Origin of the sequence: Streptomyces sp. NPDC047081 (genome assembly GCF_040643775.1) — a bacterium.
In the GTDB taxonomy this organism is placed as follows: domain Bacteria; phylum Actinomycetota; class Actinomycetes; order Streptomycetales; family Streptomycetaceae; genus Streptomyces.
This window is the reverse complement of the sequence record NZ_JBEYUY010000032.1, coordinates 56823-111083: the sequence shown is the minus strand read 5'-3', so window position 1 is coordinate 111083 and position 54261 is coordinate 56823. Positions and strand designations below refer to the sequence as shown.

50 protein-coding genes, 1 pseudogene and 1 riboswitch (1 of these 52 cut by a window edge) are annotated in these 54261 nt (G+C 70.7%); of the genes and pseudogenes, 30 read left to right on the top strand and 21 right to left on the bottom strand.

All coding sequences use genetic code 11. From position 1 onward, the window contains the following. The 3 genes from ABZ848_RS41115 to ABZ848_RS41105 form a co-directional block, all read right to left on the bottom strand. Positions 1-379: biotin/lipoyl-containing protein (locus tag ABZ848_RS41115; protein WP_360840353.1), on the bottom strand; the 379-nt coding region annotated here is incomplete at its 3' end. Positions 380-454: 75 nt separating this feature from the next. Continuing rightward, positions 455-1843, bottom strand: a complete 1389-nt coding sequence (gene lpdA / locus ABZ848_RS41110; protein WP_360840351.1) for a dihydrolipoyl dehydrogenase — start codon at positions 1841-1843, stop codon at positions 455-457. Positions 1844-2088: 245 nt separating this feature from the next. Further along, complete coding sequence (locus ABZ848_RS41105) at positions 2089-3624, bottom strand: leucyl aminopeptidase (RefSeq protein WP_360840349.1); 1536 nt, start codon at positions 3622-3624, stop codon at positions 2089-2091. Between the two features lie 255 nt (positions 3625-3879). On the opposite strand from ABZ848_RS41105, the gene ABZ848_RS41100 reads away from it, so the two are divergent. Next, positions 3880-4659: an endo alpha-1,4 polygalactosaminidase gene (locus tag ABZ848_RS41100; RefSeq protein WP_360840348.1), complete on the top strand. Its 780-nt coding sequence runs from the start codon at positions 3880-3882 to the stop codon at positions 4657-4659. On the opposite strand, the gene ABZ848_RS41095 is transcribed toward ABZ848_RS41100, so the two are convergent. Both ABZ848_RS41095 and cobS read right to left on the bottom strand, forming a co-directional pair. After that, positions 4619-5230, bottom strand: coding sequence for an RDD family protein (locus ABZ848_RS41095; RefSeq protein ID WP_360840346.1), 612 nt, complete (start codon positions 5228-5230; stop codon positions 4619-4621). The two genes, ABZ848_RS41100 and ABZ848_RS41095, sit on opposite strands and share 41 nt — an antisense overlap. Positions 5231-5271: 41 nt before the next feature. Further along, the gene (gene cobS, locus ABZ848_RS41090) at positions 5272-6066 is read right to left on the bottom strand and encodes an adenosylcobinamide-GDP ribazoletransferase (RefSeq protein WP_360840345.1); all 795 of its coding nucleotides are present in this window, start codon (positions 6064-6066) and stop codon (positions 5272-5274) included. A gap of 60 nt (positions 6067-6126) precedes the next feature. Here cobS and ABZ848_RS41085 point away from each other — a divergent pair, with 60 nt between their 5' ends. Further along, the gene (locus tag ABZ848_RS41085) at positions 6127-6885 is read left to right on the top strand and encodes a hypothetical protein (RefSeq protein ID WP_360840343.1); all 759 of its coding nucleotides are present in this window, start codon (positions 6127-6129) and stop codon (positions 6883-6885) included. Here the strand turns inward: ABZ848_RS41085 and ABZ848_RS41080 are convergent. From ABZ848_RS41080 to cobT, 3 genes are all read right to left on the bottom strand, one after another. Next, positions 6831-7529, bottom strand: a complete 699-nt coding sequence (locus tag ABZ848_RS41080; RefSeq protein ID WP_360840341.1) for a hypothetical protein — start codon at positions 7527-7529, stop codon at positions 6831-6833. The genes ABZ848_RS41085 and ABZ848_RS41080 overlap by 55 nt on opposite strands. A gap of 10 nt (positions 7530-7539) precedes the next feature. Beyond that, a complete protein-coding gene (locus ABZ848_RS41075; protein WP_360840340.1) occupies positions 7540-9276 on the bottom strand; it encodes a phosphatidylglycerol lysyltransferase domain-containing protein in 1737 nt (578 codons plus the stop codon). Between the two features lie 98 nt (positions 9277-9374). Next, positions 9375-10451 carry a nicotinate-nucleotide--dimethylbenzimidazole phosphoribosyltransferase gene (gene cobT, locus ABZ848_RS41070; RefSeq protein ID WP_360840338.1) on the bottom strand — a complete coding sequence of 359 codons (1077 nt, stop codon included), beginning with the start codon at positions 10449-10451 and terminating at the stop codon, positions 9375-9377. 138 nt (positions 10452-10589) lie between these two features. Between cobT and ABZ848_RS41065 the strand changes: the two genes are divergently transcribed. Beyond that, a complete protein-coding gene (locus ABZ848_RS41065; RefSeq protein ID WP_360840337.1) occupies positions 10590-11132 on the top strand; it encodes a methyltransferase domain-containing protein in 543 nt (180 codons plus the stop codon). Here the strand turns inward: ABZ848_RS41065 and ABZ848_RS41060 are convergent. Beyond that, positions 11121-12329, bottom strand: coding sequence for a bifunctional adenosylcobinamide kinase/adenosylcobinamide-phosphate guanylyltransferase (locus ABZ848_RS41060; protein WP_360840335.1), 1209 nt, complete (start codon positions 12327-12329; stop codon positions 11121-11123). The two genes, ABZ848_RS41065 and ABZ848_RS41060, sit on opposite strands and share 12 nt — an antisense overlap. A 174-nt stretch (positions 12330-12503) precedes the next feature. Between ABZ848_RS41060 and ABZ848_RS41055 the strand changes: the two genes are divergently transcribed. Further along, positions 12504-12716 carry a hypothetical protein gene (locus ABZ848_RS41055; RefSeq protein WP_242760844.1) on the top strand — a complete coding sequence of 71 codons (213 nt, stop codon included), beginning with the start codon at positions 12504-12506 and terminating at the stop codon, positions 12714-12716. 57 nt (positions 12717-12773) lie between these two features. Here ABZ848_RS41055 and ABZ848_RS41050 read toward each other — a convergent pair whose 3' ends face one another. The 3 genes and pseudogenes from ABZ848_RS41050 to ABZ848_RS41040 form a co-directional block, all read right to left on the bottom strand. Continuing rightward, positions 12774-13838 (bottom strand): trypsin-like peptidase domain-containing protein, encoded by a 1065-nt coding sequence (locus ABZ848_RS41050; protein ID WP_360840333.1) that lies wholly within the window; start codon positions 13836-13838, stop codon positions 12774-12776. A gap of 255 nt (positions 13839-14093) precedes the next feature. Next, entirely contained in the window at positions 14094-14795 is a 702-nt protein-coding gene (locus ABZ848_RS41045; RefSeq protein ID WP_360840331.1) for a methyltransferase domain-containing protein, read from the bottom strand. Positions 14796-14878: 83 nt separating this feature from the next. Continuing rightward, a pseudogene (locus tag ABZ848_RS41040) lies at positions 14879-15549 on the bottom strand (DUF3043 domain-containing protein). A gap of 217 nt (positions 15550-15766) precedes the next feature. On the opposite strand from ABZ848_RS41040, the gene ABZ848_RS41035 reads away from it, so the two are divergent. From ABZ848_RS41035 to ABZ848_RS41015, 5 genes are all read left to right on the top strand, one after another. Continuing rightward, the gene (locus ABZ848_RS41035; RefSeq protein WP_360840329.1) at positions 15767-16546 is read left to right on the top strand and encodes a PspA/IM30 family protein; all 780 of its coding nucleotides are present in this window, start codon (positions 15767-15769) and stop codon (positions 16544-16546) included. A gap of 31 nt (positions 16547-16577) precedes the next feature. After that, on the top strand, positions 16578-16856 hold the full coding sequence (locus ABZ848_RS41030) for a hypothetical protein (protein WP_360840364.1): 279 nt from the start codon (positions 16578-16580) through the stop codon (positions 16854-16856). Between the two features lie 337 nt (positions 16857-17193). Then, complete coding sequence (locus ABZ848_RS41025; RefSeq protein WP_360840327.1) at positions 17194-18417, top strand: sensor histidine kinase; 1224 nt, start codon at positions 17194-17196, stop codon at positions 18415-18417. After that, a complete protein-coding gene (locus ABZ848_RS41020; RefSeq protein WP_360840326.1) occupies positions 18414-19094 on the top strand; it encodes a response regulator transcription factor in 681 nt (226 codons plus the stop codon). Before ABZ848_RS41025 ends, ABZ848_RS41020 begins: the two co-directional genes overlap by 4 nt. A gap of 196 nt (positions 19095-19290) precedes the next feature. After that, positions 19291-21534 (top strand): serine/threonine-protein kinase, encoded by a 2244-nt coding sequence (locus ABZ848_RS41015; protein WP_360840324.1) that lies wholly within the window; start codon positions 19291-19293, stop codon positions 21532-21534. A gap of 21 nt (positions 21535-21555) precedes the next feature. On the opposite strand, the gene nadA is transcribed toward ABZ848_RS41015, so the two are convergent. After that, a complete protein-coding gene (gene nadA / locus ABZ848_RS41010; protein WP_360840322.1) occupies positions 21556-22740 on the bottom strand; it encodes a quinolinate synthase NadA in 1185 nt (394 codons plus the stop codon). A gap of 239 nt (positions 22741-22979) precedes the next feature. On the opposite strand from nadA, the gene ABZ848_RS41005 reads away from it, so the two are divergent. Beyond that, on the top strand, positions 22980-23336 hold the full coding sequence (locus ABZ848_RS41005; protein WP_030582488.1) for an iron-sulfur cluster assembly accessory protein: 357 nt from the start codon (positions 22980-22982) through the stop codon (positions 23334-23336). A 92-nt stretch (positions 23337-23428) separates the two neighbouring features. Here ABZ848_RS41005 and ABZ848_RS41000 read toward each other — a convergent pair whose 3' ends face one another. Together ABZ848_RS41000 and ABZ848_RS40995 are read right to left on the bottom strand one after the other, a co-directional pair. After that, positions 23429-25294, bottom strand: a complete 1866-nt coding sequence (locus ABZ848_RS41000; RefSeq protein ID WP_360840321.1) for a hypothetical protein — start codon at positions 25292-25294, stop codon at positions 23429-23431. 209 nt (positions 25295-25503) lie between these two features. Then, positions 25504-25713, bottom strand: a complete 210-nt coding sequence (locus ABZ848_RS40995; RefSeq protein WP_360840320.1) for a hypothetical protein — start codon at positions 25711-25713, stop codon at positions 25504-25506. A gap of 216 nt (positions 25714-25929) precedes the next feature. Here ABZ848_RS40995 and ABZ848_RS40990 point away from each other — a divergent pair, with 216 nt between their 5' ends. Further along, complete coding sequence (locus ABZ848_RS40990; protein WP_360840319.1) at positions 25930-26904, top strand: carbohydrate kinase family protein; 975 nt, start codon at positions 25930-25932, stop codon at positions 26902-26904. Between the two features lie 12 nt (positions 26905-26916). On the opposite strand, the gene ABZ848_RS40985 is transcribed toward ABZ848_RS40990, so the two are convergent. Further along, complete coding sequence (locus tag ABZ848_RS40985; protein WP_360840317.1) at positions 26917-28293, bottom strand: aminotransferase class V-fold PLP-dependent enzyme; 1377 nt, start codon at positions 28291-28293, stop codon at positions 26917-26919. 244 nt (positions 28294-28537) lie between these two features. Between ABZ848_RS40985 and coxB the strand changes: the two genes are divergently transcribed. The 4 genes from coxB (at position 28538) to ABZ848_RS40965 (ending at position 33022) form a co-directional block, all read left to right on the top strand. Continuing rightward, positions 28538-29500, top strand: coding sequence for a cytochrome c oxidase subunit II (gene coxB / locus ABZ848_RS40980; RefSeq protein ID WP_360840316.1), 963 nt, complete (start codon positions 28538-28540; stop codon positions 29498-29500). Beyond that, a complete protein-coding gene (gene ctaD, locus ABZ848_RS40975; RefSeq protein ID WP_242760868.1) occupies positions 29497-31233 on the top strand; it encodes a cytochrome c oxidase subunit I in 1737 nt (578 codons plus the stop codon). The genes coxB and ctaD overlap by 4 nt, the downstream gene beginning before the upstream one ends. Continuing rightward, complete coding sequence (locus tag ABZ848_RS40970) at positions 31230-31628, top strand: cytochrome c oxidase subunit 4 (RefSeq protein ID WP_360840314.1); 399 nt, start codon at positions 31230-31232, stop codon at positions 31626-31628. Before ctaD ends, ABZ848_RS40970 begins: the two co-directional genes overlap by 4 nt. 131 nt (positions 31629-31759) lie before the next feature. Then, on the top strand, positions 31760-33022 hold the full coding sequence (locus ABZ848_RS40965) for an Ig-like domain-containing protein (RefSeq protein ID WP_360840313.1): 1263 nt from the start codon (positions 31760-31762) through the stop codon (positions 33020-33022). On the opposite strand, the gene ABZ848_RS40960 is transcribed toward ABZ848_RS40965, so the two are convergent. Continuing rightward, a complete protein-coding gene (locus ABZ848_RS40960) occupies positions 33019-33423 on the bottom strand; it encodes a hypothetical protein (protein WP_360840311.1) in 405 nt (134 codons plus the stop codon). The two genes, ABZ848_RS40965 and ABZ848_RS40960, sit on opposite strands and share 4 nt — an antisense overlap. Before the next feature lie 145 nt (positions 33424-33568). On the opposite strand from ABZ848_RS40960, the gene ABZ848_RS40955 reads away from it, so the two are divergent. The 7 genes from ABZ848_RS40955 to ABZ848_RS40925 all read left to right on the top strand — a co-directional run bounded on the left by ABZ848_RS40955 (position 33569) and on the right by ABZ848_RS40925 (position 42909). After that, positions 33569-34189: a heme-copper oxidase subunit III gene (locus ABZ848_RS40955; protein WP_360840310.1), complete on the top strand. Its 621-nt coding sequence runs from the start codon at positions 33569-33571 to the stop codon at positions 34187-34189. A gap of 81 nt (positions 34190-34270) precedes the next feature. Beyond that, on the top strand, positions 34271-35080 hold the full coding sequence (locus tag ABZ848_RS40950) for a c-type cytochrome (RefSeq protein WP_360840308.1): 810 nt from the start codon (positions 34271-34273) through the stop codon (positions 35078-35080). Next, positions 35077-36132, top strand: coding sequence for a Rieske 2Fe-2S domain-containing protein (locus ABZ848_RS40945; protein ID WP_360840306.1), 1056 nt, complete (start codon positions 35077-35079; stop codon positions 36130-36132). Before ABZ848_RS40950 ends, ABZ848_RS40945 begins: the two co-directional genes overlap by 4 nt. Then, complete coding sequence (locus ABZ848_RS40940) at positions 36129-37763, top strand: cytochrome bc complex cytochrome b subunit (protein WP_360840305.1); 1635 nt, start codon at positions 36129-36131, stop codon at positions 37761-37763. The genes ABZ848_RS40945 and ABZ848_RS40940 overlap by 4 nt, the downstream gene beginning before the upstream one ends. Before the next feature lie 141 nt (positions 37764-37904). Then, positions 37905-38969 carry an anthranilate phosphoribosyltransferase gene (gene trpD / locus ABZ848_RS40935; RefSeq protein ID WP_360840303.1) on the top strand — a complete coding sequence of 355 codons (1065 nt, stop codon included), beginning with the start codon at positions 37905-37907 and terminating at the stop codon, positions 38967-38969. 75 nt (positions 38970-39044) lie between these two features. Then, positions 39045-39161: riboswitch (SAM riboswitch) on the top strand. A 124-nt stretch (positions 39162-39285) separates the two neighbouring features. Continuing rightward, complete coding sequence (locus ABZ848_RS40930; protein ID WP_360840302.1) at positions 39286-40647, top strand: aminotransferase class V-fold PLP-dependent enzyme; 1362 nt, start codon at positions 39286-39288, stop codon at positions 40645-40647. A 69-nt stretch (positions 40648-40716) separates the two neighbouring features. Then, positions 40717-42909 (top strand): serine/threonine-protein kinase, encoded by a 2193-nt coding sequence (locus ABZ848_RS40925; RefSeq protein ID WP_360840300.1) that lies wholly within the window; start codon positions 40717-40719, stop codon positions 42907-42909. Here ABZ848_RS40925 and ABZ848_RS40920 read toward each other — a convergent pair. Both ABZ848_RS40920 and ABZ848_RS40915 read right to left on the bottom strand, forming a co-directional pair. Then, positions 42906-43187, bottom strand: coding sequence for an Lrp/AsnC ligand binding domain-containing protein (locus ABZ848_RS40920; protein ID WP_089101146.1), 282 nt, complete (start codon positions 43185-43187; stop codon positions 42906-42908). The two genes, ABZ848_RS40925 and ABZ848_RS40920, sit on opposite strands and share 4 nt — an antisense overlap. Then, the gene (locus ABZ848_RS40915) at positions 43184-43918 is read right to left on the bottom strand and encodes a rhomboid family intramembrane serine protease (RefSeq protein WP_360840298.1); all 735 of its coding nucleotides are present in this window, start codon (positions 43916-43918) and stop codon (positions 43184-43186) included. Before ABZ848_RS40915 ends, ABZ848_RS40920 begins: the two co-directional genes overlap by 4 nt. Positions 43919-44261: 343 nt before the next feature. On the opposite strand from ABZ848_RS40915, the gene ABZ848_RS40910 reads away from it, so the two are divergent. From ABZ848_RS40910 to ABZ848_RS40890, 5 genes are all read left to right on the top strand, one after another. Beyond that, positions 44262-44501: a hypothetical protein gene (locus ABZ848_RS40910; RefSeq protein WP_037719539.1), complete on the top strand. Its 240-nt coding sequence runs from the start codon at positions 44262-44264 to the stop codon at positions 44499-44501. A 37-nt stretch (positions 44502-44538) separates the two neighbouring features. Beyond that, positions 44539-45882 (top strand): NYN domain-containing protein, encoded by a 1344-nt coding sequence (locus ABZ848_RS40905; protein WP_360840296.1) that lies wholly within the window; start codon positions 44539-44541, stop codon positions 45880-45882. Positions 45883-46212: 330 nt separating this feature from the next. Further along, entirely contained in the window at positions 46213-47247 is a 1035-nt protein-coding gene (locus ABZ848_RS40900; RefSeq protein WP_360840295.1) for an NlpC/P60 family protein, read from the top strand. 227 nt (positions 47248-47474) lie between these two features. Continuing rightward, complete coding sequence (locus tag ABZ848_RS40895; protein ID WP_360840294.1) at positions 47475-48485, top strand: NlpC/P60 family protein; 1011 nt, start codon at positions 47475-47477, stop codon at positions 48483-48485. A gap of 31 nt (positions 48486-48516) precedes the next feature. Then, positions 48517-49707 carry a hypothetical protein gene (locus tag ABZ848_RS40890; RefSeq protein WP_360840292.1) on the top strand — a complete coding sequence of 397 codons (1191 nt, stop codon included), beginning with the start codon at positions 48517-48519 and terminating at the stop codon, positions 49705-49707. A 13-nt stretch (positions 49708-49720) separates the two neighbouring features. Here the strand turns inward: ABZ848_RS40890 and ABZ848_RS40885 are convergent, their stop codons facing one another. Beyond that, positions 49721-50251 (bottom strand): PadR family transcriptional regulator, encoded by a 531-nt coding sequence (locus ABZ848_RS40885; RefSeq protein WP_360840362.1) that lies wholly within the window; start codon positions 50249-50251, stop codon positions 49721-49723. A 91-nt stretch (positions 50252-50342) separates the two neighbouring features. Here ABZ848_RS40885 and ABZ848_RS40880 point away from each other — a divergent pair, with 91 nt between their 5' ends. After that, a complete protein-coding gene (locus tag ABZ848_RS40880; protein WP_360840290.1) occupies positions 50343-51665 on the top strand; it encodes an MATE family efflux transporter in 1323 nt (440 codons plus the stop codon). On the opposite strand, the gene ABZ848_RS40875 is transcribed toward ABZ848_RS40880, so the two are convergent. Then, positions 51626-52861, bottom strand: coding sequence for a glycosyltransferase family 87 protein (locus tag ABZ848_RS40875; RefSeq protein WP_360840288.1), 1236 nt, complete (start codon positions 52859-52861; stop codon positions 51626-51628). The two genes, ABZ848_RS40880 and ABZ848_RS40875, sit on opposite strands and share 40 nt — an antisense overlap. A gap of 142 nt (positions 52862-53003) precedes the next feature. Here ABZ848_RS40875 and ABZ848_RS40870 point away from each other — a divergent pair, with 142 nt between their 5' ends. Then, positions 53004-54146, top strand: a complete 1143-nt coding sequence (locus ABZ848_RS40870) for a glycosyltransferase family 4 protein (protein ID WP_360840287.1) — start codon at positions 53004-53006, stop codon at positions 54144-54146. A gap of 83 nt (positions 54147-54229) precedes the next feature. Then, positions 54230-54261: the beginning of a GMC oxidoreductase gene (locus ABZ848_RS40865; protein ID WP_360840360.1), read on the top strand. It continues 1552 nt past the right edge of the window; only the first 32 of its 1584 coding nucleotides appear in the window; it begins with the start codon at positions 54230-54232; its stop codon lies beyond the right edge, outside the window.

The following is a 54261-nucleotide window of genomic DNA, read 5'->3' as shown; positions in this document are numbered from 1 at the left end:
GGTGCGGCCGGGGTCGTGCCGTTGGCCGCTCCCTCCGCAGTGGCGGTCGGATCGGTGGGTCCGAGGGCTGCCGTGGGGGTCTCCCAGGTGGCGTGGCCACGGGCTCGGCGGCGGGGGCCGGGGCAGCGGCGGGGGCACCCGTGCCGTCGTCGATCACGGCCAGCTCGGCGCCGACCTCGACGGTCTCGTCCTCGGCGACCTTGATGGAGGCGAGGACACCGGCGGCGGGCGAGGGGATCTCGGTGTCGACCTTGTCGGTCGAGACCTCGAGCAGCGGCTCGTCGGCCTCGACGCGCTCACCCTCGGCCTTCAGCCAGCGGGTGACAGTGCCCTCGGTGACGCTCTCGCCGAGCGCCGGAAGGGTTACGGAAACCGCCATGGTTTCGGTTGCTCCTTACGAATTGCGGAAGTCTGTGTCGTCGCTTAGACGCGGAGTCGCTTTGTCGACCGAGGGTCAGTCGTGCGAGTGCAGCGGCTTGCCGGCCAGGGCCAGGTGGGCCTCGCCGAGCGCCTCGTTCTGCGTCGGGTGGGCGTGGATGAGCTGGGCGACCTCGGCGGGCAGCGCTTCCCAGTTGTAGATCAGCTGGGCCTCGCCGACCTGCTCGCCCATGCGGTCGCCGACCATGTGGACGCCGACCACGGCACCGTCCTTCACCTGGACGAGCTTGATCTCGCCCGCGGTGTTGAGGATCTTGCTCTTGCCGTTGCCCGCGAGGTTGTACTTCAGAGCGACGACCTTGTCCGCACCGTAGATCTCCTTGGCCTTGGCCTCGGTGATGCCGACGGAGGCGACCTCCGGGTGGCAGTAGGTCACGCGGGGGACACCGTCGTAGTCGATCGGGACGGTCTTGAGACCGGCCAGACGCTCCGCCACCAGGATGCCCTCGGCGAAGCCGACGTGCGCGAGCTGGAGCGTCGGGACCAGGTCACCGACGGCGGAGATGGTGGGCACGTTGGTGCGCATGTACTCGTCGACCAGGACGTAGCCGCGGTCCATGGCGACGCCCTGCTCCTCGTAACCGAGACCGGCGGAGACCGGGCCGCGGCCGACCGCGACCAGCAGCACCTCGGCCTCGAACTCCTTGCCGTCGGCGAGAGTGACCTTGACGCCGTCGGCGGTGTACTCGGCCTTCGAGAAGAAGGTGCCCAGGTTGAACTTGATGCCGCGCTTGCGGAAGGCGCGCTCAAGAAGCTTGGAGGAGTTCTCGTCCTCGACCGGGACGAGGTGCTTGAGGCCCTCGATGACGGTCACGTCCGAGCCGAAGGACTTCCACGCCGAGGCGAACTCGACGCCGATGACACCGCCGCCCAGGATGATCGCGGACTTCGGCACGCGGTCCAGGACGAGGGCGTGGTCCGAGGAGATGATGCGGTTGCCGTCGATCTCCAGGCCCGGCAGCGACTTCGGCACGGAGCCGGTCGCGAGGAGCACGTGGCGGCCCTGGACGCGCTGGCCGTTCACGTCGACGGAGGTGGGGGAGGACAGCCGGCCCTCACCCTCGATGTACGTCACCTTGCGCGAGGCGATCAGACCCTGCAGGCCCTTGTACAGACCGGCGATCACGCCGTCCTTGTACTTGTGGACCGCGGGTACGTCGATGCCCTCGAAGGTGGCCTTCACGCCGAACTGCTCGCTCTCGCGGGCCTGGTCGGCGATCTCGCCCGCGTGCAGCAGGGCCTTGGTGGGGATGCATCCCCGGTGCAGGCAGGTACCGCCGACCTTGTCCTTCTCGATCAGGGCGACGTCCAGGCCCAGCTGGGCCCCCCGCAGGGCCGCGGCGTAACCGCCACTACCACCGCCGAGGATCACTAGGTCGAAAACGGTGCTGGCGTCGTTCGCCACGTCACGTCCTCCATGCATGTGCGCCTAAGCCGGTCAGCAGTGACCGGTCGGCGGCTGGTGTCCGGCCGCTCTTTCTTCGGCCCTGTGGTGGGGCCCTGTCCTGCCGAGCCCCATCTTCGCACTTGTCGGAGGTGAACGAGACGCCGGGCCGGTGTGTGAGACGTCCCACGTTCAGTTGTGCGCACATGCGAGAAAGAGGGGGCTCCGCCCTACCCGCGCGCGGAGCCCCCTCACTCAGGACGACGTCAGCCCAGGTCGCCCGCCGCGGTCAGCTCCGCGAGCCGTACCAGCGTGCGCACCGCCGTACCCGTACCGCCCTTGGGGGTGTAACCGAACGGGCCGCCCTCGTTGTACGCCGGGCCCGCGATGTCGAGGTGGGCCCAGGTGATGCCCTCGCCGACGAACTCCTTGAGGAACAGGCCCGCGACCAGGCCGCCGCCCATCCGCTCGCCCATGTTGGCGATGTCGGCGGTGGGGGAGTCCATGCCCTTGCGCAGGTGGTCCGGCAGCGGCATCGGCCAGGCCGGCTCGCCGACCTCCTCGGCGGCCTCGTGCACGGCCGTGCGGAAGGCGTCGTCGTTGGCCATGATCCCGAAGGTGCGGTTGCCCAGCGCCAGCATCATCGCGCCGGTGAGGGTCGCGACGTCGACGATGGCGTCCGGCTTCTCCTCGGAGGCGGCCCACAGGGCGTCGGCCAGCACCAGCCGGCCCTCGGCGTCGGTGTTGAGGACCTCGACCGTCTTGCCGCTGTACATGCGCAGCACGTCACCGGGACGGGTCGCGGAGCCCGACGGCATGTTCTCGGCGAGCGCCAGCCAGCCGGTGACGTTCACCTCCAGACCGAGGCGCGCGGCGGCGACGACGGCCGCGAACACGGCGGCCGCCCCGCTCATGTCGCACTTCATCGTCTCGTTGTGGCCGGCCGGCTTGAGCGAGATGCCGCCCGAGTCGTAGGTGATGCCCTTGCCGACGAGCGCGAGGTGCTTCTTCGCCTTGGCGGAGGTGTACGACAGCTTCACCAGCCGCGGGCCGGACGCGGAGCCCGCGCCGACGCCGAGGATGCCGCCGTAGCCGCCCTTCTCCAGCGCCTTCACGTCGAGCACCTGCACCTTGAGGCCGTGCTCCTTGGCCGCGGTCTGCGCGACCGCCGCGAAGGCCTCGGGGTTGAGGTCGTTCGGCGGCATGTTGATCAGGTCGCGGGCGCGGTTGAGCTCCTCGGCGACCGCGGTGGCGCGCTCGAGCGCCGCCTTGTGCTCCTTGTCGCGGGGCTTGGCGCCGAGCAGCGCGGCCTCGGCGAGCGGCGCCTTGCCGTTCTTGGCCCTGTCGGCGCTCTTCGCGGGCGCGGAGTTCTTGTAGGTGTCGAAGGAGTACGCGCCCAGCAGCACGCCCTCGGCGATCGCGCCGACGTCGGAGGCGTCCACGACCGGCAGGGCGAAGGCGGCCTTCTTGGCGCCGGCGAGGGTGCGGGCCGCGGCGCCGGCGGCCTTGCGGAGGGCCTCCGCGCCGTAGCCGGAGTCCTTCTCGGGCTCGGCGCCCAGGCCGACCGCCACGACGAGGGGAGCCTTGAAGCCGCTCGGGGCCGGCAGCTTCGTCACCTCGCCCTCGGCACCGGCGGCACCGAGGGTTTCCAGGACGCCGGCGAGGCTGCCGCCGTAGGCCTTGTCGACGGCTTCGGCGCCGGGTGCCACGACAGGGCCCTTGGCGCCCTTGGCGACACCGACGACGATCGCGTCGGCCCGCAGGCCGGGCGCCGCGGCGGTGCTGAGAGTGAGAGCAGTCACGGTGGTGAAATCTCGCTTCCGATGTGAAGTTCCAGTGGCCGATCTGAGTGGGTCGACCGGGCCCGACGGCCGACCCTAAGTCGGACCTCTGGCGGCGGTTCCAGCGGGGCCTTCCCCGGTACGGCTGACACTCCGGCTGAGCCTACGCGCGCACGGGCCCCGGCTCATTCCCACCGCCATTCACCTGTGAGTTGCGCCGCGGTCATTTCGGAGACGATCCTTTGCGAACGCTGTCCACACCCTGGAGCCCGCCCCTTGAAACGCCCCGCCCTGCTGCTCGCCCTGGTCCTCCTGTCGGCGGGCTGCGGCAGCCTCTCCGACTCCGGGTCGTCCGGGAAGCACTGGCAGCCGCGCCCCGGCGTGGCCTGGCAGTGGCAGCTCAGCGGCAAGGTCGACACCTCCGTCGACGTGCCGGTCTACGACATCGACGGCTTCGACCAGCCCAAGGCGACGGTCACGACGCTGCACCGCAAGGGCCGCAAGGTCATCTGCTACCTGTCGACCGGCGCCTACGAGGACTGGCGGCCCGACGCGAAGAAGTTCCCCAAGTCGGTGATCGGCAAGGGCAACGGCTGGGAGGGCGAGAGCTGGCTCGACATCCGGAAGACGAAGGTCCTGGAGCCCCTGATGGCGGCCCGCATCGACATGTGCCGCAAGAAGGGCTTCGACGCGGTGGAGCCGGACAACATGGACGGCTACAAGAACAGCACCGGCTTCCCGCTCACCGCCACCGACCAGCTCCGCTACAACCGCCTGATCGCCAAGCTGGCCCACGACCGGGGCATGGCGGTGGGCCTGAAGAACGACCTCGACCAGATCCCGGATCTGGTCGGGGACTTCGACTTCGCGGTCAACGAACAGTGCGCCCAGTACGACGAGTGCTCGGCCATGAAGCCCTTCATCAAGGCCGACAAGGCGGTCTTCCACGTCGAGTACGAGCTGCCGACGAGCCGCTTCTGCCCGGAGGCGCGGCGCCTGAAGTTCAGCTCGATGCTCAAAAAGTACGAACTGGGGGCGTGGCGCCGGGCGTGCTGATCCCGAGCCCGGTGACCGTCGTACCGGCGACCCGGTCGGCGAACGAGCGGCGGGTGGGGGAGAGCACCGGCAGCGCGTTGAACAGGAAGAACAGCACCGCCAGCGCCCACACCATGACCGACAGCACGAATTGACGCTCGATCAGCAGCACACAGGCGACGGCGTACACCGCGATGTCGGCGGCGGTGGTGACCAGCGCCCGCACCGCGGCCCGGCGAGGCGCGCACGGGGTGACCTTGAGCCCGAGCAGCCCCTTGCCGACGGTCCGGCCGGCGAGGACGAGGCAGCCCCACTGGTAGAGGAAGGTCGCCACGACGAGTACGCCGAAGGCCTCCTCGACGTCGAACACCACCTTGTCCCACAGCGAGACGCCGAAGTCCGCCGAGGCGCCGATCACGTCACCGCGCGAGGACAGCAGGTCGAGCCCGCCGCGGGCGGCTAGTTCGGGCACGTCGGTGACCAGCCCAGCGATCCGATGGAAGGTGAGCACGGCCAGCCCGGCGGCCAGCGTCAGCACCAGCGCGAAGTCGATGAACCAGGCCATGGCACGACGCAGCTTCGGCACGAACATCCCCCGATCGCACAACACTTGTCCGTGTACGCCGGAAGAGACTAGTGCCCCAGGGACAACACCAGCAGCGAAACCGTCGCAGCAGTCTCGGCAAGCCCGCCGAACACATCCCCGGTGACCCCGCCGAAACGGCGCGTGCAGTGACGGAGGAGGAGTTCGGCGACCCCGACAGACACGAGGACCGCCATCGCCGTACGGACGATGTCGTACGACGACACGAGCGCCCCCGCGCCCGCGGCGACCGCGGTCACCACCACGGCGGCGGCGACCGCCCCCCGTACCGGAACCACCCCCGCGACGGCCGCCCCCAGCCCCTCCGGGCGCGCGGCCGGCACCCCCGTCCGGGCCGCCAGGGTGAGCGCCAGCCGGGCCGCGGTCGCCGAGACGACGGCGGCCAGGGCGCCCCGGCCCCATGAGCCGCCGTACGCCTGGGCCAGCGCGGCCACCTGGGCGAGCAGCACGAGGACCAGGGTGATGACCCCGAACGGCCCGATGTCCGACTGCTTCATGATCCGCAGCGCTTCCTCGGCGGGCTTCCCGCTGCCGAGCCCGTCCGCGGTGTCCGCGAGCCCGTCCAGGTGCAGTCCCCGGGTGAGCGCGGCGGGCACGGCGACGGAGACGACGGCGGCGAGCAGCGGGCCCGCGCCGAGGGCGAGCAGGAGTGCGCCGACCAGGGCCGCGCAGCCGCCGACGACCAGCCCGGCGAGCGGGGCGCAGAGCATGCCGCCGCGGGCCGCGTCCCGGTCCCAGCGGGTCACCTTCACCGGAAGCACGGTGAGCGTGCCGAAGGCGAAGCGGAGGCCGTCCGGCCAGGGGGTCTTGGAGGGTTCGGGCACCGGCGCAGGTTACCGGGCGTTCGCCGGGGCGGGGAGGCTCCCCCTGGATAAAGTGCGCACATGGGACATTGGCTGCAGCGCAACATCATCGAGCCCGGCAAGCTGCCGCTGCTCCTCGCCCTCACCGCGTTCGTGCTGACGTTCCTGATCACCCGGGTCATCACCCGTCTCATCCGGGCCGGCAAGGGGCCCTTCGGCAACGTCAAGGCGGGCGGGCTGCACATCCACCATGTGGTGCCCGGCGTGATCCTGACCGTCGTCGGCGGCTTCGGGGCGGTGGCCAGCGGCCGGCACGGGTTCGGCGCGGCGGTGTGCGCGGTGCTCTTCGGGATGGGTGCGGGGCTGGTCCTCGACGAGTTCGCGCTGATCCTGCACCTCGACGACGTCTACTGGACCGAGGAGGGCCGCAAGAGCGTCGAGGTCGTGGTGCTGACGGCGGCCCTGGTCGGTCTGATGCTCGCGGGCTTCTCGCCGTTCGGCGTCAACGACATCAGCCAGGAGGAGCTGCAGGACCGCGGCAGCGTCATCTCGACGATCACCATCAACTTCCTCTTCTCCCTCGTCGTGCTGAGCAAGGGCAAGACCCGGATGGCGATCTTCAGCGTGATCGTCCCGCTGGTCGGCCTCATCGGCATGATCCGCCTGGCCCGCCCCGCCTCCCCGTGGGCCCGCCGTTTCTACGGCCGCCGCCCGCGCGCCCGCGCCAAGTCCATCCTGCGCGCGTACCACCACGACCGCCGCTGGGCCGGACCCCGCCGCAGGATTCAGGACTGGATCGGCGGAAAGCCCGACCCGCACCCGCTCCTGGAGCGCCGGTGACGGCGCCGCAGCGCCGACAGCCCGATCAGCCCCACCACCGCCACGATCGCCGCGAGATGCTCCTTGCCGGCGAGGTTCCCCTTCAGCATCACCTCGACCACCATCGCCGCGGCCACCGCGCCCGCCGTGACATGGGCGCCGTACCGCCAGCCGACGAAGACGGCGAGGCCCACCACGGCCGCCGAGGGGCCGGTGTCGACGACCAGGGCGTCCGAGGCGGGCAGGCCGAAGGGGTTGTCGAAGCCGAGCCAGATGCCCACGCGCGCGTACAGCGTCCCGGCGAGGGTGGCGGTGTACGCGATGACGAGGGTGCGCCACTGGCCGAGGCAGATCTCCGCGATGCCGAACACGAACAGGATCTGCGCGAGCGCACCCCATACCGGCAGGTCGAGCGCGGGCACGAAGAGCGACACGGGGGTGCGCAGCAGGGCCAGCCACAGCGGGTCCTCGGCCCGCACCCCGCCCACGTTCTGCACGAACCGGTAGCCCCAGGACTGGTTCTGCACGAGCTGTATGGCCGCCGTCAGGGCCACCGCCGCGAGCGTCATCGGGATCGCCCGCAGGCGCCGCTTGGCCAGCGGCTCGCGCACCGTGACGTACAGGAGCCCCCATTCGGCGCGCGCCCAGCGGGCGAGGGTGTTCATGCGGTGGTCCTCAGCGGTGCGATTCGAGGTGCTTGCGGTGCAGCCACTTGGGCAGCCCCGGCGCCTCCAGGAAGCCCTCCGCGCGCGCGGAGGCGATACCGATGCGGGGCAGGTCCGCGCTCTTCTCGAACAGCAGGAACCGCGGCTCCCAGATGGGCCGGTACTTGGCGTTGGCCCGGTACAGCGACTCGATCTGCCACCAGCGCGAGAAGAAGCTGAGCAGCGAGCGCCACAGCCTCAGCACCGGCCCGGCGCCGAGCCGCGCCCCGCGTTCGAAGACCGAGCGGAACATGGCGAAGTTGAGCGAGACCTGGGTGATCCCGATCTCCCCGGCGCGGCGCAGGAGTTCGAGCACCATGAACTCCATCAGCCCGTTGTCGGAGTCCCGGTCGCGCCGCATCAGGTCGAGGGAGAGCCCGTGCGGCCCCCAGGGCACGAAGGACAGCACCGCCTTCAACTCGCCCTGTCCGTCCGAGCATTCGAGCATCACGCACTGCCCGTCCTCGGGGTCCCCGAGCCGCCCCAGCGCCATGCTGAACCCGCGCTCGGTGGCCCCGTCCCGCCAGTCGTCCGCCCGCTTGAGCAGATACGCCATCTCGTCCGCCGGGATGTCCTCGTGCCGCCGGATCCGCACGGTGTACCCGGCCCGCTTCACCCGGTTGTAGGCCTGCCGCACGGTCCGCATGGCGCGCCCCTCCAGGGTGAACTCGGCGACCTCGACCAGGGCTTCGTCGCCGAGCTCCAGCGCGTCCAGCCCGTGCCGCGCGTACACGGTCCCGGCCTCCTCGCTCGCGCCCATCACCGCCGGGATCCAGCCGTGCGCCCGCGCCTCGGCGAGCCACGGGTCGATGGCACCGGGCCATGCCTCCGGGTCGCCGATGGGGTCACCGGAGGCCAGCGAGACACCGCCCACCACCCGGTAGGCGACGGCCGCCTTCCCGGTCGGCGACCACACGACGCTCTTCTCCCGGCGCAGCGAGAAGTAGCCGAGCGAGTCCCGCTCGCCGTGCTTGTCGAGCAGCACCCGCAGCCGCTTCTCGTCGTCCTCGGTGATCGGGTCGACGGCGCGCCGGGAGCGGAAGGCGGCGTAGAAGACGGCGAGGACCAGCACGGTGCTGAGTGCGTTGATGCCGACGTTGACCCAGTTCGGCACGTCGACGCCGGGGAAGCGGGACTCGTCCACGGCGACCGACACCAGCCGGAAGGCGCCGTAGCGCCAGCGCTCCAGGAACGTCGAACTCGCCGCGTCCGGGGCCTGGTTGGTGACGGTCACCAGGAGGCCGGCCAGCAGGGAGGCGACGAGCGTGCCGCCGACCGCGACGGCGGCGGCGAGCTTCGGGTTGGAGCGGTCGCCCTTGGCGTAGAACTCCTTGCGGCCGACCAGCAGCGCGACCACGAAGGCGGCGGTGAGGGCCAGGGAGATCCAGTTCTGGGCGTACTGGCGGATCTCCGGGAAGCTCAGCGCGAAGCCGAACAGGGCGAGGAAGGGGCCGGCCAGCGCGAGGTTGAGGATCCACGCGGCGCGTTTGCGGCGCCGCATGGTGATGGCGAGGAACGCGGTGAAGACGCCGGAGGCGAAGCCGGCGGTCAGCAGGTACGGCGTGAAGAAGTTCTCCTGGTTGTGCCGTCGCACGTCCTGCCCCAGGGAGACCCACACCGCACTGAGGAAGTTGACGAACGCGACGGCCCGCAGGTACCAGACGGCAAACGCGGCGGCCCGCCGCGAGGCATTTCGGGCATCTCCCATGAGAGAGGATCATATGGGCGACGCCCCGGCGAACCCCACCATCTTTCGTCTCCGGTGCGGCCGACTTTCGGCTGCATCTCGCGGAGGCGCCGAAACCGCTACTCCTCCTTCTCCGGCTCCTCCTCGGCCACCGGCTTCTCGGGCAGCTCCGCCGCCAGTGCCGCCGCGGCCTGCACCAGGGGCAGCGCCAGCAGTGCCCCGGCTCCCTCGCCCACCGTCACCCCGTGCGACAGCAGCGGCTCCAGGGCCATCCGGTCCAGCGCCTTCGCCTGCCCCGGCTCCCCGCTGTCGTGCGCCGCCAGCCACCAGTCCGGCGCCCGGAACGCGATCCGCTGCGCCACCAGCGCACACGCGGCCGCCACGACCCCGTCGAGAATCACCGGCGTCTTCCGCACCGCACTCTGCAGCAGGAACCCCGTCATCGCCGTGAGGTCGGCCCCGCCCACGGTCGCCAGCAGCTGCAACTGGTCCCCGAGCACCGGCCGCGCCCGCCGCAGCGCGTCCCGGATCGCAGCGCACTTCCGCATCCACGCCAGGTCGTCGATCGCGAGCCCGCCCCGCCCGGTCACCACCGACGCGTCGGTCCCGCACAGCGCGGCGACCAGCACCCCGGCCGCCGTCGTCCCGCCCACGCTCACATCGCCGAGCACCACCACATCGGTCCCGGCGTCGGCCTCCTCGTCGGCCACCGCGACCCCGGCCCGGAACGCCGCCTCGGCCTCCTCGGCCGTCAGCGCGTCCTCGACGTCGATACGACCGCTGCCGCGCCGCACCCGGTGCCGTACCACCTCGTCGGGAAGCGAGTCCGGGTCGCAGTCGAGGGCAAGGTCGACGATCCGCACCGGCACGCCGAGCCGGCGGGCCAGCACGGAGACCGGACGGCCGCCCTCCAGGACCTCCCGCACGAGCTCGCCGGCGCTGCCCGCGGGCCGTGCCGAGACGCCCAGTTCGGCGATGCCGTGGTCGCCGGCGAAGAGCACCACCCGGGGCCGTTCGATCGGCCGAACCGGCACCGAGGCCTGTGCCGCGGACAGCCACTCACCCAGGTCGTCGAGGCGGCCCAGCGATCCGGGCGGCACGATCTGACGTTCCCGGCGCGCCTCCGCGTCGCGGCGGACCCCGCCGTCGGGGCGCTCGATCAGATCGGTGAAGTCGTCGAGGTTAAGCGAGCTCATTCGCCGAACAGTACCGGCACCGGTCGAACGCCATCGCGCCACATCGCCACCACGCGCCTCCGACGTCGTTGCCCCCAAGATCAAGATCCCATACTTTCCGTTTTGCAGTGGATTGTCCTACGCCCCCGGGAGCCGTCCATGAACGCCATGAACTCCGTGAACCGTCTGCGCACCCGCGTCCGCGACCTCGACCGGCAACGCCGCCACCGCTCAACGGCCCGCGCCGTCCAGAGAGTTCTCCCCGAGCCGGAGAGCTGGCTGGACGTCGGAACGGGCGACGCGCACTTCCCCGAGACCGCCCGCGAGTTCTTCCCGTACACGTCCTTCGACGGCGTCGACGCCACCACGCGTGTGACCTGGGCCCGCGAGGCCGACCGCATCGAGGAGGCCTACATCGGCACCCTCACCGACCCGCCCCTGGCGGCAGCCCTCCGCGCCCGCTACGACGTCGTAACCCTCCTGCGCCCCCCATCCACCCCCGAGGAACTCCAAGCGGCCGTGGCGGCCCTGCGCCCCTCCGGCGTCCTCGTCCTGGAGTTCCCCCAGTCCCGCGCGGCCGACCTCCGCACCGAACTGGACGCCCACCCCTGCACGGTCCTCACCACGACCCGCCTGGTCCTCGACCGCTTCGCCACGAACACCCACCGCATCGTGGCCCGCCGGGACGACTCACCCTCGTAGCACCAGGGCCTGTCCCGCCACCACGAGCACCACCTGCTCGCACTCGCCCGCGAACGCGGCGTTCAGGCGCCCGAGTTCGTCCCGGTAGCGCCGCCCCGAAGCCGTGGCGGGCACGATCCCCGACCCCACCTCGTTCGATACGGCGACCACGGTCCGCCGGCTCGCGCGCACCGCCTCCGTCAGCTCGCGCACCCGGTCCCGCAGGGCCCGTTCGCCGCCGTCCGCCCACACCGCGTCGTCCCACGCCCCGACGGAGTCCATCGCGTCCGTCAGCCACAGCGAGAGACAGTCGACCAGCAGCGGCGCCCCGTCCTCCGCCAGCAGCGGTACGAGGTCGCAGGTCTCCGTCGTACGCCAGGAACCCGGCCGCCGCTCCCGGTGCGCGGCCACCCGCGCCGCCCACTCGGTGTCGCCGCCGCGCTGCCCGCCGGTCGCCACGTACAGCACCTCAGGGAAGGCCTCCAGGCGCCGCTCGGCCTCCACCGACTTGCCCGAACGCGCCCCGCCCAGCACCAGCGTCCGCCGCGGCACGTCGGGCACGTCCTCGTACACCCCCACGGTCAGCGTCGCCCCGTCCGGCACGGCCCGCGCCCCGGCCGCCGCGAGCCGCCGCCGCAACTCGGCCCCCGGCGGCACGTCATGATCCAGATGTACGGCGACGACATCGGTGGTCGGCCCCAACGCGCCCACCGCCCGCAGCTTCGCCAGCGCGTCCGGCCGCCCCACGACATCGGCGAGCACCATGTCGTACGACTCCACGGCCCCGTTGCCGTTCTCCAGCCCGGCCGGCGCGGCCCCCGGCGGCAGGTACAGCAGCCGCTGCCCGTTCGGCCCGGTCACGGCGTACCCCGTGCCCGGCGCGTCCATCGCCACCGCCCGCACCCGATGACCCGTCAGCAGCGCCAGCTCCCGCCCGTCCGGCACCCGCCCCGGCTGCGGCAGCCCGGCAGGCACCTCCACGGCCGGCCCCTCATGCGGATGCGACAACAGCACCTGCCGCACCCCGCCCAGCGAATGCCCCGCCCGAGCGGCAGCGAAGGCGGCACCCGGCGTCAGATCGAGCAGCAGCGTCCCGTCCACGAGCAGCGCGGTGGCAGCCCGCGAGTCCTGCCCGAGCGCAACGGCGCAAGCAGCGCAGGGACAATCGGGGCGGGGGAGCCCAGCGGGGGCACCGGTACCGAGCAGAGTCACTTCCACAGAAATGATTTTCTCCGCTCACCTCTAGTCTTGCGTCACGGGATACGCCCTAAGGGGCGCGGGGCGGTGCTTATATGCGGCTACCGCCGCGTGGGCGCGACAAGCCCCCACCGGCCAGTAGGCGATCAACTACCGTAGGTTGATCACCAGGTGGCTCAACCCAGCGGAGGCGACATGGCGGCATGGACGTGGCGGTTCGAGAAGGCCGACGGCGGGGAGGTCCAGCCCGCGGTGCAGCCCGAGGAGTTCACCACGCAGGGCGACGCCGAGTCATGGATCGGGGAGCACTGGAAGGCCCTCCTCGAAGGCGGCGCCGAGCAGGTGCGGCTGTTCGAGGACACCGCGGAGATCTACGGGCCGATGAGCCTGCGCTCCGCCGAGGCCTAGTCCGAGGTGTAGTCCGCAGCGGGGGGCGGCCCACCAGTTCGCAGGCCGCCCCTGCTCTCACTGCTCGCCCAGCGTCACGTCGGCCTTCTTCTCGGCGCCGTCGCGCGTGTACGTCACCGATGTCTTGTCGCCGGGCTTGTCCGCCGCCAGCGCCTCGGTCAGGGACGTGATGGTGGTGATGTCCGTGTCACCGAGCCGGGTGATGACGTCCCCGGGCTCGATCCCGGCCTTGTCGGCCGCCCCTCCGCTCTTCACCTCGACCACGGCGACCCCGGCGGGCTGCAGGCTGTCGTCCACGACCGTACGGCCCGTGATGCCGAGCGCGGCCCGGCCCGAGTCGGTCACCTTGCCGTCCTTGATGATCTGGCCGGCGACCGTCTTCACCATCGACGCCGGGATCGCGAACCCGATACCGGGCGCGCTGTTGCCCATGTTGGGATCGATGGCGGCGAGCGTCGGGATGCCGATGACCTGCCCGTCGAGGTTGACCAGGGCGCCGCCGCTGTTGCCGGGGTTGATCGCCGCGGACGTCTGGATCATGTTCGGGATCGTCGCGCCCGTGCCCCCGTCCGAGCCGCCCTCGCTGACGGTCCGGCCGGTCGCCGAGACGATCCCCTGCGTCACGCTGGACGACAGCCCGAGCGGCGAGCCCATCGCCAGCACGATCTGGCCGACCTGGACCTTCGAGGAGTCCGCGAAGGCCGCCGCCTTCAGCCCGTCCGGCACCTTGTCCAGCTTGATGACGGCGAGGTCCTGCTCCGGATACGAGTAGACGAGCTTCGCGGTGAGCGTGTCCTCGCTGCCCGCGGTCGTCACCTTGAACGTCTTCTCGTCCCCGACGACATGCGCGTTGGTGACGATGTGCCCCTTGTCGTCGTACACGACCCCCGACCCGAGATCGCTGCTCGCCTGGATCTGCACGACCGACGGCAGAACGTCCTTGATCACCTTCTGGTAGTCGCTCTGCAGGTCGTTGCTCGACGCGGGTACGGCGGCCTGCGCGGCCTGCTTGGTCGACGAGTCGGCCTTGTCACCGGAACCCGAGCCGGAACAGGCGGTCAGCAGCACGAGCGCGGCGAGGGGAGCGAGCAGACGGAGGGCACGGGTGCGGGAAACGTCCATGCCCCGAGTCTCACTTCGGGGTGATCGCCCGGCTTGTGTTAGTCACCCGAACGAGGGGGATTGGGGGGCTCTAAGCGGTCCTGGGGAAGTCGGCTGCGGTTCGGCAACGCCGCCAGGGGCGCGGGGCTGTGCCAACATGCGGCTCCGCCGCGATGGGGGTCCCTCCCGATCGAGCGAAGCCGCGAGTGTGGGAGCGACCAGCCACGATGGCGCCGCAGTCGACCGACACCCCTCGCCGCTCTTCCAGCGGAGCGCTTAGCCCCGTACACCGCACAGGTGCAGCAGAGCCGCCACCGAGCGGTACGGGTCCGTCCGGCCGGCCCGCTCCTCGACCGCGAGCAGCGTCTCCACGTCGGCCGGCGCCGGGGCGTCGTCCGCCGCCGTGTCCGTGAAGACCCGTACCCCGTACCAGGCGTGCAGCGGCGCGCCGATGCCGGCGAGCGCGCCTGTCAGTGTCTCCAGCCGGTCGGCCCGTACGTCCAGGCCCAGGCGGTTCGTGTAGGACACGGTGTCGAAGGAGGCGAGGGCGCCCGCCCAGTCGCCGTACAGGCCGGGACGCATCGCGAGCGCGTCCGCGTTGCGCACCAGCAGCGACAGCAGGCCGCCCGGTGCGAGCATCCGCGCGAGCCCCGCGAGCAGGGCGTCCGGCTCCTCGACGTACATGAGCACGCCATGGCAGAGGACCACGTCGAAGCTGCCCGGCAGGAAGTGCACCCCGGTGTCCCGGCCGTCGCCCTGGACGATCCGCACCCGCTCCCGGATGCCCTCGGGCTCACCCGCGAGGGCCTCGCGCGCGGCCGCGACCATCGTGGCGTCCTGCTCGACGCCGGTCACCTGATGGCCGGCCCGGGCCAGCCGCAGGGCCTGTGTGCCCTGGCCCATCCCCACGTCGAGCACCCGCAGCCGCTGCCCGACCGGGAACCGCCCTGCTATCTGCTCGTCGAGCTGCCGGGACACCAGCTCCTGCCGTACGGCGTTACGCAGCCCGCCCAGCCCGGCCAGCCAGGATTCCGCCGCGCCCCCGGAGAACGACGTCGTGCTCAGGGCCGCTCTCCGCGCTTGACCTGCGGCTTCGGCAGCCGGAGCCGGCGCATCTGGAGGGAGCGCATCAGGGCGTAGCGCGTGGCGCCCTTGGTGTTCTGGCCGGGGAAGCGCGCGGCGAGCGCCTTGCGCAGGCGGAACGCGCTGACGAACGCGTCCACCACGATCAGCACGATCACGACCAGCCACAGCAGCAGCGCGATGTTCTGCAGCGCCGCCACCCGCACCACGCTCAGCACGAGGATGATCACGGCCATCGGCAGGAAGAACTCCGCCACGTTGAACCGCGAGTCGATCCAGTCGCGGGCGAACTTCCGCACCGGCCCCTTGTCGCGGGCGGGCAGATACCGCTCGTCGCCGCCGGCCAGCGCCTGGCGCTGCCGCTCGAGCGCCGCCCGGCGCTCCTCGCGCTGACGCTTGGCGGCGTCCTTGCGCGTCAGCGACGTGCTGGCGACGCTGCGGCGCTGGGTCTGGGCCTCACTGCGCTTGGGCGTGGGGCGGCCCTTCGGGGCCTGCGGGTCACGGGTCTGCTTGGAGTCGGTCACGCCCGCCTTGTCGGCGGGGGCCTTCTCTTCCTTGGCACGGCTACGGAACACAAAACCCAAGGGTAAGGGGTCCGGGGGTTGGACCCCAGCCCCGTGGGGAACGATCCGGCAACACCAGTCGTCATGTAAGGGACAGAGGGGGCGTTGCGCACGATCCGGCTACGTCGGGGGGACACCTACTCCCTACGCCGGAGCGGGACCGGGTGCAGTCGTCCTTGGGGATGAGCGCATCCGTCCCGGAACAGTGCGTCAATGGATGCAGGGCCCGTACTGTGGGTTCTGTCGCAGAGCTGGAGCTGGAAGTCCGTCAGAAGGGGGCGCGCGAAGCCCATGAGCGGTGTCATGAAGCGTATGGGGATGATCTTCCGCGCGAAGGCGAACAAGGCCCTTGACCGGGCCGAGGACCCGCGCGAGACCCTCGATTACTCGTACCAGAAGCAGCTGGAGCTGCTTCAGAAGGTGCGCCGGGGTGTGGCGGACGTCGCCACGTCCCGCAAGCGCCTGGAGCTCCAGCTCAACCAGCTGCAGCAGCAGTCGGGCAAGCTGGAGGACCAGGGCCGCAAGGCGCTCGCGCTGGGCCGTGAGGACCTGGCCCGCGAGGCGCTCTCCCGGCGCGCGGCGCTCCAGCAGCAGGTGACGGACCTGGAGACCCAGCACGCGACGCTGCAGGGCGAGGAGGAGAAGCTCACCCTCGCGGCCCAGCGGCTCCAGGCAAAGGTCGACGCCTTCCGCACCAAGAAGGAGACCATCAAGGCCACGTACACCGCGGCCCAGGCCCAGACCCGGATCGGCGAGGCCTTCTCCGGCATCTCGGAGGAGATGGGCGACGTGGGCCTGGCGATCCAGCGTGCCGAGGACAAGACCGCCCAGCTCCAGGCCCGTGCCGGCGCCATCGACGAGCTCCTCGCGTCCGGTGCCCTGGACGACCAGTCCGGCATGCACAAGGACGACATCCAGGCCGAGCTGGACCGGCTCTCCGGTGGTACGGATGTAGAGCTGGAACTGCAGCGGATGAAGGCGGAGCTGGCCGGCGGTTCGCCCCAGCAGGCGATCGAGGGCGGCAGCGGCGAGTCCCAGTCCCAGCAGCAGCCGCAGGACACCCCGCGCTTCGACAAGCAGTAGGGGCCCGGACCGGGAGGCCGACATGGGCGACATGGTCGTACGGATCATGGGGGAGGGGCAGGTGAGGCTGGCGGACAGCCACCTCACCGAACTCAACAAGCTGGACGACGAGCTCCTGCGCGAGATGGAGAACGGCGACGGCCCCGGCTTCCGCCGCACCCTGGAAGCCCTCCTGTCCAAGGTCCGCGAACTGGGCACCCCCCTCCCGGACGACTCCCTCCAACCCTCCGACCTGATCCTCCCGTCCCCGGACGCGACCCTCCAGCAGGTCCGCGACCTACTCAGCGACGACGGCTTGATCCCGGGCTGACGGGGCGGTTGGGGTCCGCGGGGAGCTTTTGGAGGCCGCCGGGAGTTTTTGGAGGCCGCCGGGGTGGCATGGGCGCCGGCTTCTCCGAGCACCGAGCCCCACCCATCCGGCGACGGCCTCTTTATCGTGCCGGTCGGTACTTTCAGCGTCGGTCAGGCACATTCAGCCCGTCCGGCGTTTGAGGACGAGGCCCGTTCAGGGCCGATGCGGGGGTCTGGGGGCGGCAGCCCCCAGGGGCGGCGCGGCATGTTACGGCACGGCGCGGTACCGCTCCCGGCACGGCGCGGTACCGCTACCGGCAGTTCCGGCGCACATCACCGCCCCGTACTGTTCAAACGTGAGCGGCACCCTAGAACGCACCAGATGTCGCCTGAAGGCGCACCCCCTCGCCCTGGACGCAACCCTCGCGGCCGGCGTACTCGCCTGCATGGTGGCCGGCTCGTTCGTCGACCCGCACGGCGCGAACGGCGTCACCTGGGGCGTCCGCACCCCCGACCCCCTCGCCCTGGTCCTCATGACCCTCGGCGCCCTCGCCCTGGTCTTCCGCCGCCGCGCCCCCAGAACCGTCCTGGCCCTCACCGGCACCGTCTCCGCCGTCGAGTGCGTCGTAGGCGACCCCCGCGCCCCCGTCGCCATGTCCGCAGTCGTCGCCCTCTTCACCGTCGCCGCCACCACCGACCGCCCCACCACCTGGCGCCTCGGCCTGCTCACGATGACCGTGCTGACCGGCGCCGCGATGCTCGGCGGCCCCCTCCCGTGGTACGCCCAGGAGAACCTCGCGATCTTCGCCTGGACCGGCATCGGCGCCACCGCGGGCGACGCCGTACGCAGCCGTAGAGCCGTCGTACAAGCCATCCGCGAGCGGGCCGAACGAGCCGAGCGCACCCGCGAGGAGGAGGCACGGCGCCGGGTCGCAGAAGAGCGCCTCCGTATCGCTCGCGACCTGCACGACGTCGTGGCCCACCACATCGCGCTCGTGAACGTCCAGGCCGGTGTCGCCGCCCACGTCATGGACAAGCGCCCCGACCAGGCCAAGGAAGCCCTCGCCCACGTCCGCGAGGCCAGCCGCTCCGCGCTCAACGAACTCCGCGCCACCGTCGGCCTGTTGAGACAGTCCGGCGACCCCGAGGCGCCCACCGAACCCGCCCCCGGCCTCAGCCGCCTCGACGAACTCGTCGGCACCTTCCGCAGCGCCGGCCTGCACGTCGAGGTCGCCCGCGCCGACCACGGCACCACCCTCCCCGCCGCCGTCGACCTCGCCGCCTACCGCGTCATCCAGGAAGCCCTCACCAACGTCCAGAAGCACGCCGGCATGGAGGCGAAGGCCGAGGTCAGCGTCGTACGCGTCGGCCCGAACGTCGAGATCACCGTCCTCGACAACGGTTCCGGCGAGGACGACGACCCCGAGAACGGCGGCGGCCACGGCCTGCTCGGCATGCGCGAACGCGTCACCGCCCTGCGCGGCACCCTCACCACCGGCCCCCGCTACGGCGGCGGCTTCCGCGTGCATGCGATCCTGCCGGTCAAGACCCGTACGGCCACCACCGGGGGAAGCGCATGACCATCCGTGTCCTGCTCGCCGACGACCAGGCCCTGCTGCGCAGCGCCTTCCGCGTCCTCGTGGACTCCGAGCCCGACATGGAGGTGGTGGGCGAGGCCTCCGACGGCGCCGAGGCCGTACGCCTCGCCAAGCAGGAGCGGGCCGACGTCGTCCTCATGGACATCCGGATGCCCGGCACCGACGGCCTCGCCGCCACCCGCATGATCAGCACCGACCCCAGCCTCGCCCACGTCCGCATCGTCATCCTCACCACCTTCGAGGTCGACGACTACGTCGTGCAGTCCCTGCGGGCCGGCGCCTCCGGCTTTCTCGGCAAGGGCAGCGAACCCGACGAACTGCTCAACGCCATCCGGGTCGCGGCCGGCGGCGAGGCCCTGCTCTCCCCGACGGCCACCAAGGGCCTGATCGCCCGCTTCCTCGCCCAGGGCGACGCGGACGACGACCGCGATCCCGCCCGCGCCGAACGCCTCGAAGCGCTCACCGTCCGCGAGCGCGAGGTCCTCGTCCAGGTCGCCGGCGGCCACTCCAACGACGAGATCGCCGAGCGCCTGGAGGTCAGCCCGCTGACCGTGAAGACACACGTCAACCGGGCCATGGCCAAGCTGGGCGCACGCGACCGGGCCCAGCTGGTGGTGATCGCGTACGAGTCCGGGCTGGTACGTCCAAGGGTGGAGTGAGCCAGGGGCCGCACCGCTGTCCGGGATCGCGTAGGCGCAGGTCAACCGGGCTGGTTCCAACCCGGCTGGTGAGGGTTCAAAGAATTGACACCTCAGCCGAGAGCCTTGTCCACCACTCGGCACACCCACCACCCCCGTCGCCCCCGTTACATATGCTGACCCCGCGAACAGCCGTGTGCAGAGAGGGGATTCGGGCGTGCCGTTGCACAAGGACGACCCGAAGTCGGTTGGCGGGTACCGGCTGGTCGATCGGCTCGGGGCCGGTGGGATGGGGATCGTGTACCGGGGGCGGGCTCGCTCCGGGCGTGAGGTCGCTGTCAAGGTGGTGCATGCCCAGTACGCCGAGGACCAGGTCTTTCGCGCGCGGTTCCGGCAGGAGATCGATGCCGTCCGTAAGGTGAGCGGTGCCTTTACCGCGCCCGTTCTCGACGCCGATCCCGAGGCCGAACGCCCCTGGATGGCCACCCAGTACGTGCCGGGCCGCTCCCTCGCCGAGCAGATACGCGAGTTCGGCGCTCTGCGGCCCGCCCAACTCCGGCAACTGGCCCTCGGGTTGGTCGAGGCCCTGCGGGACATCCACCGCGCCGGCGTCGTCCACCGCGACCTCAAGCCGGCCAACGTGCTGATGGCCGAGGACGGGCCCCGCGTCATCGACTTCGGCATATCCCGCGCCGCCGAGAGCGGCAACGGCAACACCCTCACCGAGACAGGGCAGTTGATCGGCACCCCGCCCTTCATGTCCCCGGAACAGTTCACCGACGCCCGTACCGTCGGCCCCGCCTCCGACGTCTTCTCGCTCGGCGCGCTGCTCGTCTTCTCGGCCACCGGGCGCGGCCCGTTCGACGCCGACAGCCCCTATATGACCGCTTTCCGGGTCGTGCACGAGTCACCCGTACTGGACGGCGTGGCCCAGCCGCTCCGCGGGATCCTCGAGCGCTGCCTCACCAAGGACGTCGCCGACCGGCCCGGACTCGACGTACTGGCAAAGGAGTTCGCGGACGCCCTGCCCGAGCCGGATCCCGCGGACCCGGTCACCATGACACTCCGCTCGGACCGGCTCATCAGCCCCCGCACGTTCCCCGGCAACGCCACCGACCGCACCTCCCCGACCGGTCCGGGCCGCCGCCGTCGGGTCCGCCCCCTCTGGGCGGTCGTCGGCACGGTCGGGGCCGTGGGGCTCGGGCTGCTGGCCTACATCACCTACGGGCCCGGGTTTCCGGACGGCGACGGCGGCGGGTCGGGCTCCGCGTCCATCTCGCGCTGGGCCGCCCTGCCCAGCGGCTGGAAGACCTGGCAGTCGACGGTGTTCGAAGAGGCGAAGTGGGGTGAGGTGTACGCGCTGGGCGCCGAGAAGGGCGCGGCGCCTACGGGCAGTCAGTCCGAGTGCCTCGGCCAGGGTGACTCCGTCTACTGCGGCGGCGACGGCGTGCTGCCGGTGCGGCTGGACGCGCGGACCGGCAAGACCATCTGGCGCGCGGCCCTCGCCGCGCCCGGCGACGACCCCGCCGGGTACAACTCCTCGGTCCTCGGCGTGTACGACGGTGCCGTCCTCGTCCGGCAGGAGGTCGCCGAGGAGGGCTCCGCGACCAACCCGGCCCACGTCGTCGCCCTCGACGTGGACGACGGCAACCAGCTGTGGACCCGCAAGGTCGACGACGAAAACGTCGCCCTGGTCATGTCCGGCGACGTCGTACTGACCGCCGACAGCGGCGGCCGTACCGTGACGGCCCGCAACCCGCGTACCGGCGCGGCCCGCTGGACCCTGGAACTGCCCGCACGCAACTACTGCACGTTCCTGTCCGCGGGCAGCGGCCTGTACGCCCAGTGCTACCCCGTGCAGGCGAGCGCGAAGAACTCCACGCTCCTGGAGGTGAACCGCGCCGACGGCAAGGTCGCCGCGCGCCAGCAGGTCCCCTTCGAGAGCGGCATGCTCGGCCTCGTGGACGGTCACCCGGCTCTCGTCCTGGCCCAGGACGAGAACAGCTCGGTGTCCCTGGAGGACTCCACCTTCGGCAGGATCCTCGTGACCGACCCGACGACCGGCGGCCAGGTGACGACGAAGCTCGCGAAGACGTACGCCGGCTCGGCGACGCTCGCGGCCGGCACCCTGTGGATCACCGGCTCGAACGGCCTGGTGACGGCGGTGTCCCCGCTGACCGGCAAGGAGCTCTGGCACACCCGCACCAGCGTGGAGAACTCCGGCTCCCCGACGTACGACTCGCGCACCCGCACCCTCTACCTGGCCAGCCCCAGCGGCCGGGTCGCCGCCCTGGACACCCGCGAGGGCACCCTCCTGTGGCAGACGGCCGCCCGGACCGACGCGGGCTCCGCGGACGACGCGGCCAGTCCCAAGGTGCTTCTGTACGGGGGCGCGCTGACCGTGATGACCCCCCACGGCACCCTCTTCAGCCTCGACCCCGCCCACCCGAACCGGACGTGAGCGGGGACGGACGTACGAGGGTTACGGCAGCGCCAGCATCCGCTCCAGCGCCAGCTTCGCGAACGCCTCGGTCTCCTTGTCGACCTCGATCCGGTTGACGAGCTTGCCCTCGGCCAGCGACTCCAGCGCCCAGACCAGGTGCGGGAGGTCGATGCGGTTCATGGTCGAGCAGAAGCAGACCGTCTTGTCCAGGAAGACGATCTCCTTGCCCTCCGGCGCGAAACGGTTGGCGAGCCGTCGTACGAGATTGAGCTCCGTGCCGATGGCCCACTTGGAACCGGCCGGGGCCGCCTCCAGCGCCTTGATGATGTACTCCGTCGAGCCGACGTAGTCCGCCGCGGCCACGACCTCGTGCCGGCACTCGGGGTGGACCAGGACGTTCACCCCGGGGATACGGGCGCGGACGTCCTCGACCGACTCCAGCGAGAAGCGGCCGTGCACCGAGCAGTGGCCGCGCCACAGGATCATCTTCGCGTCCCGCAGCTGCTCGGCGGTCAGACCGCCGTTCGGCTTGTGCGGGTTGTAGAGGACGCAGTCCTCCAGGGACATGCCCATGTCGCGGACCGCGGTGTTGCGGCCGAGGTGCTGGTCGGGCAGGAAGAGGACCTTGTCGCCCTGCTCGAAGGCCCACTCCAGGGCCCGCTGGGCGTTGGACGAGGTGCAGATCGTGCCGCCGTGCTTGCCCGTGAACGCCTTGATGTCCGCGGACGAGTTCATGTACGAGACGGGCACGACCTGCTCGGCTATGCCGGCCTCGGTCAGCACGTCCCAGCACTCGGCGACCTGCTCGGCCGTCGCCATGTCGGCCATCGAGCAGCCGGCGGCGAGGTCGGGCAGGACGACCTTCTGGTCGTCCGAGGTCAGGATGTCGGCGGACTCGGCCATGAAGTGCACACCGCAGAAGACGATGTACTCCGCCTCCGGGCGGGCGGCCGCGTCCCGGGCCAGCTTGAAGGAGTCACCCGTGACGTCCGCGAACTGGATGACCTCGTCGCGCTGGTAGTGGTGGCCGAGCACGAACACCTTGTCGCCGAGCTTCGCCTTGGCGGCGCGGGCACGCTCGACCAGGTCCGGGTCGGAGGGCGAGGGCAGGTCGCCGGGGCACTCGACGCCCCGCTCGCTCTTCGGGTCGGCCTCACGGCCGAGCAGCAGCAGGGCGAGCGGAGACGGCTGTACGTCGAGCTCCGGGGTCTGGGCGGTGGTCACGACACGCACCCTTTCTTTTCGTCGAACTGACGTTATCTATCATAACCCGCTTCGTGTCACTTTGACGATGGTCATTGCGTCGATGTGACGTGAATCCCGAAGCGGCATTTTCCGACGGCGACCGCATGTGCGAGCATGAAGAAGGCGCCGAAAAACAGCGTCCGGCCCGGAATGAATCCGCGGCCTTGCCGGTTGCACCAGTCGGCAAGCAGTCTCCGTACAACCCGGGAGAGATGTAGATGTCCGTATCGGACGAGACCAGCACCGTCACCGACGGCATCATCCTGTCCGACGCCGCCGCGGCGAAGGTCAAGGCCCTGCTCGACCAGGAAGGCCGTGACGACCTGGCCCTGCGTGTCGCCGTACAGCCCGGCGGCTGCTCCGGCCTGCGCTACCAGCTCTTCTTCGACGAGCGTTCCCTCGACGGCGACGTCGTCAAGGACTTCGGCGGCGTCAAGGTCGTCACCGACCGCATGAGCGCCCCGTACCTGGGTGGCGCGTCCATCGACTTCGTGGACACCATCGAGAAGCAGGGCTTCACGATCGACAACCCGAACGCGACGGGCTCCTGCGCCTGCGGCGACAGCTTCAGCTAAGCCCCACACGCGTATACGGCTTCACACTCGTGTACGCCGAAGGCGGCGGCCCCCTCCGACAGGGCCGCCGCCTTCGTGCACGTCCGGGGGTTCTACTGCACCCCGGCCGTCGTCCTCGGCAGCCGCGCACCCGGCTTCACCTGCGGGATCTCCTTGCCGTCCGAGCCGACGACCTTCCGGTCGCCGAGCGGCTCGTCCAGCTGCACGGTCTTCGTCATCTCCTTGGCGATCATGATGCAGACCTTGCCCTGCCAGGGCGTCTCGGTCACCGTCACGGTCACCTCGTCCGAACCCTCGGTCGCCTTCGCGTCGTAGTCGCTGCAGACCCCGCCCGTGAAGGTCACGGTCAGCGCGTTGCCGTCGGCGACGTAGCCGTCCACCTTGATGTCCCGGGTGGCCGGCGCCGACGTGGTGGGCTCACTTGAGGGCGTGTTCGAGGCCAGGTACTTCGGGTCGATCGCGGGATACGTCACCGTGAAGGGGTCCTGCGCGCCCGACGCCCGTACCTCGAAGAGCCAGGACGGCACCAGCGCGGACCGCCCGCCCACGGTGTGCGAGGCCAGCCCGAACACGGCCTTCTCGACGGTGACGGTGTTCTGCGCCGGCGTGGACGACGCCGTCGCGGCCGAGGTCCCCTGACCGCACGGCGCTTCCAGACGGTCCTTCAGCGGTACGGGGGTGGCGCAACCGCCGATGCCCATGCGGTGGTCGACGGTCGGCGCCGAGTTCAACAGCTCCAGTGTCTTCTTCGCGCCCAGCACGGGGTACGTGTCCCCCTTCACCGGCGCCTTCAACTGCCCGCTGCCGCCGACCACTTCGCCCTGCGCACTCACGGTCAGCCCGGTCGTCCAGCCGTACGTGGGCAGCCCGCCCACCACGGGATCGGCGTTGACCGCCCGCTGGGCGCCCATGATCTGGCTCGCGTCGACCTTCGCGTCGTCCTGACCCACCGCCTTCAGGATCGGCGCGGCGGCCTTCTTGGCGGCCTCCTCGCTGACGGTGTCGTTCGCGGGGTTGGCGGGGTCCTTCTGGCAGACGATCGTGCTCTGACAGGCGTCGGTGCCGGCGGCGTACCGGTGGAAGGTCCAGGTCCCGGGCGCCTGCTTGTTCACGACGAGGCTCGGTCCGGACCCGTCCTTGCTCGGCCCCACCTGCCAGGCCTGCCCGCGCGCGACGGGCGTCCCGTCCAGCCCCAGCGCCTTCGCGAGCCGCGCGACCTCGTCCTTGGTGACCTCGCCGGAGGCCTGGTACACGGCCGCGGACCCGGGCCCACCGGGAAGACTGCCGTCGGCCTCGTACGTCACGCCGTACGGATTCGGCTCCCCGGGCGCGATCCCGTTGCCCCCGCTGTACCCGTCGAGCGCGAGCGGCGGCGGAGTCCCGTCATCGCCGGACGCCCCGGAGGCCGTCCCCCCACCGGACCCACCGGAGGCATAGGCAGCGAGATACGCCCCACCGCCACCAACGAGCAGCACGGCAGCGGCAACGGAGGCGACGAGAGCGGGGGAGCGGCGGCGGGGTGGGCGGGGGGTGTCGGAGGGGGTTTCGTGGGGGCCGGGGACTTCGTCCGAGGACGCGGCGTTTTCGGAGGGGGCGGTTGCGGGGGACTCCGCCTTCTCGGGAGCAGCTGCCTCCGGGGAGTGGGCCTCTTCGGCGACGGTCGCTTTCGGGGAGTGGGCTTCTTCGGCGGCTGTCTCCGGGGACTGGGCCTCCGCGCCCCCGGATTCATCCGCCGCCGCAGCCTCGGTCTCGCCGGCGTCCGTCGCCTCCCCGCCGTCACCCTCCGTGCCCGCGGCCCCCGACCCCTCGTCGGCCTCCACGCCCGCGCCCCGCCCCGGAGCGCCCGCGTCGGCCTCCGTACCCCCGGGAGTCCCGGCGGCCATGGCGCGCCGCTCCTCGGCGTCGCCCCGCTCCTCGGCAGAGCCCGCGGCGTCGTTGTCGGGTCGCTCGGTGTTCACCGCATCGCTCCTTCACGTGCACAGCTGTCCATGACCCTGACCCGGCCCTGTCAATAACGGGCGGATAGGGGTCGTATCGCGCATCCCCTTTCCGGGGGACGGCGATGGGACGCACCGGGGGAGCGCACGGTTCCCTCGCACGCGCCGATCCGGGCCACGGACGCCTTTCCGGCCGCCGGGGCCCGGTGTCGCGGGCGGTTACGGCGCCGTCAGTCGCCGTAGTCGGACATCGCGTCCAGCAGCCTCGCCGACCTCGGCGGCACGGTCACGCCGTGGATGAGCGAAGGCGAGACCGGCCGGGCGGTGATCCGGTCCGGCGCGGCCCAGTGGGGGACCATCCGGGCGCAGTCACCACGCAGCGACGCGAGGTCGCCTTCCAGATCGACCGGGGCCGCAGCAGGGACCTTCAGGTTCGTCATAGCGGAACCGTAAGCACGCCGACGCCCGCGAAGAAAGATCTACTATCGGGTAGTTTTGGCCGCTTCCACGCGCCGCGACGGCCGATTCCGCGCCCTGCCCCAACGGCTTCCGTCCCCCGCCCCCACCCCTCCGCACCCGCCCCAACCGCTTCAGCCCCCCGCGACGACCGGGTAGCGTGAACTGTCAATCCGTCTCCCCACAGGAGAGTCCTCGCCGTGCGCATCGCAGTCACCGGCTCCATCGCCACCGACCACCTCATGACGTTCCCCGGCCGCTTCGCCGACCAGCTCGTCGCGGACCAGCTGCACACGGTCTCGCTCTCCTTCCTGGTCGACAACCTCGACGTCCGCCGCGGTGGCGTCGGCGCGAACATCGCCTTCGGCATGGGCCAGCTCGGCACCGAGCCCATCCTGGTCGGCGCCGCCGGCTTCGACTTCGACGAGTACCGCGCCTGGCTGGAGCGGCACGGCGTCGACACCGACTCGGTCCGCATCTCGGAGACCCTGCACACCGCCCGCTTCGTGTGCACCACCGACGCCGACCACAACCAGATCGGCTCCTTCTACACGGGCGCGATGAGCGAGGCCCGCCAGATCGAGCTGAAGACCGTCGCCGACCGCGTCGGCGGCCTCGACCTGGTCCTGATCGGCGCCGACGACCCCGAGGCGATGCTCCGCCACACCGAGGAGTGCCGCTCCCGTTCCATCCCCTTCGCCGCCGACTTCTCCCAGCAGATCGCCCGGATGAACGGCGACGAGATCCGGATACTGCTGGAGGGCGCCACGTACCTCTTCTCGAACGAGTACGAGAAGGGGCTCATCGAGTCCAAGACGGGCTGGAGCGACGCCGAGATCCTCGCGAAGGTCGGCCACCGCGTCACGACGCTCGGCGCGCGCGGCGTTCGTATCGAGCGTGACGGCCAGGACCCGATCGAGGTCGGCTGCCCCGAGGAGGACCGCAAGGCCGACCCCACGGGTGTCGGCGACGCCTTCCGCGCGGGCTTCCTGTCGGGGCTGGCGTGGGGCGTCCCGCTGGAGCGCGCGGCCCAGGTCGGCTGCATGCTCGCGACTCTCGTCATCGAGACGGTCGGCACCCAGGAGTACCAGCTGCGCCGCGCCCACTTCATGGACCGCTTCACCAAGGCGTACGGCGACGAGGCCGCCACCGAGGTCCAGAAGCACCTGGCGTAACGCCCCGGAGGGTCACGACACCCGGCGGACCACATAGGCCGAGCCCCGGTCCGCCGGTTCCTCCCCCACGTACTCCTGCCCCCGCATCTCGCACCACGCCGGAATGTCCAGCCGCGCCGCCTCGTCGTCGGCCAGCACCCGCACCGTCCCGCCCACCGGGACATCCCCGATCACCTTCGCCAGCTCGATGACGGGCAGCGGGCACAGCTTCCCCAGGGCGTCCACGACGAGCGCGTCCTCCTGCCGCACGGTCACGGGAACCGGCGCCCCCAACTTCTCCCGCACCCCCGCCACCGCCCCCGGCAGCACGTCCAGGAACCGCTCGACATCGGCCTCGGCCGTCCCCATCGGCAGCGAAACCCGCACATTCCCCTCACTCAGCACCCCCATCGCCTTGAGCACATGGCTCGGCGTCAGCGTGCTGCTGGTGCAGGACGATCCGGACGAGACCGAGAAACCCTCCCGGTCCAGCTCGTGCAGCAAAGTCTCCCCGTCGACATAGAGACACGAGAAGGTGACGATCCCCGGCAGCCGCCGCTCGCCGTCCCCGACCACCTCCACGTCGGACACCAGCCGCGGCACCCGTACCCGAATCCGCTCCGTCAGCTCCCGCAGCCGTACCGCCTCTTGCTCCGCCTCGGCCCGCACGGCCCGCAGCGAAGCCGCGGCCGCGACGATGGCCGGCAGGTTCTCGAACCCGGCCGCCCGCCCCGACTCCCGCTCATCGGCGGGCCCTTGCGACGCGAACCGCACACCCTTCCGTACGACGAGCAGCCCGACCCCCGCCGGCCCGCCCCACTTGTGCGCACTGGCCGTCAACAACGACCAGTCACCCTCCACCGGCCCCCACCCCAGCGACTGCGCCGCGTCCACCAGCAACGGCACCCCGGCCGCCCGGCACACCTCGCCCACCGCCCCCACCGGCTGCACGGTCCCCACCTCGTGATTGGCGGCCTGGAGGCAGGCGAGAGCGGTGTCCGGCCGGATGGCTCCCGCATAGCCCGCCGCCTCCACCGCGCCCGTTCGGCCCACACCCACCTGGGTGACGGTTCCGCCGGCGGACTCATGCGCATCGGCAGCATGCAGCACCGAGGAATGTTCGACAGCAGACACGATCAGGTGATGCCCGACCCGCCGCCGCCCGGCCAACGCCCCGGAGATGCCGTCGTGCACGGCCCGGGTCCCGGAGGTGGTGAACACCAACTCGTCCGTTCTGCACCCGACAGCCTCGGCAGCAGCCTCCCGAGCAGCGTCGAGGAGCAGCCGGGCCTTGCGGCCTTCACGGTAGAGACGGGACGGATCGGCCCACCCTTCATCCAATGAGGCCAACAGCGCCTGACGAGCCACGGGATGGAGAGGAGCACTGGAAGCAGCGTCGAAATATGACACGCAGCCACGCTAACCCCCTAGGGGCGCGGGGAACTGCGCGACCAGCCACAACGGACCGGCAGCCGCCAATTCAGCGAACCCCCTACCCAGTAGGCACCCCTCCCGCTGAACCCCCGGAGGGCGTCGGCTAGGGTTTGGTCCGCATAAACATCCAAACCCCTGCCCGACGCAGGGCGGCGACCGACCAGATGAGCAGGCAGGCCGCAGCCGAACCGCGCGGGCGAGACTCTCGGGAAGGCGCTACGTGAGTCCCAACGGCTCCGACCGCTCGCCGCGGCGCCCGATGCGGCGGAAGCTGCTGCAGGCAATGACCGCGGGCCTGGTCCTGGCGACCGCCACCGGTTGCACATACAAGGACTTCCCCCGCCTTGGTATGCCCACCCCCACCACCGAAGAGGCTCCGCGGATCCTCTCCCTGTGGCAGGGCTCCTGGGCTGCCGCGCTGGCCACCGGCGTGCTGGTGTGGGGCCTGATCATCTGGAGCACGATCTTCCACCGGCGCAGCCGCACCAAGGTCGAGGTTCCTCCGCAGACGCGGTACAACATGCCGATCGAGGCGCTGTACACGGTCGTTCCGCTCGTCATCGTCTCCGTGCTCTTCTACTTCACGGCCCGCGACGAGTCGAAGCTCCTCAGCCTCACCGACAAGAAGCCCGACGTCACCATCAACGTCGTGGGCTACCAGTGGAGCTGGGGCTTCAACTACATCACGCCCGTCGAGGGCGTGACCGGCGACGCGAAGACCGACAAGAACCTGGCGGCCATTCCGGACCGGTTCAAGAACGCGTTCCCGGCGAACGCCGGCGGTGTCTACGACACCGGCACGCCCGGCACGCGGAACCCGCAGACCGGCAACCCGGGTCCGACCCTGTGGCTGCCCAAGGGCAAGACGGTCCGCTTCGTCCTGACCTCGCGTGACGTCATCCACTCCTTCTGGGTGGTGCCGTTCCTGATGAAGATGGACGTCATCCCGGGCCACACCAACGCCTTCCAGGTGACGCCCAACAAGGAGGGCACCTTCCTTGGCAAGTGCGCCGAGCTGTGCGGCACGGACCACTCCCGGATGCTCTTCAACGTGAAGGTCGTCTCCGAGGACCGCTACGAGAAGCACCTCAAGGACCTCGCCAAGAAGGGGCAGACCGGTTACGTTCCCGCCGGCATCGCGCAGACGAGCCACGAGAAGAACCGGGAGACGAACAACCTGTGAGCATCCTCAACGAACCCCAGGGTGCCGCGGCAGCAGGGTCCCACTACGCGGACGAGCTGCCGGTCAGGCGCAAGCAGCCCGGCAACGTCGTGATCAAGTGGCTCACCACCACCGACCACAAGACGATCGGGACGCTCTACCTCGTCACGTCCTTCGCGTTCTTCCTGATCGGCGGCGTCATGGCGCTGCTGATGCGCGCCGAGCTCGCCCGGCCCGGTCTGCAGATCATGTCGAACGAGCAGTTCAACCAGGCGTTCACGATGCACGGCACGATCATGCTGCTGATGTTCGCGACGCCGCTGTTCGCCGGCTTCACGAACTGGATCATGCCGCTCCAGATCGGCGCCCCCGACGTGGCGTTCCCGCGGCTGAACATGTTCGCCTACTGGCTCTACCTGTTCGGCTCCACCATCGCCGTCGGTGGCTTCCTCACCCCGCAGGGTGCGGCCGACTTCGGCTGGTTCGCCTACTCCCCGCTGTCGGACGCGGTCCGCTCGCCGGGCGTCGGCGCCGACATGTGGATCATGGGTCTGGCCTTCTCCGGCTTCGGCACCATCCTCGGTGCGGTCAACTTCATCACCACGATCATCTGCATGCGCGCGCCGGGCATGACCATGTTCCGCATGCCGATCTTCGTGTGGAACGTGCTGCTGACCGCGGTGCTGGTCCTGCTCGCCTTCCCCGTCCTCGCCGCCGCGCTGTTCGCGCTGGAGGCGGATCGGAAATTCGGGGCACACGTCTTCGACTCGGCCAACGGCGGAGCGTTGCTGTGGCAGCACCTCTTCTGGTTCTTCGGCCATCCAGAGGTGTACATCATCGCGCTGCCGTTCTTCGGCATCATCTCCGAGGTCATCCCGGTCTTCTCCCGTAAGCCGATGTTCGGCTACATGGGCCTGATCGGCGCGACCATCGCGATCGCCGGCCTCTCGGTGACGGTGTGGGCGCACCACATGTACGTCACCGGCGGTGTGCTCCTGCCGTTCTTCTCCTTCATGACGTTCCTCATCGCCGTACCGACCGGCGTGAAGTTCTTCAACTGGATCGGAACGATGTGGAAGGGGTCGTTGTCCTTCGAGACACCGATGCTCTGGGCGACCGGCTTCCTGATCACCTTCACCTTCGGTGGTCTGACCGGCGTCATCCTGGCCTCGCCGCCGCTGGACTTCCACGTCTCCGACTCGTACTTCGTGGTGGCGCACTTCCACTACGTGGTCTTCGGCACCGTGGTGTTCGCGATGTTCTCCGGCTTCCACTTCTGGTGGCCGAAGATGACCGGCAAGATGCTCGACGAGCGGCTGGGCAAGATCACCTTCTGGACGCTGTTCATCGGCTTCCACACCACGTTCCTGGTGCAGCACTGGCTGGGCGCCGAGGGCATGCCGCGTCGTTACGCGGACTACCTCGCGGCCGACGGCTTCACCGCGCTGAACACGGTCTCCACGATCGGTTCCTTCCTGCTCGGCCTGTCGATCCTGCCGTTCCTCTACAACGTGTGGAAGACGGCCAAGTACGGCAAGCCGGTCGGCGTCGACGACCCGTGGGGCTACGGCCGCTCGCTCGAGTGGGCGACGTCCTGCCCGCCGCCGCGGCACAACTTCCTCACCCTGCCGCGGATCCGCAGCGAATCCCCGGCGTTCGACCTGCATCACCCTGAGATCGCCGCTCTCGACCAGCTCGAGAACGCGCCTCACGGTGAGAAGGCTCTGGCTGGTGGCAAGGAGGCCGGCAAGTGAAGGTTCAGGGCAAGATGTTCATGTGGCTGAGCGTCTTCGTCCTCGCCATGGCGGTTGTCTATGGCGTGTGGTCGAAGGAGCCGGTCGGTACCACGGCGCTCTTCCTGTCCTTCGGTCTGTGCATCATGATCGGCTTCTACCTGGGCTTCACGGCCCGGCGGGTCGACGTGGGTGCCATGGACAACAAGGAGGCCGACGTCGCGGACGACGCCGGCGAGGTCGGGTTCTTCAGCCCGCACAGCTGGCAGCCGCTCGCCCTCGGCGTCGGCGGCGCGCTGGCCTTCCTGTCGGTCGCGATCGGCTGGTGGCTGCTGTACTTCTCGGCGCCGGTGATTCTCGTCGGTCTGTACGGCTGGGTCTTCGAGTACTACCGCGGTGAGAACCGCACCCAGTAGCACGCACTGAGCTCACAGGAGCCCGGACACTCCGTCAGGAGCGTCCGGGCTCCTGCTTTTGCCGCAGTACAGGTCGCTCGTACGAGTTACCCCGCGCGCCGTCCTTGACGAACGTCCATAGCGTGATGGTCATGAACCACACTCCGCGCACCCGCACCGTCGTCAGCTGCACGCTGCTGGTGATCGCCCTCGGCGCGGGCGGCACCGCTTGCGGCAGCGGCGGCAACCCGCTGACCGCCAAGCCGTACGACGCGTCGGACCAGATCTCCTTCAACGGCCCCTCCGGCGACGGGAAGAAGGCCGACCCGGACAAGCCCCTGGAAGTCACCGCCGAGGACGACGACGGCCGGATCACGGACGTCACCGCCACGGACGCCACAGGACGCTATGTGACGGGCGAACTCAACGCCGACGGCACCCGCTGGCACAGCACCTCCCCGCTCGCCGCCAACGCCCACTACACGCTGCGGGTGAGCACCGAGGACGAGGACGGGGCGCCCGGCCGCAAGGTGCTCGCCTTCGACACCAGCAGGCCCACCACCAAGAAGACCCTGAAGGTGACGTTCGGGCCCAAGTCCGGCAAGTACGGCGTCGGCCAGCCCATCACCGCCGAACTCGACCGGCCGGTCAAGGACAAGGCACAGCGCGCCATCGTCGAACGGGCCCTCAGGGTCGACTCCGTGCCCGCCGTCGACGGCGCCTGGCACTGGGTGGACGACAAGGAACTCCACTACCGGCCCAAGGACTACTGGCCCGCCCACGCCACCGTCACGGTCCACAGCAACCTCGACGGCGTGAAGATCAGCGACCGGCTGTGGGGCGCCAAGTCCAAGCCCCTGAAGATCGGCATCGGCGACCGGGTCATCGCCCTCACCGACGCCTCGTCGCACTCCATGACGGTCTACAAGAACGGCGAGGAGATCAACGAGATCCCCGTCACCACCGGCAAGCCCGGCTTCGAGACCCGCAACGGCGTCAAAGTGGTGCTGGGCAAGGAGTACTTCGTACGCATGCGCGGCACCACGGTCGGCATCGCCGAGGGTTCCGCGGACTCGTACGACCTCCCGGTCTACTACGCCACCCGCGTCACCTGGAGCGGCGAGTACGTGCACGCCGCGCCCTGGTCGGTGGGCTCTCAGGGGTACGAGAACGTCAGCCACGGCTGCACCGGCATGAGCACGTCCAACGCCGAGTGGTTCTTCGACCACATCAACGAAGGCGACGTCGTGAAGGTCGTCAACTCCAACGGCGACACCATGGAGACCTTCGGCAACGGCTTCGGCGACTGGAACCTGGGCTGGAAGAAGTGGCGCTCGGGCAGCGCCCTGATCTCCGGCACCCCGGACGGCCCGAGCCCCGCCCAGGTGGCGAGGCTCAGGCCGGAAAGCGTCTAGGCGCTTTGCTGCAGCCGCTTCTGCCGCAGCAGGGAGGCCAGGGCCGAGGCGAACTCCACCGGGTCCACCGGGTGCGTCACCGCCGCGTCCGCACGGCTCCAGGTCGCGAGCCACGCGTCCTGGGGCCGGCCGATCAGCAGCAGCACCGGCGGGCAGTTGAAGACCTCGTCCTTGATCTGCCGGCACACGCCCATGCCGCCCATGGGCACGGCCTCGCCGTCCAGGACACAGACGTCGATGCCGCCCTTGTCCAGCTCCTTGAGGACGGCGGCGGGCGTCGCGCACTCCACGAACTCCACCACGGGGACGTCCGGAGCGGGCCGACGCCCGGTGGCCAACCGAACCTGCTCGCGAGTGTTGGAGTCGTCGCTGTAGACCAGCACCGTGGCGGTCGGCTGCATTGTTCCTCCGAGACGTCAGCGTCGTACGGAAAGGCTTGTTGCGGCGGATGTTACTCCGTTCAACACCACGTCAACACCGGTATGGCGGGCAGCAACACTCCGAACGGCACCCCCCGGAGTGAGGGCGGGATAAGCGACCGACATAATGTCGGTCGTGGCGACAGCAACGACAGTAGAAACCGGGCACGCGCACCCGTCGGTCAACCGGCCGAACCTCACCAGCGTCGGAACCATCATCTGGCTGAGTTCCGAGCTGATGTTCTTCGCGGCCCTCTTCGCGATGTACTTCACCCTGCGATCGGTGACCGGTCCGGATCACTGGAAGGAGATGGCGAGCCATCTCAACCTTCCGTTCTCCGCGACCAACACCACGATCCTGGTGCTCTCCTCCCTCACCTGCCAGCTCGGCGTGTTCGCGGCCGAGCGCGGGGACGTGAAGAAGCTCCGGGGCTGGTTCATCGTCACCTTCATCATGGGTGCGATCTTCATCGGCGGTCAGATCTTCGAGTACACGGAGCTGGTGAAGAAGGACGGACTCTCCCTGTCCTCCGACCCGTACGGCTCGGTGTTCTACCTGACCACCGGGTTCCACGGCATGCACGTGACGGGCGGCCTCATCGCCTTCCTGTTCGTCCTCGGCCGCACCTACGCGGCGAAGAGGTTCACCCACGAGCAGGCGACCGCGGCCATCGTCGTGTCCTACTACTGGCACTTCGTCGATGTCGTGTGGATCGGCCTCTTCGCCACGATCTACCTGATCAAGTAGCCGGGGCCTGTTCCCGCGTGCGCCGGGCAGGCGCACAACCCACAAGCATCGACGCAGAAGATCCTGACACCGGGGTAATCCGTGAAAAAGCTCTCCGCACGACGACGCCATCCGCTGGCGGCGGTCGTCGTCCTACTCCTCGCGCTGGCGGCCACTGGGGGGCTGTACGCCGCGTTCGCGCCCGCGAGCAAGGCGCAGGCCGATGAAACCTCCCAGTCTCTCGCCATCGACGAGGGCAAGAAGCTCTACTCCGTAGGCTGCGCTACGTGCCACGGAACCGGCGGTCAGGGCACCACCGACGGCCCGAGCCTGGTCGGCGTGGGCTCCGCGGCCGTCGACTTCCAGGTCGGCACCGGCCGTATGCCGGCCCAGCAGCCGGGCGCGCAGATCCCGCGCAAGAAGGTCATCTACAGCCAGGCCGAGATCGACCAGCTGGCCGCGTACATCGCGTCGCTGGGCGCCGGCCCGACCGTCCCCACGAAGGCGCAGTACGGCCCCGACGGTGCCGACATCGCCAAGGGCGGCGAGCTGTTCCGCACCAACTGCGCGCAGTGCCACAACTTCACCGGCAAGGGCGGTGCGCTGACGCACGGCAAGTTCGCGCCGAGCCTCGAGGGCGTCGACCCGAAGCACATCTACGAGGCCATGCAGACCGGCCCGCAGAACATGCCGTCGTTCCCCGACACCACGCTGTCGGAGCAGAACAAGAAGGACATCATCGCGTACCTGAACGCGGTCAACGGTGACGACACCGAGAGCCCCGGCGGCCTTGAGCTGGGCGGTCTCGGCCCGGTCTCCGAGGGCCTGTTCGCCTGGATCTTCGGACTCGGCGCGCTGATCGCGGTCGCCGTCTGGGTCGCCGCTCGGACCGCAAAGGCCAAGAAGTCATGAGTAGCCAAGACATTCCAGAAGAGAACCTGCCCGCTGAGCAGGACGCGCACGGCGCGGTAAGCGTCGCGGACGACAAGGACCCCTTCGCGGATCCGGGTCTGCCCCCGCACGAGCACCGGATCCAGGACATCGACGAGCGGGCTGCCAAGCGGTCCGAGCGCACGGTGGCCATGCTGTTCACGGTCTCGATGCTCGCCACGGTCGGCTTCATCGCCTCCTACGTGGCGATCCCGCACGACAAGTCGATCTTCGTCTTCCCGATCGGCCACATCAACGCGCTGAACTTCGCGCTGGGCCTCACCCTGGGCCTCGCGCTGTTCGCCATCGGCGCCGGCGCGGTCCACTGGGCCCGCACCCTGATGTCCGACGAGGAGATCGCCGACGAGCGGCACCCGATCGAGGCCTCGCCCGAGGTCAAGGCCAAGGTCATGGCCGACTTCAAGCAGGGCGCCAAGGAGTCCGCGCTCGGCCGCCGCAAGCTGATCCGCAACACGATGTTCGGCGCGCTGGCCCTGTTCCCGCTCTCCGGCGTCATGCTGCTGCGCGACCTCGGCCCGCTGCCGGGGACCAAGCTCCGCCACACGCTGTGGTCCAAGGGCAAGCTGCTCGTCAACATGAACACCAACGAGCCGCTGCGCGCCTCCGACGTCGCGGTCGGCTCGCTCACCTTCGCCAAGCCCGAGGGCCTGGAGGAGCACGACGAGAACTTCCAGACCGAGATCGCCAAGGCGGCCCTGATGATCGTCCGGCTGCAGCCGGACAACATCAAGGACAAGCGCGAGCTCGAGTGGTCGCACGAGGGCATCGTGGCGTACTCGAAGATCTGCACCCACGTCGGTTGCCCGATCTCCCTCTACGAGCAGCAGACGCACCACGTGCTGTGCCCCTGCCACCAGTCCACCTTCGACCTCTCCGACGGTGCCCGAGTGATCTTCGGCCCCGCCGGTCACGCCCTGCCGCAGCTGCGCATCGGCGTGAACGACCAGGGCTACCTCGAGGCGCTCGGCGACTTCGAAGAGCCCGTCGGTCCTGCATTCTGGGAGCGCGGATGAGCACCAACACCAGCACCGAGGCCCGGCGCGGCAAAGCGCCGGCCGGCGAGCGCGTCGCCGACTGGGCCGACGGCCGGCTGGGGATCTACTCCCTGGCCAAGACCAACATGCGCAAGATCTTCCCCGACCACTGGTCGTTCATGTTGGGCGAAGTGTGCATGTACAGCTTCATCATCCTCATCCTCACGGGTGTGTACCTGACGCTGTTCTTCCACCCGTCGATGAACGAGGTGGAGTACCACGGCAGCTACATCCCGCTGCAGGGCCAGATGATGTCCGAGGCCTTCAGCTCGACCCTGCACATCTCCTTCGACGTGCGCGGTGGTCTGCTGATCCGGCAGATCCACCACTGGGCCGCGCTGATCTTCCTCGCGGGCATGTTCGTGCACATGATGCGCGTGTTCTTCACCGGCGCGTTCCGCAAGCCGCGTGAGGTCAACTGGCTGTTCGGCTTCCTGCTGCTCGTCCTGGGCATGTTCACCGGCTTCACTGGTTACTCGCTCCCGGACGACCTGCTCTCCGGCACCGGTGTCCGCTTCATGGAGGGCGCCATCCTGTCCGTGCCGATCGTCGGCACGTACCTGTCGATGTTCCTCTTCGGCGGCGAGTTCCCCGGCGGCGACTTCGTGGCCCGGTTCTACTCGGTCCACATCCTGCTGCTGCCGGGCATCATGCTCGGCCTGATGGTGGGCCACCTGATCCTGGTCTTCTACCACAAGCACACGCAGTTCGCGGGCCCCGGCAAGACGAACAACAACGTCGTCGGCATGCCCCTGCTGCCGGTGTACATGGCGAAGGCCGGCGGCTTCTTCTTCCTGGTCTTCGGCGTCATCACGGCCATCGCGGCGATCGCCTCGATCAACCCGATCTGGGCCATGGGCCCCTACCGCCCGGACCAGGTGTCGACCGGCGCCCAGCCCGACTGGTACATGGGCTTCTCCGAGGGCCTGATCCGTGTCATGCCGGGCTGGGAGATCAACCTGTGGGGTCACACGCTCGTCCTGGGTGTGTTCATCCCGCTGGTGATCTTCCCGCTGGTCCTGGTCTCGATCGCGGTCTACCCCTTCATCGAGTCCTGGGTCACCGGCGACAAGCGCGAGCACCACATCCTGGACCGTCCGCGCAACGCCCCGACGCGTACCGCGTTCGGCGCCGCCTGGATCTCCTGGTACTTCGTGCTGATGATCGGTGGCGGCAACGACCTGTGGGCCACCCACTTCCACCTGTCGATCAACGCGATCACCTGGTTCGTGCGTGTCGCCTTCTTCGTGATGCCGGTCCTGGTCTTCATCGCCACCAAGCGGATTTGCCTCGGCCTCCAGCGCCGCGACAAGGACAAGGTGCTGCACGGTCGCGAGTCCGGCATCATCAAGCGCCTGCCGCACGGTGAGTTCATCGAGGTGCACGAGCCGCTCAGCCAGGACGCGCTGCACACCCTCACCGCGCACGAGCAGTACAAGCCGGTCGAGATCGGCCCGACGGTCGACGAGAACGGCGTGGAGCGCAAGGTGAAGGGCGCCGAGAAGCTGCGCGCCAAGCTCAGCGAGGCGTACTACGGCGAGGAGTCCCAGATTCCGAAGCCGACCGTCGAGGAGTACAAGGAGATCACGAGCGGCCACGGCCACCACTGATCCCCACCTGTCGCTGCGCTCGCCACAGCGCGGCAGAAGGGCCCCGTCCGGTGTTCGGACGGGGCCCTTCTCCATGCCCTGAGCTGGATAGGGTGGGGCTCACCACTGTTTTCCGGTTCTACGACGACCAGGAGCGGCCTTATGAGCGCTGTGACCCCCGCTGGAGGCGACACCGCGGCGGGCCGTTCCTGGCCCAGGCTGCTCAACGGCCTGCTGGACGGCCACGACCTGTCCGCCGACGACACCGCGTGGGCGATGGACCTGATCATGCGCGGCGAGGCGACGGACGCGCAGATCGCCGGGTTCGCGGTGGCGCTCAGGGCCAAGGGCGAGACCGTCGAGGAGATCACCGGTCTGGTCCGCACGATGTACGAGCACGCGAACGTGATCGAGGTGCCTGGGCGCACCGTCGACATCGTCGGTACCGGCGGCGACGGCGCGAAGACGGTGAACATCTCCACGATGTCGTCGATCGTCATCGCCGGCACGGGCGCGAAGGTCGTCAAGCACGGCAACCGGGCCGCGTCGTCCGCGTCCGGTGCCTCGGACGTCCTGGAGAAGCTCGGCGTCAATCTGGAGCTGACACCCAAGCGGGTGGCCGAGGTGGCCGAGGAGGCCGGTATCACCTTCTGCTTCGCGATCAAGTTCCATCCGGCGCTGCGTCATGTGGCCGCCGCGCGTGGGCAGTTGGGCATCCGGACGACCTTCAACGCGCTCGGTCCGCTCACCAACCCGGCGAAGGTGAAGGCACAGGCGGTCGGTGTCGCCGACCCGCGCATGGCCCCGCTCATCGCGGGTGTGTTCGCCGAGAGGGGCAACTCCTCACTCGTCTTCCGCGGCGACGACGGCTTCGACGAGCTGACGACCACGGCGACCTCCCGCGTCTGGATCGTCCGCGACGGCAAGGTCACCGAGGAGACCTTCGACCCGCGGGACGTCGGCATCCAGCTGGTCCCCGTGGAGGCCCTGCGGGGAGCGGACCCGGCCTACAACGCCGACGTCGCCCGCCGCCTGCTCGACGGCGAGACGGGCCCCGTCCGCGACGCCGTACTCCTGAACTCGGCGGCGGCGCTGGTGGCTCTCGACCCGGGCCCCGGCACCCTCGCCGAGCAGATCGCCGCCGGCATGGCCAAGGCGGCCGAGTCGATCGACTCCGGGTCGGCCAAGCGGGCGCTGGACCGCTGGGTGGCGGCCAGCAACGCGTAACCGCCGTGAGGCGCGGTCCCGTAATCCGGACACGAGTTGCGGGACCGCGATCACTTCACGTACGTTCCTGTACCAGGTCATGAGTGACAGTCATGAGGCCCCGGCCGACTGTCCGGCAACCCTCCGTCCGTGGCGGGGTGCCCCGGGTGAAGACCAGGCCGTAGGCAGCGAGGTCTACGGCAAGCGCGGGCCCCTCTCGAAACCAGGGGTCCTGGTCGTTCGAGGGAGTCTTCCGTGAGCAAGCGAATGCGATAGGGCGCCGAGCCCCGCCTCCGCACACCCATCTCACCTTTTTCTCTTTTCACGGGAGTTCCCCATGTCCGTCTCCACCGCTGCCTCCGCCCGGACCATTTGTGCCCCGCTGCCCGTTCTGGGCCGTGATGTAACCGTCCCGCTCGTCACCGGCGGCGAGGTCACCTACGCGGCGCTCGACTACGCGGCCAGTGCCCCCGCCCTCCAGCGCGTCTGGGACGACGTCGCGGCCTACGCGCCCTACTACGGCAGCGTCCACCGCGGCGCCGGCTACCTCTCGCAGCTCTCCACCGACCTCTTCGAGAACGCCCGCAGGACCGTCGCCGAGTTCCTGGACTGCCGCGCCGACGACCAGCTGATCTTCACCCGGTCGACCACCGACTCGCTCAACCTCCTCGCCGCCGCCCTCCCGGCCGACTGCCAGGTCTTCGTCTTCGAGACCGAGCACCACGCGAGCCTGCTGCCCTGGCAGGACGCCCGGGTCACCTACCTCAACGCCCCGCGCACCCCGCGCCAGGCCGTCGAGACCCTGGAGAAGGCCCTCGCCGACCGCGACCCCTACGGCCCGGCCCTGGTCTGTGTGACCGGCGCGTCCAATGTCACCGGCGAGCTGTGGCCCGTGAAGGAACTCGCCGCCGCCGCCCACGCGCACGGCGCCCGGATCGTCCTCGACGCCGCCCAGCTGGCCCCGCACCACCCGGTCTCCGTGCAGGACCTCGACGTCGACTGGGTCGCCTTCTCCGGCCACAAGCTGTACGCCCCCTTCGGCTCCGGAGTCCTGGCCGGCCGCGCCGACTGGCTCCAGGCCGCCGACCCCTATCTCGTCGGCGGTGGCGCCAGCCGCAAGGTCACCCGGCGCGAGGACGGGGGAGTGGACGTGGAGTGGCACGAGAGCGCGGCCCGCCACGAGGCCGGCTCCCCGAACGTCATCGGCGCCTACTCCATCGCGTCGGCCTGCAAGGCCCTCACGGAGGCCGGCTTCGACACGCTGGTGGCCCGTGAGCAGTACCTGATCGAGAAGGTGAAGGCGGGTCTCGCCGAGGTCCCCGAGGTCCGCGTCCTCTCCCTCTTCGGCGACGACGCCCCGCGTGTCGGCGTGATCTCCTTCGTCGTCGAGGGCTGGAACAGCTCGCACTTCGCCGCCGCGCTCTCCGCCGAGTACGGCATCGGCGTCCGCGACGGCCTCTTCTGCGCCCACCCGCTGGTCAGGACCCTGCTCGGCTCCGACCCGCAGACCCAGGGCGAGTGCGGCGCGCCCGAGGCCGCGCCCGGCGAGAAGTCGCTCAACGCGATCCGGGTGAGCTTCGGCGCGGGCACGCCGGACGAGCACGTCGAACGGTTCGTGAACGCCGTCAGGGAACTGGTGACGGCCGGCGCGAAGTGGCAGTACCGCACCGAGGACGGCCGTTGCGTGCCGGCGGTCTGAGGCGCCGTACGACATCCGACGTATACGCTCCCCCTCAAGCAGCAGGACGCTGAACAGGGGGAGCACGGGGTGGAATCGCTGCGCGCGAACGATCCGCGGCGGATCGGGCCGTACGAGGTGCTGGGCAGGCTCGGTTCGGGCGGCATGGGGGAGGTGTACCTCGCCGAGGGGCGGGGCGGGCTGCGGCTGGCCGTGAAGGTGGTGCGGGCCGAGCACGCCGAGGACCGCACCTTCCGGGCCCGCTTCCGGCAGGAAGTGCGGGCCGCGCAGACCATCGGCGGGACGGGGACGTACACCGCGCGGGTCGTCGACGCCGACACCGAGGCCGAACGGCCTTGGATGGCAACCGAGTTCGTCGAGGGCCCGAACCTGCGGGACGCGATCCTCGACCACGGCGCGCTGCCCGACCGCGCGGTGCGGCTGCTGGCCGCCGCGCTCGGTGAGGCGCTCGCCGCGATCCATGCCAAGGGGATGGTCCACCGGGACCTGAAGCCCTCCAACATCCTGCTGGCGCCGGACGGCCCGCGGGTCATCGACTTCGGGATCGTACGGGCGCTGGAGGCGACCGCGCTGACCAACACCGGGGCGGTCGTCGGCTCGGTCGGCTATGTCTCGCCCGAGCAGATCCGCAACGGCGCGGAGGTGGGCCCGCCGAGCGACGTGTTCTCGCTGGGCGCGGTCCTCGCGTACGCGGCGGCGGGGCGCGAACCCTTCGGCGAGGGCCAGGACTCGGTGATCCTGCTGCGCATCCTGACCCGCGACTTCGACCTCTCCGGCGTACCGGACACGCTCCGGCCCCTGGTCGAGGCCTGCCTGGCCGAGGACCCGGCGGCCCGCCCGGCCCCGCCAGCGGTCCCCGCGGCCGCCGGCCACACCCCCGACACCCTCCGCGAGGGCCTGCGCCCCGGCTGGTACCTGGCCCCCGTGCCCGCCGGCGAGCGCGAACGCTGGCTCCCGGAGCGGGACTCGGGGGAGCGGGAGAGCCGGGTCGAGTACGTCGCGCCGATGACGGTCACCGAGGTGACGGACATACCCGATGTGACTGCCGACGCAGGCGTGCCGACCGCCGAACGCCCTTCCCGCCGCGGCATGTTGAGGGTGCTGACCGGCGGGGCCGTCATCGCCGCGGGGGCCGGGACCGGTGGCTGGCTGTGGCTGCGGGACCGGGGCGGAAGCGACGGGTCGGGGGGTTCCGGCGGTGTGCCCGGCACGTCCGTCTCCAGTGACCGGTCTTCGGGGGCGACGCTCCCGCCGGGCGTGAGCTGGGCGTACGACGCGGGCGGGCTCGGCGGGCGCGCGGGCGGCCGGCACGGGGCGTGTGTCGCGGTGTCGCCCGCCGGCGACCGGTTGTACGTCGGGGGCGCGGACGGCTCGCTGCACGCGCTGACCCCCGCCGGGAAGCAGCTGTGGGCGGTCGACCTGGGCGGCCCGGTGATGCCGCCGGTGGCCACCGACGACGGCGTGTACTGCCTGCTGGAGGACGGCGGCGAGGGCGCGTCCAAGCTGTGCGCGGTCACGCCGAACGGGCGGCTCCACTGGACGAAGAAGATCGACGGGGGCGGCAGCCAGTTCCCGGTGACCGCCGGTGACCTGCTGCTGGTCACGACCGGTGCCACGTCGGACGAGGGCAGCGTCCGGGCCTACCTCCCGAGCGGCGATCTCGTCTGGGACAAGCGGACCGACGCGGCGCCCACCAGCGAGCCGGCGGTGGGCAACGGCCTGGTCTACGTCGGCACCTTCGGGGACGTCGTACAGGCCTTCGACATGATGGACGGGAAGCTGCGCTGGTCGGCGTCGGCGGGGGTGGACCCCGGGCGGCCCACCCGGATCGGCAGCACGCTGGTGGTGGGATCCGGCGGCACGGAGTCGCTGCACGGCATCGGCGTGAGCGGCAAGGTCCTGTGGAACGCCGCCAACGACGACGCGGGCGGAGGCCGGTACTTCACCTCGGTCCGGTTCGGCGGCCTCGCGGTCACCACCGACCAGGGGCGCCTCGCGGCCATCGAGCCCGCGACCGGTAAGACGAAGTGGGCCTTCGAGAGCCCGCAGGGCGGCGCGGACCACAGCGACCCCACGGTCGTCGGGAACTCCGTCTACGTCTGTCTGGACGGCGCCCTCTACGTCGTGGACGCGAACGGCAGGCAGCTCCGCAAGCTGTCCTTCGCCGACCCCGAGCTCGACGGCGGCGTCCACAGCCCCGTGGTCCTGCGCAACCGCGCCTATGTGGCGACCGCCGTGGGGATCGCCGCCCTGGAGCTCTAGCTGTCCAGCCCGATGGCGAACGCCGCCTCCAGGTCGTGCTGGGAGTACGTGCGGAAGGCGACGTGCGTGTCCGTGGCCTCGACGCCGGGGATCTTGCTGATGCTGCCGGGGATGACCTCGGCGAGGTCCTCGTGCTGCTTGACCCGGACCATCGCGATCAGGTCGTAGGTGCCGGTGACCGAGAAGACCTCGCTGACGGAGTCCAGCGCGGCGATCCGCTCCGCGATCTCGGGGATCCGGTCCACGCTGGTCTTGATGAGGACGATCGCGGTGATCACGGCTGGTTCTCTCCCTCGGGGGCCGGAGCTGGGGCGGAGTCAACTGTAGTCGTACGGCGGAATCGGGCCCACGCGTACAGGAAGCCCAGCCCGAAGCCCACCAGGTGCGCCAGATATGCCACCCCGGGGCCCTGGGGCGCCCGGCCCGCCGCGAGCCACTGGAGGGACGCCCAGAAGGGCAGCACCACCCAGGCCGGGAAGCGCAGCGGGAGGAAGAAGAGGAACGGGAGCAGGCTTGTGACCCTGGCTCCGGGGAACAGGTAGAGAAACGCCCCGAGGACCGCCGAGATCGCCCCGGACGCGCCGACCAGGGACTGCTCGGACGCGGAGTTCGCCGCCGCGTACCCCAGCAGGGCGAGGTAGCCGCAGCCGACGTAGAAGAGGGTGAACTGGAGACGGCCCATGCGTTCCTCGGTCATCACCCCGAAGACGTAGAGGAAGAGCATGTTGCCGAGCAGGTGGACCCAGCTGCCGTGGACGAAGAGGGCCGTGGCCGGGGTCAGGGCGGCGCGCGCGGAGCCCTCGAACAGCTCGGCCGGGACCACGCCCCAGCGGTGGAAGTAGGCGCGCTGCGCGGCGAGCAGCGCGTCCCCGGAGCCGTAGGCCGGATTCAGCCCCCCGGCGGGGCCGGCCACGAAGGCCAGACAGCAGACGGCGATCAGCCCGTACGTGACCGGTGCCGAGGGTCTGCGGAGCACTCTGCCGACGGTCGCGTTCCAGTTGCCGATCATGAACACAGAGCATGACGTAACCGGACGCAGGGTCACAGACCGCCTCGCCGCCAGGGCCTGTCCGGCGGATCAGGTCGGAGGGAATCGGCGGCAGCCTGTTGGCGCAGGTGAGCGGGGTATGGTGCGTCCGACTGCAAGGCGGAGGAGGGCGCCGATGCGGAGCATCGGTAACCGACGACAACGCCGCAGGTGGGCGTGCCATACCCCGCGTCTCCGACATGATCCGCCGGACAGGCCCTGGGGACGGACCAGCGGCGGGTTGCCGCCAGGCCGTAGGGTTACGGCCACACGCTCCAGGGAAACTGGCGCGTCACGGAGACTAGAAGGAAAGCGAACAGTCACGATGACGGTTCCCCTGCCGACCGCCTCGACGCGGTGGCGCTGCACCCTCTGCGGAAACCTCACGCGCTTCGACGTGACCCGCTCGTCGAAGGTGGTCGAGTACGTCCACCTCGACCTGGCCGGAGAGCCGAAGGTCGAGGAGCGCGAGGTGGTCAGTGAGACCATCGAGTCGGTGCGCTGCCGCTGGTGCAACGCGGTGGATCAGGTGGAACTCGTGGACAGGCCGGGCGCCGGCTCCTGACAGGGAGCGGCCCCGCACGGTAAATGGGGTGTGACGGATGGTGGAGACACAAGGCGGGGGGCCGGGCGACGGCGCCGCCGAGGTGCTCGACCGTCCGCTGCCCGACGGCGTGCGCCGCAGGGTCGTGCAGATCGTCTCGGACGGGTTCGGCGGGCTGACCGTCGGTGAACTGCCCGCGCAGCTGCGGCAGTACGCCCGGTTCGCGCCGAACCGGCGGGCGAAGTTCGCCGGGAACGCGATGGCGGCCGCGCTGGAGACCGATCCGCTGTTCCGGCAGCGCATCGGGGAGAAGCTGAGAGAGGCCCAGCCGGAACTGACCGGCGCCCTCGACTCCGGCTCGCCGCCCCCGGCCGCGGATCCGCTCGACGTGGCGGCCGCGGCCTATGTGCTGCGGCCCACGGGCTGGGTGAAGCTGGTGACCGCGGCCGGCGAGGAGGCCCAGCGCGCCGACGCCGAGCGGGCCGGCGAGGAGAGCCGGGCCGAGCTGGAGCGGCTGCGCGAGGAGCTCGCCGGCGCCCGTGACCAGACCCGGGCCGAGACCGAGCGGCTGCGGCTGGAGCTGGAGGCCGCCAAGAAGGAAGCGGAATCGCTTCACCGCAAGCTGCGGGCCGCCCTCAGTGACGTCAAGCGCGGCGAGGCCGCTCTGCGCAAGGTGCAGGGCGAGATGGAGAGCCTGCGCGCCGAGGGGCAGGCCCAGGTGTCCGCCGCGGAGAGCGAGGCGCGGCGGCTGAAGGCGCGGCTCGGGGAGTCCGAGGCGGCGCTGGAGGCCACGCGCAAAGCAGCGCGGGAGGGGCGCAGTGTCGAGGACATGCGCGTGCGTCTGCTTCTTGACACCGTTCTGGACGCGGCCCAAGGGCTGCGCCGGGAGCTGGCGTTGCCGCCCGTGTCCGTACGGCCGGCCGAGACCGTGGATGCGGTCGAACCGGGACGAATGACCCCGAAGGACATCGCCGCACGGGCGCTGTCCGAGCACGATCCGGCCGTTCTCGACCAGCTTCTGGCCTTGCCGCAGGCGCACTTGGTGGTCGACGGCTACAACGTCACGAAGACCGGCTATCCCCAGATGCCGCTGGAGAAGCAGCGCCTGAGGCTGCTCGGGCAGCTCTCGCAGCTGGCCGCACAGACCGGCGCCGAGGTCACGTGTGTCTTCGACGGGGCCGAGCTGGCCGCGCCGGTGCTGCTCGCGCCGCCGCGCGGGGTGCGGGTGCTGTTCTCGAAACCCGGCGTCACCGCCGACGAGTTGATCCGCCAGCTGGTCCGCGCCGAGCCGCCGGGCCGCCCGGTCATCGTCGCCTCGACCGACCGTGAGGTGGCCGACGGCGTCGCCAGGGCAGGTGCCCGACCGGTCGCTTCCGCGATGCTTCTGAAGCGCCTGTCCTGAAGGTCGAACTTCCCTCCTGAGTGCCGAGGTTGAGGGCGACGGGTTTGCTCGGGTCTGCCGTGCATGTCCGAGTCGGTCGCGTGGTCCGACCTGTCTTTCTGCTGGGGGTCCGGGGGTTATCCCCCGGGAAGATGCAGCAATGCCCGAATTCGCGGGGTCTGTCACGCAACGTAGTGTCAGTCGGGGATCACTGCACGTGAGTTGTGTGTAAAGAATGCATGGCGTGACAGGATTTTGCTCCTGAGGATTTGAACTGATCACAGGAAGGTCACTAGGGTCTGGGCTCGAACCTCCGAACGGGTGATCACTCTCAAGAAGGAGCCCGCGTCCGTGGCGTCCCATCGTCGACCCAAGCAGCCGAGCCGGGCCCGTGTGACCGTGCTCACCACCGCAGCTGCTGCCGCCGTTGCCATCAGCGCCCAGGCCGCGAACGCCGCGCCGAGCGAGAAGCCGTCGAAGGACGAGGTAAAGGCGAAGGTCGACGCGCTCTACGAGCAGGCCGAGCAGGCCACCGAGAAGCTCAACGGCGCCAAGGAGAAGCAGGAGAAGCTCCAGAAGGAGATCTCCACCATCCAGGACAACGTCGCCCGCGGCCAGGAGGAGCTCAACGAGCTGCGCGACTCCATAGGCCTGGCGGCCGCCGCCCAGTACCGCACCGGCTCCATCGACTCCTCCCTCCAGCTCTTCCTGTCGTCGAACCCCGACGACTACCTGGACAAGGCCTCCACGGCCGACCAGTTGAGCGCCCAGCAGGTCGAGGCGCTGAAGAAGATCCAGGAGAAGCAGCGGGTCCTCGCCCAGGAGCGCGCCGAGGCCTCCGACAAGCTCAAGGACCTCGCCACCACCCGGGCCGAACTGGCCAAGCAGAAGAACGCGGTCCAGAGCAAACTCGCCTCGGCGCAGAAGCTGCTCAACTCCCTGACCGCCGCCGAGAAGGCCGCCCTCGCCGCCGCCGACGCCCGCGCCAGCCGCTCCTCCGCCGACCGCGTCGACCTCGGCAACAGCACCGCCGCCTCCAGCCGTGCGGCTGCCGCCTTCCAGGCCGCCCAGACCAAGATCGGCTCCCCCTACGTCTACGGCGCCTCCGGCCCGTCCTCCTTCGACTGCTCGGGTCTGACCTCCTGGGCCTACTCCCAGGCCGGCGTCTCCATCCCGCGCACCTCGCAGGCCCAGGCCAGCGCCGGCACGCGGATCTACAGCGAGAGCCAGCTCAAGGTCGGCGACCTCGTCATCTTCTACGGCGACTACCACCACGTCGGCCTCTACGCGGGCAACGGCCAGGTGCTGCACGCCCCGCGCACCGGCACCGTCGTGCGCTACGAGTCGATCAGCAACATGCCGTTCCAGTTCGGCGTCCGGATCTGACCCCGTACCCGTTCGAACCAGGCACAACACGACCCCCGAACGGGCGAATTACGACAACTTCCGCTGACCCCGCGCCCCGCCGATGACCTGCGTCAGAGGCGGGGCGTCACTTTGTGTGCTCGTGGAGGTCTTTGGCCGAGCCCCTGCCGCGGGGCTACTGTCTGCCGCGTTTCCCCGCTGCGCCGGGGAGGCAGTCCCTGTCGCCAACGGAAGGAGCGCGGCTTCCCGTGGGCTCCCATCGCCGCCTTGCACCGTCCTCCGGGTTCAACCGGGGCGCGGGCGCCGCCCTGTGCGTCCTGTCCGCCGCTGCCGCCGCCCTCGGCGCCGTACCGGCGAACGCCGCACCGCACGACGACACCAAGGCCGAGGTGGACCGGCTCTACGAGGAGGCCGAGAAGGCGACCCAGGCCTACGACAAGGCCGACGAGACCGCGGGCGCGCTGCGCCGCGAGGTGGGCCAGGCGCAGGACCGGATCGCCCGGCAGCAGGAGCGCATCAACTCCATGCGGGAGACGCTCGGTTCGCTGGCCGGCGCCCAGTACCGCTCCGGCGGCATCGACCCGTCCATCGCGCTGCTCTTCTCCGACGACCCGGCCGACTACCTCGACAAGGCCTCGGTCCTCGACCGGATCGGCGCCCACCAGGCCGGCGAGCTGAAGGAACTCCAGTCCGTCATGCGTGAACTGGCCCAGGAGCGCGCCGAGGCGGCCGACAAGCTCGCCGAGCTGGAGCGCAGCCGCAAGGCGGTCGCCACCCACAAGAAGACCGTCGAGCGCAAACTCGCGAAGGCCCGGCAGCTGCTCAACTCCCTGCCGTACGCGGAGCGCGCCGCCTACGACCGGGCCTCCCGCGGCGGCGACGTCCCCGACCTCACCGGCGTCGTCCCGCCCGACGCCCGCGCGGCCGCCGCCATCGCCGCCGCCCGCTCCGCGCTCGGCAAGCCGTACGTCTGGGGCGCCACCGGCCCCTCCGGCTTCGACTGCTCGGGCCTGATGCAGTGGTCGTACGCGCACGCCGGCGTCCATCTCCCGCGCACCTCGCAGGCGCAGCGGTACGCCGGACACCAGGTCCCGCTCTCCCAGGCGCAGCCCGGCGACCTGGTCGTCTACCGGTCCGATGCCAGCCATGTCGCCATGTACGTGGGCAACGGCCAGGTGATCCACGCGCCGTACCCCGGCGCGCCGGTGCGCTACGACCCGGTCAACATGATGCCGGTCTCGTCCGTGACGAGGGTCTGACCGGGCGGCTGATCGGCCGTACGATCCTGAAGTGGCTGGTCGTAGGCGGGCGCCGAGGTCCGCGGTGGTGGTTCTCGTTCTGCTGCTCGTCTCCCTGGTGGCGTGCGGCGGGGGAGCCGCGGGCGACGGAGGCAAGGCCGACCTGCAGCGGGTCCTGGACCGCCGGGCCACCGCGGTCCTCGACCGCGACCGCGCGGCCTTCGTGGCGACGGGTGCGCCCGGCTGGTTCGAGAACGTGCGCGGAATCCCGCTGCACTCCTGGTCGTACCGGGTCACCGCACTGCACCGCGGCGCCGACCGGGTCACCGCCGACGCCGAACTGCGCTACGAGGTCGAGGGCTACGACAACGCCCCCGTCACCGTCGGCCGCACGCTCACCCTCACCCGGGACCCGGACGGCGACTGGTACGTGCTCTCCGACGCGCCCGCCAAGAAGTCCGCCGAGCAGCTGTGGGACCAGGGCTCGGTGACCGCCGTGCGCGGGAAGCGGAGCCTCGTCCTGGGCGTCGGCCAGACCAGCGAGCTGCTGCACGGCTACGCCGACCTCGCGGACGCCGCCGTACCGGCCGTGTCCGGGGCCTGGGGCACCGACTGGGCCCGGCACGTCGTGGTCCTCGTACCGAAGTCGCTGGAGGGCATGGCGGGGCTGCTCGGCTCGCCCGCCTCCCAGTACCGGGGGATCGCCGCGGTCACCACCGGCGAGGTGGGCGGCCCGCCGACCGCGCCCGCGGACCGGATCATCGTCAACCCGGACGCGTACGGCGTCCTCGGCACCCTCGGCAAGCAGGTCGTCCTCACCCACGAGACGACCCATGTCGCCACCCGCGCCCACACCACGGCCGCCACTCCGCTGTGGCTCTCCGAGGGGTACGCGGACTGGATCGGCTACCTCGGCACCGGCCGCACGGCCGCGCAGGCCGCGCCCGAGCTGGCGCGGGCGGTGGCGGACGGGCGGGAGCCGACCGAGCTGCCGACCGACAAGGACTTCGGGTTCAGCGGCGACGCGACGAAGCTCGCGCAGGCCTACGAGGGCGGCTGGCTGGCCTGCCGGATGATCGCCGGCCGGTGGGGCGAGAAGCGGCTCGGCGAGTTCTACCGGGCCGTCGGAGACCACCGGACGCGGGCGGGCTCGGTCGAGGGCGCGCTGAAGCAGGTGCTCGGGACGACGCCGGAGAAGTTCACCGCCCAGTGGCGCGAGTACCTGCGGGACGAGCTGGGCTGACCGGGCCCGTCGCTCAACCCGGCTGCTCCAGCAGGTCGATGGCCTCCCTGAGCCAGGCCCGCTCCGCCCGACCGGTCGCCCGCGCCACCCGCAGCATGCCCTCCCGGAAGAGATCGCCGCCGTCCTCGGCGCGCACGGGCTTCCCGCCGTCGTAGAAGAAGCTCGACGGCGTCTCCAGGAAGTCGAGCCGGCGCCGCAGCACCGCGGCCTGCTCGCGCCGGTCCGGCAGGTGCCGCAGGAACGCCAGGACCGTGTTGAAGCGGACGTGGTCGGTGATCTCGGCCTGCTTCGGGCTGCGCAGCCGCTCCAGCAGGTCCGCGCGGCCCGTGTCCGTGAGCGAGAGGATGCGGCGCGGGGCCGCGCTCGCGCCGGGCTCGGTGCGCTGGTCGAGCTTGCCGGCGGTGACCAGGCGGGTGATGGCCGGGTAGAGGGCGCCGTCGCTCACGGGGCGGACATGACCGCTGAGCGCCTTGATCCGCTCCTTCAACTCGTAGCCGTGCAGCGGCTGTTCGGCCAGGAAGCCGAGGATCGACAGCTCCAGCACCGTTCCCCTCCTTGTGGTCTTGGGCACTGCCATGCTACCTCTTATCGAGCTACCTCGAATCGAGGTAGCTCGATAAGAGGGGATCCGACCGGTGAACGCGCACCGCAAACAGCTCATCTCGCTCGCCCACCCCGTCTACTTCTCGCTCCTGGCCACCGTCGCCGCCGGGATCATCAACACCGTCTGGGTCTCCCGGCTCGGCGGCGCCGCCGTGGCCGCCGTCGCCGTGGCGACCAACACCGAGAACGTGCTGCTCGGCGTCTCCCTGGTCTTCGCCTCCGGTACGACCGTGCTGGTCGCGCACGCCAGGGGCGCACGGGATCCCGGGGCCGTGCGGGCGGCCGTGCGCGGGGGCTGGGCGCTGTGCGCGCTGGTCACGCCGGTGGTGGTGGCGGGCGGACTGCTGCTGCGCGAGCCGCTGGCCCGGCTGGTGCTGGGCGGGGGCGACGGGGACGCCGTCCCGCTCGCCGTGGCGTACTTCGCGATCTCGCTCCCCGGCATCGCCGTCTTCTTCGCCCAGAACCTCGTCGACGGCATCCTCAAGGGCGCCGGCGACACCCGCACGCCGATGCGCCTTGCCCTGCTGGCCAACGGGCTGATCCTGGCCTGCGACCCCTTCCTGATCCACCTGTACGGCGTGCCGGGCGCCGCCGCCTCGACGGTGCTGTGCCGGTGCGTGGCGCTCGGGGTGGGGCTGCGGGTGCTGCGGCGGAACGCCCTCCTGCGTACGGCGGCCGCCACGCCGCCCGCCGAGGCGACCGGCGCGGCCCTGCGGCGGACGCTGCGGACCGGGCTGCCGATGTCCGCCGACTTCACCGTCCGGCAGGGCGGCGCGCTGGTCCTGGTCGCCGTGGTGGCGCGGCTGGGGGTGACGGCGGTGGCCGCGTACGCCATCGCGTACAAGGTCATGTACGTCGCCACCATGGCGTTCTACTCGGTACGGCAGGCCGCCTCGATCCACACCGCGCACACCCGCGGTGCCGGGTGGGACGAGCGCGGGGCCATCGGGCGGCAGGCGATGCTCGTGTCCGGCACGGTCGGGCTGGCCGCGGTCGTCCTGCTCGGCGCCACCGCCCCGTGGATCATGGCCGCGTTCGGCGCCGGGCCCGAGGTCGCCCACGCCGGTGTGCTGTTCCTGCGCTGCGTCGGCCCGTACCTGCTGCTGATGGCCTGCTTCATCGCGCTGGGCGGCGTTTTCGAGGGCAGCGGCGGAGCCCCGGCCCTGCTGCGGGTGACACTGCTCGGCACGGCGGTCCAACTCCCGCTGGCGTACGCACTGTCGGGGCTCGGCCTGCCGGGCATCTGCCTGGCACTGGCCCTCGCGATGGCCGTGCAGTGCGGGGCGGTGGCCCTGCTGCTTCGCAGAACCCGGCGTCAGGAGGAGGCCGAGGTCTCCCTGGTGCGGGCGGCCTGAGTGGGCAGGGGTGGGACCGGCTCGCGGGAGACCGTCGACTGCCACAGCTCCAGGGCCGCGAGGACGGCGGCGACGACCAGGAGGCCGTTGCGCAGGACCAGGAGGGAGACACCGAGCAGGTCGCTCGCGACGACGTGCGCGAACCAGATCGGGAACTCCAGGACCGTCACGAAGCAGGCCGCGAGCACCAGCCCGGCCGGCAGGCCCATCCGGCTGCTGCGGAAGCACACGCAGACGGCCGCCGTCCCGACCAGCCACACCATGTACTGCGGGCTGATCACCCGGCTGGTGGCGGTGAACATCAGCACCCCGGTGAAGGCGGCGTCCGCGAGCGTGCCCGGCAGGAACCGGGTCGCCATCAGCCGCCACAGCAGCAGCCAGCCGAACGCGACCCCGGTCAGGAACAGGGCGGCCGAGCTGACGACGTTCACCCAGGGGCCGAGGAACTCCACCGAGCCGTAGTTGAGCAGCACCTGCCCGTTCCAGCCGAACTGCCGGGCCACATGGAAGACCAGCGAGCCCAGCGACTCCACCTCGGTGCCGCGGTTGCGCTGGAAGGTCAGGAAGGAGAAGGCTCCCGGCATCGACACCGCGAACAGCACCGCGATCGCCCCGACGGTCCCCGCCGCCCACGCCCAGGCACTCCGCTTGCGGGCCCCGAGCAACAGCAGCACGGGCCACACCTTGAGCATCGCCCCGAAGCCCACCAGGACGCCCATCACCCGCGGATGCCGGGCCCCGGCGAGCAGCGCGGCCACCGCCACCGCGGTCACCATCACGTCGTAGCGGGCGTACACGGTCGGGCCGAGCAGCGGCACGCCCACCACCCACACCCAGGCCCCGCGCAGCGACTTGCCGGGGCGCAGGCCCGCGTACAGGAGCAGCGCGAGGACGGCGAAGTCCGCCACGAAGGCCAGCACGAAGAAGGCCGACGCGTACTGCAGGAAGGGCAGCAGCGCGGGGGAGAGGATCGCGAGGGACGCGGCGGGCGGGTACTGCCAGGTGACGTCGCCCAGCGGGAAGGTGCCGGTGCGCAGCACGTCGTACCAGCCCTGGTAGATCACCGAGACGTCGCTGGTGACGTCCGGGCCCGGGAAGATCCACACCTTGAAGACGAACAGCAGCAGTACGAGCCTGGTCAGACCCCAGGTCGTCAGCAGCCCCGCGAGCGACCGCCTCGCACCCGCAATGTCCACCTGAGCCCCTGTCCGTGTCGCGCCACCGGTCTCCCCCGTCGGGCCCGGCCTTGAGGGGAACATGATGTCCTGCCCACCTGTGTACTTGCCATAAACGTGGCCGAGCGCACCCGCGCGGGCGGGCCCGGTAGGGTCGGCGGCGATGCACAAGACCCTGATCGTGACGAACGACTTCCCGCCCCGCCCCGGCGGCATCCAGGCGTTCCTGCACAACATGGCGCTGCGCCTCGACCCCGAGCGCCTCGTCGTCTACGCCTCCACCTGGAAGCGGAGCAGGGAGGGCGTGGAGGCGACGGCCGCCTTCGACGCCGAGCAGCCCTTCACGGTCGTACGGGACCGTACGACGATGCTGCTGCCGACGCCGGCGGCCACGCGTACGGCGGTCGGACTGCTGCGGGAGCACGGCTGTACGTCGGTGTGGTTCGGGGCGGCGGCGCCGCTCGGGCTGATGGCGCCGGCGCTCAGGAAGGCGGGCGCCGAGCGGCTGGTGGCGACGACCCACGGGCACGAGGCGGGGTGGGCCCAGCTGCCCGCGGCGCGTCAACTGCTGCGCCGGATCGGGGAGTCGACGGACACGATCACCTACCTCGGCGAGTACACGCGCTCGCGGATCGCCGGCGCGCTGACGCCGGCGGCGGCCGGGCGGATGGCGCAGCTGCCGCCGGGGGTCGACGAAAAGACCTTCCACCCCGAGTCGGGCGGCGACCTGGTCCGCGCGAGGCTCGGGCTGACGAACCGGCCGGTCGTCGTCTGCGTCTCCCGGCTGGTGCCGCGCAAGGGCCAGGACACGCTGATCCTCGCGATGCCGCGCATCCTGGCCGCCGAGCCGGACGCGGTCCTGCTGATCGTCGGGGGCGGCCCGTACGAGAAGGACCTGCGCAGGCTGGCCCACGAGACGGGCGTCGCCGACTCGGTCCGCTTCACCGGCGCCGTGCCCTGGTCCGAGCTGCCCGCGCACTACGGCGCCGGAGACGTCTTCGCCATGCCGTGCCGGACCCGCCGCGGCGGCCTCGACGTCGAGGGCCTCGGCATCGTCTACCTGGAGGCCTCGGCGACCGGCCTCCCGGTCGTGGCGGGCGACTCGGGCGGCGCCCCGGACGCCGTCCTGGACGGCGAGACCGGCTGGGTGGTGCGCGGCAACTCCCCCGAGGAGACCGCCGACCGCATCACCGTCCTCCTCGCCGACGCGGAACTGCGGAGCCGCATGGGGGAGCGGGGACGTGAATGGGTCGAAGAGAAATGGCGCTGGGACTTGTTGGCAGAAAAGTTGAAGACGTTGCTATAGCCGGACGAGGAAATTCCGCAGATGCTGCGCGCATGACAGCAAAACTGATGCAGCGTCAGCTGAGTAGACGTCAGATCCTGGGCATGGTAGCCCTGCAGACCGCGGCCGCCGCCGG

Bases quoted from the DNA above. Each gene is read 5' to 3' on its own strand.
- ABZ848_RS41095 (WP_360840346.1), bottom strand. From the start codon at position 5,230: ATGTTCGTGCCGAAGCTGCGTCGTGCCATGGCCTGGTTCATCGACTTC.
- ABZ848_RS41085 (WP_360840343.1), top strand. From the start codon at position 6,127: ATGGGACATTGGCTGCAGCGCAACATCATCGAGCCCGGCAAGCTGCCG.
- ABZ848_RS41080 (WP_360840341.1), bottom strand. From the start codon at position 7,529: ATGAACACCCTCGCCCGCTGGGCGCGCGCCGAATGGGGGCTCCTGTAC.
- ABZ848_RS41075 (WP_360840340.1), bottom strand. From the start codon at position 9,276: ATGGGAGATGCCCGAAATGCCTCGCGGCGGGCCGCCGCGTTTGCCGTC.
- cobT (WP_360840338.1), bottom strand. From the start codon at position 10,451: ATGAGCTCGCTTAACCTCGACGACTTCACCGATCTGATCGAGCGCCCC.
- ABZ848_RS41065 (WP_360840337.1), top strand. From the start codon at position 10,590: ATGAACGCCATGAACTCCGTGAACCGTCTGCGCACCCGCGTCCGCGAC.
- ABZ848_RS41055 (WP_242760844.1), top strand. From the start codon at position 12,504: ATGGCGGCATGGACGTGGCGGTTCGAGAAGGCCGACGGCGGGGAGGTC.
- ABZ848_RS41050 (WP_360840333.1), bottom strand. From the start codon at position 13,838: ATGGACGTTTCCCGCACCCGTGCCCTCCGTCTGCTCGCTCCCCTCGCC.
- ABZ848_RS41035 (WP_360840329.1), top strand. From the start codon at position 15,767: ATGAAGCGTATGGGGATGATCTTCCGCGCGAAGGCGAACAAGGCCCTT.
- ABZ848_RS41030 (WP_360840364.1), top strand. From the start codon at position 16,578: ATGGTCGTACGGATCATGGGGGAGGGGCAGGTGAGGCTGGCGGACAGC.
- ABZ848_RS41020 (WP_360840326.1), top strand. From the start codon at position 18,414: ATGACCATCCGTGTCCTGCTCGCCGACGACCAGGCCCTGCTGCGCAGC.
- ABZ848_RS41005 (WP_030582488.1), top strand. From the start codon at position 22,980: ATGTCCGTATCGGACGAGACCAGCACCGTCACCGACGGCATCATCCTG.
- ABZ848_RS40995 (WP_360840320.1), bottom strand. From the start codon at position 25,713: ATGACGAACCTGAAGGTCCCTGCTGCGGCCCCGGTCGATCTGGAAGGC.
- ABZ848_RS40965 (WP_360840313.1), top strand. From the start codon at position 31,760: ATGAACCACACTCCGCGCACCCGCACCGTCGTCAGCTGCACGCTGCTG.
- ABZ848_RS40960 (WP_360840311.1), bottom strand. From the start codon at position 33,423: ATGCAGCCGACCGCCACGGTGCTGGTCTACAGCGACGACTCCAACACT.
- ABZ848_RS40955 (WP_360840310.1), top strand. From the start codon at position 33,569: ATGTCGGTCGTGGCGACAGCAACGACAGTAGAAACCGGGCACGCGCAC.
- ABZ848_RS40945 (WP_360840306.1), top strand. From the start codon at position 35,077: ATGAGTAGCCAAGACATTCCAGAAGAGAACCTGCCCGCTGAGCAGGAC.
- ABZ848_RS40940 (WP_360840305.1), top strand. From the start codon at position 36,129: ATGAGCACCAACACCAGCACCGAGGCCCGGCGCGGCAAAGCGCCGGCC.
- trpD (WP_360840303.1), top strand. From the start codon at position 37,905: ATGAGCGCTGTGACCCCCGCTGGAGGCGACACCGCGGCGGGCCGTTCC.
- ABZ848_RS40930 (WP_360840302.1), top strand. From the start codon at position 39,286: ATGTCCGTCTCCACCGCTGCCTCCGCCCGGACCATTTGTGCCCCGCTG.
- ABZ848_RS40915 (WP_360840298.1), bottom strand. From the start codon at position 43,918: ATGATCGGCAACTGGAACGCGACCGTCGGCAGAGTGCTCCGCAGACCC.
- ABZ848_RS40910 (WP_037719539.1), top strand. From the start codon at position 44,262: ATGACGGTTCCCCTGCCGACCGCCTCGACGCGGTGGCGCTGCACCCTC.
- ABZ848_RS40905 (WP_360840296.1), top strand. From the start codon at position 44,539: ATGGTGGAGACACAAGGCGGGGGGCCGGGCGACGGCGCCGCCGAGGTG.
- ABZ848_RS40870 (WP_360840287.1), top strand. From the start codon at position 53,004: ATGCACAAGACCCTGATCGTGACGAACGACTTCCCGCCCCGCCCCGGC.